This window comes from Brevibacillus sp. 7WMA2, assembly GCF_010748895.1.
In the GTDB taxonomy this organism is placed as follows: domain Bacteria; phylum Bacillota; class Bacilli; order Brevibacillales; family Brevibacillaceae; genus Brevibacillus_B; species Brevibacillus_B halotolerans.
Map to the genome: position 1 here is coordinate 5,129,214 of NZ_CP048799.1, position 57,671 is coordinate 5,186,884.

The window sequence follows — 57,671 nt, forward strand, 5'->3', positions numbered from 1 at the left end:
ATTGATATGAAGCAGGCCAAAAACCAGCAGATTGTACAGGGAGCCTTGCAGAGAGAATTAGACAAAGACGTGACCAATAGTTATGTCATGGGCTTTACACAATTAGGCCTTTTGGAAATGACAAGGAAAAAGGTAAGAAACAACCTTGCATCTGTTCTAACCAAGCCATGCATCACTTGCAGTGGTAAGGGGAGGATTTTAACGGAGCAGGAGGTAGCTGGGCGTTTTATTCGAGAGGCTAAAGCATTGATCCGGGGACAGGATGCAGAAGCTATTGTAGCCGCTTTTCATCCTCATGTGTATGAGTATGTTCAAGCTGAGGGAAGACGTGAGCAATTAGCGAAGGATTGGGGCGTTTTGGTTCAATTTATTTCACGTGAAACCATGCACCCAAGTGAATATCAGATTTTGCATGTTGGGAAAAAGGCTGACTCTAAACGTTTTTCTTGACCTTTTCTGCTAGGTATGATATTCTCTGATTGTTATGCAGCTATGCTTGTACCTTGAGCATACTGTAACCGCGCGAATCAGGTTTTAGTAAGATGGTTTGTAAAGCCACACCTGCATAAGGCGAGTCTGAGTATAGGAGGTGCAATAGAATGTACGCAATTATCGTAACAGGTGGTAAACAATACAAAGTTGAAGAGGGTGCTACTCTTTTCATCGAAAAACTAGCTGCTTCCGAAGGTGAAACAGTTACTTTTGATCAAGTATTGTTCGTAAGCAAAGACGGTAAAGTAACTGCGGGTACTCCAACTGTAGCTGGTGCAACTGTAACAGCTAAAGTTGAAAAGCACGGTAAAGGTGAGAAAGTTATCGTGTATAAGTACAAAGCAAAGAAAAACTACCGTCGTAAGCAAGGTCACCGTCAACCATTCTCTAAAGTTGTTATCGAAAAGATCAACGCGTAATGGTTAAGGTCGAGGTAATTCGATCTCAGACGGGCATTGCAGAGATTGCTATGACAGGTCATGCCAATGCTGGCAAATACGGAGAGGACATTGTTTGTTCGGCTGTATCGGCTATTATTTTAGGCAACCTGAATGCGGTACATCTTTTGCTCGGTTTGAAGCCGGATGTGGAAATGAACACAGAAGAGGGCGGATTTTTAAAGTGGCGGCTTTCATCTTTGGATGATCCGGCTCTTGAAGAGAAGCAACAACTACTAGCGGAAAGCACAGTGGTTGCTCTACTGGCTATTTCCCAAAACTACGGAACATATATTTCTGTACAAGATTCAAAATGGCAAGGGGGTGCTCACTCATGATGAACATGCTATTCACTATGGACCTGCAATTCTTCGCATCCAAAAAAGGGGTAGGTTCTACAAAGAACGGTCGTGACTCCATCGCTAAGCGCCTTGGTACAAAGCGTGGCGACGGCCAATTCGTAAAAGCTGGTAACATTCTTGTTCGCCAACGCGGAACAAAAATTTATCCAGGTGCTAACGTAGGCATCGGCGGCGACGATACTTTGTTCGCGAAAGCTGACGGAATCGTTCGTTTCAAACGTCTGGGACGCGATCGCAAGCAAGTTGTGATCGAACCAGTTGTTGCTGAAGCGTAATAACGACAAGAAGCTAAAACCCAGCCAATCGCTGGGTTTTTCTTTTTACTCACTATCCTTTACTCTACTCGTACTTATGTTAAAATAAAAGATGGAATCCATATAGTGACAGGTGGGAAAACATGAAGGACGAACAAAAGTTTATTACGGATCATGCGGACACGTTATTGAGAATTGTAAACCAGGATCGTCATGATTGGCTCAATCATCTTCAGGTTCTCCATGCTTATTTGAAGCTGGGACGCTACCAAGATGGAGAGGATTACCTGCAAAAAGTGACCGAGGAAGCTCACCGTGAAAGTATGATTGCTCGCATAAACTGTTCGCGTTTGTCTGCTTTCTTTTTGACGTTTAATGCGTTAAATCGAGACATAATAGTAGAAGTAGAGGTTAAAACACAGGTAGATGTGACCAAGCTAGAGATGCAAAGCGATAGCTTTTTTTATTTGATTTCAACTTGCATCGGTCTATTACAACATCACTTGCATAAAGAACAAGTGGAGCATCCTCACTTAGCGGTGACGTTGTTTCACTCGGATAATGAAGTATTTGCCAACTTTGACTTGGAAGGTCAGGTCTCTGCATTAGTTGCAGGGGAAGTGGAAAAGCTTATTCATGATCACAAGGGTATGGCCAAGCTCGTAAGTGAACAAATACATACCGATACAGGCTGGATTGCTGAAATGAGCTTTCCTTGCAAAATGTAGAGAGGTGGCAATTTCGTGTTTGTTGATCAAGTAAAAGTTTATGTAAAAGGTGGAGACGGCGGTAATGGAGCAGTTTCATTCCGTCGTGAAAAGTATGTAGCACTCGGAGGTCCTGCGGGTGGAGATGGTGGTAAGGGAGCGAACGTTGTTTTCGTCGTGGACGAAGGGTTGCGTACGCTTATTGATTTCCGTTACCAACGACATTTTAAAGCAAAACGTGGTGAACACGGAAGAACGAAAGGAATGCACGGTGCTGGAGCAGAGGATATGATCGTTCGTGTTCCTCCAGGTACTACCGTGTACGATGATGATACGCAAGAAGTGATTGCTGATCTTATTGAACATGGTCAGCGTGCAATTATTGCTAAAGGTGGCCGCGGCGGACGAGGTAATATTCGTTTTGCCACGTCTTCTAATCCGGCTCCAGAGATTGCGGAGAACGGTGAACCAGGTCAAGAACGCTATATTCGTATGGAATTAAAGCTGATTGCGGACGTAGGCTTAGTTGGTTATCCAAGTGTAGGAAAATCAACGCTTCTATCTTCCGTTACAGCAGCAAAGCCTAAGATTGCTGCGTATCATTTCACAACAATCGCTCCAAATCTAGGTGTAGTAGACCTAGGTGAAAAAAGCTTTGTAATGGCTGATTTGCCAGGCCTTATTGAAGGTGCTCATGAAGGTGTTGGGCTTGGTCATCAGTTTTTACGTCATGTTGAGCGTACAAGGGTGATTGTACATGTGATTGATATGGCTGCGACTGAGGGCCGTGATCCATACGAGGACTATCTTCAAATTAACGAAGAACTTAAACATTACAATGCCCGCATGGAAGACAGACCACAAATTATTGTGGCTAATAAAATGGATTTGCCGGATGCAGAAGTGCATTTACAGGCTTTCCGTGAAAAATGTCCAGATGCGAAAATATATCCGATTTCTGGCGCCACTCGTCAGGGTGTACAAGAACTCATGTATGCTATTAGTGATTTACTTGAGACGATCCCAGAGCGTTTCGAAGTAGAGGAAGTAGTGGAAGTAGAAGAAAGAGTTGTATTTAAAGCAGAGCCAGAAGAAATACCATTTGTCATTACAAGAGAGAATGACGTATTTGTGGTGAGTGGTGAGAAGCTTGAAAAATTAACGAAGATGACTAACTTGAACAGCTATGACTCCATACAACGTTTTGCACGTTTGATGCGCACTATGGGAATTGATCAGGCCCTTCGTGAACGTGGTGCGAAAGACGGGGATACCGTTCAGATTGGTAAATTTGAATTTGAGTTCCAAGAGTAAACTTTCGTTAAAAGTGAGTGTGGTGAGATGGGGACTATGGGGGAAGACAGACAGCTTGTACGCGGAACCATTGTACATGTATCACGTGAAAATGAATCCGTTGCTCTAAAGGATGCTATGATAGAGTATCAGAAGGGAGATTATTTACTACTCTCTTGTATTTTAGATCAGGCGAATCCTTCTTTTTTGGGTTGTATTCTTCATGTGCGTTTCAATGAAGGTCAGGAGTATCAAGCCTACGAGGTATATACAGAGAAGATCGCATGGCCGGTTGTGATTATGGGGCTACTCCCTGTACGCACAGAATCAGTAGCTGAGGGATCGAAGCAGCAGAAAGGACAAACCTCTTCCTCTGTTGAAAGCTCTCATGATGCTACTCGCCAAGCTATCCTAGCAAAATTAAAGGGAAGCAAGCAAGATGCATCCGCTCTCACGAATAACCAGTCTGGTAATCGAGAAAATCAGGCTCAACAATTGGTGAATCCTGACTTTATTATTAATGTTCCTTACAAGCGAATGGGAGCTAAACCGAATGAAGAGCTGGGAGAGGGAGTACTCCTTAGCTTTTCGGAAAAGGAGCTTCATGTAGGAACAGATGGTTATTTGGCAAAGGGGGATTTTGTTAATCTCTCGTTTGTAATTCCACGTACGAAAACGGAAGTAGTAGCTATGACGAAAGTAATTGAAAAGCGGTTTGATAATAATATCACAATTGTTACGCTCTCGATCACAGATGTTGATCCTGCTCAGCATGCTGAGCTAATCGCCTACCACAAGACGATGTTATCATAAACCTTAATAAAGGCACCTCGTTTACCATAACGAGGTGCCTTTTTATTTTGCTTTGTGAGCGTCAATCAGCCTCCGCGCTCGTTGTCTATCTGATAATTTGGAGAAACAGCCATGCGCTTCTCATCTAATTTTTTCCCGAATTGATCCAGCGATCCCGGTTTTCCAACACCATTGTGGTTACGTCTTTGTGATTTATCAGATTTTCCACGTCCACCCATTTGTTACACCTCCTTTATTAGAGTAAGATGGTACATTTTTTGATTGGGAAAACATGGACAGTATAGGGTTTTTGCCTGTTTTACTGTCACAGCCTAGTGTGTACGTCGATAGTCGCTTTCATGTAATCCGCTTTTTGGGGTTGTCATAGTATCAGAGTCAGCGTATAATGTCCTTTATAAGAAAACACTTGTATTTTTCAGGAGGACACATGAGTAAACGAGATGAAAAATTCTATTTAATTCGAGCGGACATCCTCCCAGAATCGATCGCGAAGACGATTGAAGTAAAAAAACTGTTAGAATCAGGCGAAATTGACACGGTGAATGAAGCGGTCGAGCGGGTTGGACTGAGTCGTAGTGCTTTCTATAAATACAAAGATGCGATTTTCCCTTTCAATGCCATGATGAGTGAAAAGATTATGACCGTGAGTCTTACGTTGGAGCATCGTTCAGGTATTTTATCAAGGGTATTGCAATTTGTAGCAGAAAAAGGCGGGAATGTCCTAACAATCAATCAAACCATTCCGTTGCAAGGGATTGCCAATGTAGCAATGTCTGTAGATATGGCACAGCTACATATGCCAACGACGGAGTTTTTAGATTTGCTTGAAAAGCTACAAGGAGTACGCAAGGCATTAATCGTGGGCAGAGGCTAATAACGAGGACAACCAAGGAGGCGTAAGCATGGAGAAAAAGCAGGTAAAAGTAGGCTTGATGGGACTTGGAACGGTAGGAACAGGTGTAGTTCGGATTGTGGACGCTCATCAGGAGGACCTGTTTAACCAAACGGGTCTGAGCATTGAGATTCATAAGATTCTGGTACAGGACAAAGAAAAAGCCCGGAGTATCGTAATTGATCAGGAGAAAATCACCACGAACGCGGATGATTTAATAGAAGACCCGGATATTGATGTCATTGTTGAGGTAATTGGTGGCATACACCCTACAAAAGATTATCTGCTAAAGGCTCTTGCAAAAGGGAAAAATGTAGTCACTGCAAATAAGGATTTAATGGCGTTGCATGGTGCAGAGCTATTGCATAAAGCACAAGAAAAAAAATGCGATGTTTTTTATGAAGCGAGTGTTGCTGGGGGAATTCCGATACTTCGCGCTTTGGTAGAAGGCTTTTCCTCGGACAGAATCACTAAAATGATGGGGATTGTAAATGGTACGACTAACTATATTATGACGAAAATGAGCAAGGAAGGGGCTGAATATCGGGAAGTACTGGCTGAAGCTCAAGCCCTTGGATATGCAGAGTCTGATCCGACTGCCGATGTGGAAGGCTTCGATGCCGCTAGAAAGATGGCAATCCTCTCTACACTGGGCTTCCGTGTTCCGATGAATTTGGAAGATGTACAGGTAAGAGGTATTAGCAAGGTTAATAAAGAGGATATTGCTTACGGAAAAAAATTAGGCTACGAAGTTAAGCTGCTTGGAATTGCACGTCGCGATAACGATGAGATTGAAGTAAGCGTACAGCCTACAATGGTTCATAAGTCTCACCCGTTAGCTTCTGTGAATGGCGTGTTTAACGCGGTGTATGTTCATGGGGAAGCGGTGGGAGAAACGATGTTTTATGGACCTGGAGCTGGTGAGATGCCAACGGCTACAGCAGTGGTTTCTGATTTGATTAGCGTAGTAAAAAATATGAAATTAGGTGTAAATGGACGTGGAACAGTGGCCCCATACAAAGAGAAAAAGCTAAAAACTGATGATAAAAAATTCTCGAAATACTTCATACGACTGATCGTTGCAGATAAGCGTGGCGTACTTGCTCAAATTACAAACCTGTTAGCAGAAAAGGATGTTAGTTTGGATCAGGTTATCCAACAGCCGTATCAGGATAGCGGTCAATCCGAGATTGTAATGGTTACACATACTTCCTCCAAATATAATGTGGCATCCGTACTAAAAACGCTAGAGGGCATGGATGTGATTAGCGAAATTAAGAGCTACTATCAGGTGGAGGGTACAGATAAGGAAGCAGGTGCTGTTCATAATGAGTAAGGATAGACTAGGGATTATCGCACAGTATAAAGAATTTTTGCCCGTATCAGAAAATACGCCTCTTTTGACCCTGCATGAGGGAAATACTCCATTGGTCCATGCAGCTCGCTTATCTGAAGAGTGGGGAGTAGAGCTTCACTTTAAATATGAGGGGTTAAATCCGACCGGCTCCTTTAAGGACCGAGGCATGGTGATGGCAGTTGCCAAGGCAGTGGAAGAGGGAAGCAATACCATTATGTGTGCTTCAACAGGTAATACATCTGCTGCCGCTGCCGCTTATGCAGCTCGTGCAGGACTGCGTTGTATCGTATTAATTCCAGATGGAAACATTGCCCTGGGTAAATTGGCCCAAGCAATTGCTTATGGAGCAGAAGTCATTTCAATCAACGGCAATTTTGATGAAGCCTTGCGCATTGTCCAACGAATTACACAAGAAGAGCCCATTACTTTAGTTAATTCGGTAAATCCATATAGAATTGAAGGGCAAAAAACAGCATCCTTTGAGATATGTGATCGTTTAGGAGAAGCTCCTGATATTTTAGCAATTCCAGTTGGAAATGCAGGTAATATCACAGCTTATTGGAAGGGCTTTACAGAATATCATCGAGCAGGTAAGATTACCGCCCTACCAAAAATGTATGGATTTCAAGCAGCAGGAGCAGCCCCACTTGTCTTAGGGCATCCTGTAGAACAGCCTGAAACAATTGCAACAGCGATTCGTATCGGGAATCCTGCTAGCAAAGCTGGAGCTTTACAGGCATTGAAGCAGTCAAATGGTCGCATAGAAAGTGTCACAGACGAGGAGATTTTAGAAGCGTACCAGCTTTTGGCTAAAAAAGAGGGCATCTTCTGTGAGCCTGCCTCTGCAGCCTCCTTTGCGGGTATCATTAAATTGCACCGGATGGGACAGTTGGCACAAGGAGCTCGCATCGTATGCGTCTTGACTGGGCACGGCTTAAAAGATCCGAGCATCGCAATTAAGACCATTGCCAATGAACCCGTGAAAGTGCCTGCAACAAGAGAAGATGTCATGGGACTGATCAAAAAGTAAAGTAGGTGTCAGCATGTCAATACAGAAAGTAACAGTGAGAGTACCAGCTAGCACAGCCAATCTGGGTGCTGGTTTTGATACAATCGGTCTTGCTTTCCAGCTTTATACAGCCATAACCATGAGCATTGCCGAGCAAACTGCGATTCGATTAGTGGGACCAGAGCTTGCTAGCTTGCCTCAAGATAAAACCAATCTACTTTACGAAGTGGCGGCCTTCTTATTTGAGAAGGCCTCGCTTCCTATACCTGAATTATTTATTGAGGTAGAGACTGAGGTTCCCTTGACTAGAGGGCTTGGCAGTAGTGCAGCGGCAGTTGTAGGTGCTCTAATCGCAGCGAATGTCCTTGCAGGTAAGCCGTTTACAGACGGACAGCTCTTTACGTTTGCCAGCCGTTGGGAGGGACATCCAGATAATGTAGGAGCTTCACAATTTGGGGGTCTAATTATTTCAGCGTTACCAGATAATGAAGCTGAGCAAGTTCCTTATGCTAAATTTTCGGTTCCTGAGCGATTGAAGACACTGGTAGTCATTCCTGATTTTGAATTGTCTACTCATCAAGCGAGGAAAGCATTGCCTGATCAATATTCCCGTGAAGATGCGGTTTATAATATTTCACGTGCAAGCTTATTGGTTGCTGCGTTTGCTCAAGACCGTTTAGATTTATTGGCTACTGCTATGCAGGATCGTCTACATCAGCCTTATCGTACAGCATTAGTTCCAGGCCTATCTGAGATTGTAGAAAAAGCACAGGATTACGGCGCCTTAGGAGCAGCCTTGTCAGGAGCAGGGCCAACCATTCTTTGCTTTTTCGAACATGATCAAGCAGAGCAGAGACTGTTACAATTTATTGAACAAGTAATGCAGAAAAATCAATTAAGCTATTCTACTATGGTTCTCTTTCCTGATGATAATGGGGCAATTATTGACACAAGCCCTGTATATACAGCATAATGCATAGAAAAACATCAGATGGGAGCATGAAGTATAATGGGGAGAACACTAGCTTTTTTAGGACCTTCTGGCACATTTACAGAGGAGGCAGTACGTCATTTGCCTATTCAAGAGGAGCTTACAACTCAGCCATATGTAAGCATCCTTGATGTGCTGGAAGCAGTTAATACGAATCAGGCCGATTTTGGTGTGGTACCCATTGAGAATTCAATTGAAGGAACAGTTAATTTAACGATGGATGGCTTAATACATGGGGAGAAACTGCCTATTTTAGCAGAATTGGCTCTACCAATCACACAGCACCTATTAATGGCAGTTAGGCCAAAGCCTCTTTTATTCCAGCAGATTACAAAGGTCTTCTCTCATTCGCATGCGATTGCCCAATGTCGCTTGTTCCTACAAAAATACTTGCCACATGTAGAGATTGAATATACCAACAGTACGGCGTCAGCAGCTAAACTTGTAAGTGAAGAACCAGATCAACCATGGGCGGCTATTGGAACGAGATTAAATACAGAAATATACCCGCTTTTTCTCGCTCAAAAAAGCATCCAGGACTATGCTAACAATTTTACGAGATTTGTGCTGGTGGGAAAAAGTCAGTTAGATTTACCGGTATCTGATAAGTATAAAACAACCATATTGGTCACATTACCCGAAGATTATTCAGGGGCACTGTATCAGGTATTGGCAGCATTCGCTTGGCGCAAATTGAATTTGTCCCGCATCGAATCACGACCTACGAAAAAAGGTCTGGGTAGCTATTATTTTGTATTGGATATCGTACAGGGCATGGACACAGTGTTAATGCCAGGCGCTTTTGCGGAGATAGAGGCATTAGGGTGTCAGGTTCGTTTACTGGGTAGCTATCCAGTGTTCGCCTATAGGGGTATAGGTGAAAAGAATTGACGCTATGTTGCATATAGATTTATACTATTCAAAAACGTTAGAAAAAAGGGTGAAGTAGCATGACGCAGCAGTTGATCTACTTAAACGGTGAATTTGTAGAAAAAGAAAATGCAAAAATTTCTGTCTATGATCATGGCTTCTTGTATGGCGATGGAATTTTTGAAGGAATTCGTGTTTATAATGGTAATATATTCCGCTTGCAAGAGCATATCGAACGTTTATATGAATCCGCACTATCCATCATGCTCGTTATTCCAATGAAAATAGAAGAAATGATGGATGCAGTAGTCGAAACCGTTAGAAAAAATGAACTGCGTGATGCCTATATACGACTTGTAATCTCGCGTGGCGATGGGGATTTAGGTCTTGATCCTCGTAGCTGTAAACGGGCGAATATTGTTATTATTGTTGAACAGCTTCGACTATTTCCGCAAGAATTATATGAGACAGGATTAAAAATTGTGACAGTTCCAACACGTCGCAACAAACCAGATGCATTGAATCCAAAGATTAAATCTCTAAATTATTTAAACAACGTTATGGTGCGTATGGAAGCTAGCATGGCTGGTGTTAGTGAAGCGTTAATGCTAAATAGCGAGGGCTATGTAACTGAAGGATCAGGCGATAATATTTTTCTTGTAAAAAAAGGTGTCATTTATACGCCTCCTACATACTTAGGTGCGTTGGATGGCATTACACGTCAAGCGATTATGGATATCGCTAGAGAACTAGGTTATGTGGTTAAAGAGGAACCTTTCACTCGTCATGATGTCTATATTGCTGATGAAGTATTCCTGACCGGGACAGCAGCAGAGGTAATCTCAGTATCAGAAGTAGATGCACGAGTAATTCGTGACGGAAAACCAGGTCCTGTGACAAAACAATTGCTGGAAGAATTCCGTCGTTATGTCCAAGTAGATGGTGTAAAAGTATACAAATAAAGGAAAGAAATCTAAAAATAACGGAGAACAGAGCCGGTAAATATTTATGGCTCTGTTTTTTTTATGCGATAAATTGAACAGGAGCAAAACGCCTAGAGGCGCATAACATGGTAGGGACTCAAGTATGAGAGGAGAGGCAGTAGTGAAAATCCATATCGTACAAAAAGGGGACACCATGTGGAAGATTGCTAAGAAATATGGTGTCGACTTTCAAGAACTATTGAATCTAAACAAATCAACAATAAAAAATCCGGATAAAATTATGCCTGGAATGAGAGTAAAAATACCAACAGGTAAACCTAGAAGACCGGGAATGGAACACCGACCGCACATGGAAAGACCGATGAAAGAAAGACCTGTGCCTCAGATGCCGAGCAAGGAGATGCCAATACCTCCAGCATATGAATCACCGGAGATGATGGAGTCACCGGAAATGATGGAGTCACCGGAAATGATGCCGCCACCTGTTGCGCCTGTACCGCCTGTACCATCTCCACCACCAGTAATGCCAGCACCGCCTAAGGAAATGCCAAAAAGGGAGATTCCACCTTTGAAAGAAATGCCCAAACGACGTGTTCCAATCCCAATACCTATACCAGTACCTATACCAAGACCAGCACCAAGACCGGTACCGCAACCGCAACCTAAACCATTGCCGCCCAAGAAAGAAATGCCTATACCAGCACCAAGACCAGTACCACAACCTAAACCACTGCCACCCAAGAAAGAAATGCCCAAACCGGTACCATGTCCACCATGCCCAACATGTCCACCATGTCCACCAAGTCGAACATGTCCGCCATGTCCGCCATGTCCAACATGTTCGCCATGTCCGCCATGTCCACCAATGCGGCCACAGCCACCAATGATAAGACCGTTTCCAGTACCCATGCCATATCCACTTATGTGTCCGCCGCCACCATGTCCACCATGTCCACCGCCGATATGTCCACCGCCAATAGTCATTCCAATGTATCCGCCAGCCGTAGCACCTTGCCCGCCTGATTGTAAACCAGAATGTTCGGAGTATTCATCTACTACTTCTAGTTCATGTACTCCAGATCACATAACAAGTATGAGTCCTTCTAGCACAAGCAGTTGCATGGAACAGAGTCCACAGCCACATCATCGACCTAGAGAAGCAGATAGTTCATGTCAGGAAAGTAGTATTTCCCATGCTCATAAATGGGTGGAGGATGATTGCACTCCAGAACATAAAACCGCTTATCCTTACTCAGAGTCAGGGTTCCATCAACCGATCAATCCTTATCCACCTGTTTACCCGGCACCTTCAATGCCACAGCCCTATCCGCATATGAAGCAGTATCCGCATATGAAGCAGTATCCGCAGTCCAAACATTGCCCGCATGTTCAACCCTACCCACATTCATCTTCAGATATGTATGGACATCACGTACAACACATGCCTACCAATCCTAATGTACCTCGTCCAGAGATGTGGCCAAAATGGGATAAAGGTCATGAAGAATCCTCGTTTACACCTTTCTGAAGGTAAACAGTCTAAATGGATGCCAACTTTATAAAAGCGTTAGAAAAAGCGTTTAGCTGTAAGATAGTAGGGATGAAAGCCCAACGAAGCGTTTTTTCTGTTCGCACCGATCGAGGGGCATGGATTGTCAAAGGGTATGCGGAAGAAGAGAAGGCCTTATGGGTTACGCATTTAGCTGACGTACTGCGAGAACAAGGTTTTTATAATACCGTGAAATACGTAGCGAACTCCTATGGTCATAAAGTGCAACCGATTGGAGACCGATTCTACACTGTCATGAAAGAAATAAATGGTAGAGATGCTACTTATACAAATGTAGGGGACATTAAAAAATCAGTGACTGCATTGGCTAGATTTCACCTAGCTGCAGAGGGTTTTCCCACTTACCCTTTTTTATCAGAAATGGAATTCAGCAAACCGCCTATTTTAGAAAAATGGGAGAGGAGACTGGAACAATTTCAGCGAATTTCCAAACGAATTGCTACGCGCGGTCCGCAAAATCGATTTGAGCTAATGATTCAAGGCATGGCGAAAGAGATTAAGAGAGATGGGCAGGAAGTCTTACAGGTTGTTAATCAAATGCCAATTAATCAGCAAATGGAGCAGGCTCATTATTACGGCACCTTAGCTCATCGAGATGTAGCTAGTCACAATTTTTTAATTAAGGAATCGGGTAGTTGTTATTTAATTGATTTAGATACTGTAGCTCCTGATATGCAAATTGTAGATCTGGTTCAGATAGCAAGTCGTATGCTATTTTTGCATAATTACGATAAGCGTATTTATCATCAGGCAATCGAATCTTATCACAAGATTAAGCATTTATCTGATGATGAAATTCAAATGATTTATCATTTACTCCGTTACCCAGATAATCCCTTACGTGAAATTACAGGTATCTATAATAAGCTACCAGGCTACCGAATAAAAAGTGTCACACATTTATTGCAACTGGAACGCAAATTAAAACGTGAACGTAGAAGGTTCTTTAAAGAAGGCTATTATTAATAAAGGAGCGACAACAGGTCGCTCTTTTTTGTTCAAAAAATCCATCGCTACATTTATGAAAACAAGCTCTATATGTGTGCAGGCAGCTTCACAGGAAGAAAATCATGTAGTTTTCATGAAAGCAGTTGTGATTTCTAGTAAAACTTTACTTAGAAATAAATTTTATCCTATAATTATAAACATGATTTCATAACGAATCGACTAATCAACAGGGTTTATCATAAAAGATAAAGATGGTGAGTTATAAGGAGAAAACGGGATGAATTTATTCAAATATGTGTGGAAAACGTTAAAGTATTCTTTCTGGAATATCTTGTTATTTGAGATTATGTATCGTCTATTTACGATCATAATTGTGATTCCATTCTTATCAGTAGTGTTGAAAAACTTAATCCAACAGAGTGGCTATACCTATGCAGCAAATAAGGATCTCTTATACTTTTTTCTCACGGAGTATGGAATTCTAGCCAGTGTGTTGCTGATGATATTTTCTGTTCTGATTATATTTTATGAGTTTGCCGTGTTAATCCTATTGATCTATTATGCAGGTAAGGAACAGAAAGTGCATTTACGCTTTGTGCTACGTAAAGCGTTATCACCATTACAGGCCCTGTTTACTTTTTCGTTGCCCGTTTTTGCCCTCTATCTATTGTTACTGCGTCCTCTGATGAAGCTGGGGGTCAGTAGCACCTTACTTCCGACATTAGCTATCCCTAATTTTATTACAGGCGAATTATTTAAAATGGAATATGGCGTTTATTTGTACATCGGTGTACTTTTCGTAGTATTTTGTATTAACATTCGTTGGATGTTTGCTTTACCAATTATAGTTCTTGAGGAGAAAAGCTTTTGGAGAGCGGCTAAAAAAAGTGGGGAAATTGTAAAAAAAAATCTAGGGCGTATTGTGGTTGTAGCTCTTTTTACCATTGCAGGGCTGTTCTTATTGTTTTTATCTGTAGATGGGGTTTCTGAACTATTGTACCGACTTTCTACATCAACAGGCAACGGCTATCTGGCTGCTTTAGGGGCGATAGTATATACGCATCTTATTTATATTTTTGCCATCTTTTTAACACCATTAATGCTGTCTATTATGACTTGGTTTTATATTCGTAAAGCTGGTGAGGAAGAGATCCACGTAATGGATGATCCTCATGTCTGTCCAGATAAACATCCTACATTTGTAAAAAGACATAAGTACAAATTACTTATTAGCTACATGGCTATCATTAGTGTGATTATTATAGCTGTTGTTAACTTTTTGTATGTGTTTCCAGCTTTCGAGCATAAACCAATAACGATGGCACATCGGGGAGCAACAGAAAAAGGGGTAGAAAATACTCTGGAAGCCATACAAGGAGCTATTGATGCACATGCTGACTATGCTGAGATTGATATTCTACAGACGAAAGACAAGCAGCTTGTCGTTATACATGATATTAATTTAGCTCGGCTTGCAGGTGTAGATAAACATGTTTATGACATGACGTTAGCGGAGTTAAGAGAGGTCACACTGCGTCAAGGAAGAGATACTGGAAAGATTAGTACATTAGATGAAGTCATCAAATATGCGAAAAACAAAATCAAATTAAATATTGAGGTAAAACTACATGGACACGAGCAGGAACAGGAGGTTATCACGGACCTGCTGCGTATCATAAAAGAAAATAGCTTTGAAACGGAATGCGTTATCCAGTCCTTGCATGATACAGTAGTGTACAACGTCAAGAAAGCAAATCCAAATTTACAGGTAGGGTTTGTATTATTTGCTAATCGAACAGGCTTAAAAGACTTGCCAGGTGATTTTTTCGTAATGGAGGAATACATGCTGAACAAGTCTGTATTGAAGGAAGCAAAATCGTTAAATAAAGCTGTTTATGTCTGGACTGCCAATAGCTATGATGCCATTTATACCTTCTTAAAAATGGGGGTAGATGGGGTAATTACAGATTATCCCGAATATGTTCATGAAGCAATTTGGCAGATTACTCAGGAGCATAAACAATACGGGCCATTCCGAGTGGCAACTGAGGCGATGGAGTCCATGTTTGATAAAATTATTCGTATAGAGTAGGGGACGGTTTTGGTTTAGTAAAAAAAAGAGAAAGGAATTTCCTTTCTCTTTTTTCATTGCATAGAATTATTTAATTGTTACTCCGAATGTTTCCTCCAAAAGACCAACTGGTAGGAATAGACGGTTTTTCACAATGTCGGAATTTGTTTCTAAGGTTTTACCATTAGCGATTACTTCAGAAGCCCCAAGGACATAAACAAGTTTTGCATCTCCTTTAGTCAAAGTAACGCTTCTTGTTTTATTGTCGTAGGCTACTTGAATACCTAAGCCCTCAGCCGTTGTACGAACAGCAACTAGTTTATTCAAGTCTTTCTTAGGTTCCTCTTTTTTCACGTCTTCTTTAGAAGCATCGTCTTTCTTAGGTTCTTCTTTTTTCACGTCTTCTTTAGAAGCATCGTCTTTCTTAGGTTCCTCTTTTTTCACGTCTTCTTTAGAAGCGTCGTCTTTCTTAGGTTCTTCTTTTTTCACGTCTTCTTTAGAAGCGTCGTCTTTCTTAGGTTCTTCTTTTTTCACGTCTTCTTTAGAAGCGTCGTCTTTCTTAGGTTCTTCTTTTTTCACGTCTTCTTTAGAAGCATCGTCTTTCTTAGGTTCTTCTTTTTTCACGTCTTCTTTAGAAGCGTCAGCAGATTCAGCTACTTTTTGAGTTGTAGTAGAAAGGTCAATGGTATATTTAGCAAAACCGTTTTCTCCCTCACCAATATACTTGATGTATCCGAGCTTTTCAGCAACCTCTTTTGCTTTAGGAGAAGAGGTTAGTGTTACTTTCATGTCACCTTTGATTGGTGCAAAACCCCAGTTTCCATCAGCGGTTGGATTGAAGGATTTTTGCTCTTTAATGTAGTTAATTAACACTTCGCGGTTTTCGTCTGGAGAATCGATGATGACATTAGAACCATCAATACCAGGGAAGTTACCGCCACCGAAAGCACGATAGTTATTTGTTACCACGATGAATTTTTGCTTAGGATCGACAGGTTTACCGTTATATTGCAGGTTAATTACACGATTTGCTTTTTCATTAACCAAAGTACCCTTGATATCATAACGAGAAGGCTGAGTCAGATCGAATTGATACTCTACACCATCCAATGTATCAAAGTTATAAGTTGGGAAAGCATCATTAACTAATGCTTGCTCTTCTTTTTTGGTTGGATCGATTTGGTTAAATTGTCCAGCGGAACGCTCTAACCATTCTTTTACTTGGCTACCGTCGATTAATACAGCTTTAATTGTATTTGGGTAGATATATAGATCTGAAACGTTTTTAACAGCAATTGTTCCAGCCTTAATGTCTGTATAGTATTCAGCACCGTTACGTCCACCTGCTTTAAATGGTGCGGCTGCAGACAAGATTGGAGTACCTTCATATTCCGTTCCTTGCGTTGCTTTTTCTGCCCACCATCTTTGTGCGTTTGAAACGATTTGAACAGATGGATCGTCATTAACTAATGCAAAGAAACTGTTGATTGGGGCTTTTGTTTCGCCAACTGGTCCACGAACATAGCCTAAAGTGTTTTCATGGTCTTCTTTTACAGCATTAAGAATATCCTTATCAGCTTCTACAAGAGCTTTTTTGGTAGCAGCATCATAAACTGGACGAGCTTCAGTTGTGGAATCAACCACTTGCCATTTTCCATCTACTTGTTTAAGAGTTAGGTCGATAACACCTAGATGATCGCCCCAGAAGCCTGGCATAACAGATGGAATACCATTGATCGTACCTTTTGCTGTGTCAACGCCTTCAATTCCATCAAAATCTTTGCTTGGGAATAGCTTGTGCGCATGACCAAACAGGATAGCATCAATGCCTTCTACTTTACTTAGATAGTAAACGGCATTTTCGTCATTTCCTTTTGCTGGAGCTTTTTCAAATCCAGAATGAGGAATTGCTACGATGATGTCTGCCCCTTCTTTTTTCATTTGAGGAACGAATTTATTCGCCGTTTCAATGATATCCTTAGCGATTACTTTCCCTTCTAAGTGACCTTTGTCCCAAGCAGTTACTTGTGGAGGAGCAAATCCGATTGCACCGATTTTAATTGTTACTTCTTTTCCGGTTTCATCTTTTACTTTCTTTTCAAAGATGTGGTAAGGTGTGAAGTAGTTTTTATCGTTGTCAGGATTGTTATCCTTGTCGTCGATATAGATGTTAGCGTTTACGTATGGAAATTTTGCGCCTTTAAGAGAAGCTTGAAGATAATCAAGGCCAAAGTTGAATTCATGGTTACCGATGTTGCCTACTTCATAGTCAAGTAGATTCATCGCTTTGTAAATTGGATGAACATCTCCATCTTTCAATCCTTTTTCATGAATGAAATCACCAAGCGGATTTCCTTGAATCAAGTCACCATTGTCAAACAAAACGCTGTTTGTAACCTCTGCACGTGCTTTCTTGATCAAGGTAGCTGTTTTAGCTAGACCAAATTGATCAGTCGGAGCATCCTTATAGTAGTCATAGTTCACTACGTTTGTATGGATATCAGTTGTTTCCATTAAACGTAATTTAATAATGCTTTCTCCCTCTGCACCTACATGAGCTGTAGGAAGAGCAAACATACTTAGCACCATGGAGGTAGCTAGCACACTGTGTAGATGTGTCTTCTTCAAGTGAAAAGCCCCCTTAAAATATTATAAAATGATGAGAATTGGACAAGTTCGATCATATCACAAGTTTTTCATTTTCGACAGATAAATCGGGAGGAGCAACACAAAAATTACGAAGATTTTACGAGTAAAACGGGAAATGACTGACATAAAAAACGCTTACACTAACAATAATAACGAAATATAATATAACTCATATTAAAAACGTTCGTGATTTATTCGGTGATCTACTATTGTATAAAACTCGTTGCAGATGGAGAATAATAGGAGAAAAACGCCATCTAAAGGGGTTTTTCTGCTATGCTCAAATCATTGCGCCCAGCAAAACTGAAGTGGAAATGGCTAATGTTGTTTCTTGTGTTAACAATAGGCTTAGTATTGGGATTCTGGGTTTCTCGTCTTGAAATGAAGCTGACGAATCAAGTAGATAAAAATAGGATGTTATCGCAAATGGAAGGGAATGAAAGTGTCCCTGTATTCTCCATGCCAAGACAGGTCGTCTTAACCCGTACATACGTATGCGGTGTAACGGATGAGGAGAAAAAAGAAGTAAGAGAACAAACCTTAGAGCAAATATTGAAACCGTATGCCGGCTGGGAGCTGGTTTCGGTTCATCCAGATTATATTGTGCTACATAAAGAAGAGAATGACCTTGCTCCTATTTGTAAAGAGAAGGGTTACTTTGGTTTATCACCTGATGGTTTTTTAACCTTCTTTGAAGGGTTGCCAGATTATCAGAAAGTGATTCAAACCTTTTATCGAATTAACACGGATAGTATGAAAGCGAGCCTTTCTAAAGAAGAGCTTGGACATTTGTATAAAGGTATCCGTGTACATGATCTCGCTGAATATAACAGTATTTTATCTACTTTTAGCGAATTTCAACGACAGATTGAGCCTCAGTAATCAAAAGTCCGCTCATTTATTGAGTAATAAAAAAAACAATTAGCTTCTCTATTGCATTTCGATTGATGAGAAAAGCTGGTTGTTTTTTGTTGGACTGATTTGTTTGAATCTTAGGAGGAGAAAGGGTAGATCAAATATTCTCTACTATGTAATCGCTTCCTATTTATAATGGGAAAATATTGTTTGGGAGCGGGATGTGTTTCCTGCTTGTCGAAAAATAGTGGGTATGTTACAGTGTACCTATTCAATTTCAAATGACTCGTATAATTCTTGGGGATATGGCCCATAAGTTTCTACCAGATGACCGATCATCTCATCTGACTACGAGTGAAAGTGCATCTAGGGTTCCGCTTTTGTTATCCGTTTGTTGACAAGAGGGCTGGTCCAAGCGATGCAAGCTTTGTTATATACAAAGTACACCTAAGGGATAAAAACCCAGAAGGACAGGTTTCACTTGAACATTGTTATTCAAGTGCCTTGTCCTTTTGGGTTTTTTTGTTTTTTTAAAATACTTTGTTGCAAATGTGGAAAGGGGCTTTTGGCTACTCATGAAGGTATTACAGGAAAGAATTTGTCAGGACGGAAACGTATTGTCCGATACGGTTTTAAAGGTAGATGCTTTTTTAAATCATCAGGTGGACTCCAAGCTAGCCATGCTGATCGGGGAAGAATTTGCGAAGCGATTTGCTAAAGAAAACATTACGAAGGTTTTAACAATCGAGGCGAGTGGAATTCAATTTGCAATGGCAACAGGCTTTGCGCTACAAGTCCCTTTTGTTTATGCAAAAAAGAAAAAAGCAATTACGCAATCGGATGATGTATATACGGCATCTGTGCATTCTTTCACACGTAAAGAAACATACCAGATTAGTGTGGCTAAAGCCTATTTAAAGCCGGGTGAGCGCGTACTAATCGTAGATGATTTCCTAGCTACTGGAGCTGCGTTAGTAGGATTGTGCGACATTGTGAAAGAAGCTGGTGCCGAATTGGTTGGCGTAGGTGCTGTTATCGAAAAAAGCTTTCAGGAAGGCCGAGGCTTGCTTGAGGAAAGAGGGATTGCTATTCATTCGTTAGCTCGAATTAAATCGATGTCCCCAGAAACAGGTATTGAGTTTATCGAGGAAATCGGTGCCTGCAAATCGTAAGGCAAAAAGGGAGAGGTAGAGCGCAATGTTAAGCAAGCAAAAGATATTTACCTTGGGCTTTCAACAGGTTCTAGCGATGTATGCAGGGGCTGTTATCGTTCCGCTTATTATCGGTAAAGAATTGGGATTAACACCACAACAGATGGCATATCTAATCGCGGCGGACCTCTTCACCAGCGGGCTTGCGACCTTGCTTCAAGTCTATGGCGGAAGGTACATTGGATCGGGACTTCCCGTAATGCTCGGATGTACTTTTACAGCAGTAGGGCCCATCATTGCCGTGTCCCTTTCAGCAGGGAACAGCTTAACAACTGCATATGGTGCTATTATCGTATCTGGTATTTTTGTATTTTTATTTGCACCTTTGTTTGGTAAATTACTACGCTTTTTTCCAACAGTGGTTACAGGCTCAGTCGTTACCATCATTGGTTTATCCTTAATTCCTGTCGCGATGAAGAATGCGGCTGGTGGGGAAGGCAGTGCATCTTTTGGCTCTCCTACTAATTTACTTCTAGCTTTTTTAACCTTGCTTTTAATTCTGTTGTTTAATCGTTTTTTTACTGGATTTATTCGATCGGTTGCCGTATTGATTGGACTTGTGACGGGTACCATGATCGCCTTTTTCTTAGGCATGGTTGACTTCTCACATGTGTGGACTGCCTCCTGGATCAGCATTGTACAACCATTCTATTTCGGTACGCCGCGCTTTGATATAATGGCAATTCTAACGATGATAATCGTCAATATAATCAGTATGGTGGAATCTACCGGTGTTTATTTTGCTGTTGGAAAAGTAACGGACACCAAGATTGACTCCAAAACAGTAGTAAAAGGCTTACGTGCAGAAGGCCTTGCTATTACAATGGGTGGTGTCTTTAACGCGTTCCCCTATACAGCTTTCTCACAAAATGTAGGGCTTCTTTCATTGACGGGGATCAAAGGTCGAGAAGCCATTATGGGAGCAGGCGTAATTCTTGTTACATTGGGAATGCTGCCAAAATTGGCTGCACTTACAACCGTTATTCCCGATGCTGTACTAGGCGGGGCTATGATTGCTATGTTTGGGATGGTAGTTGCATCGGGTATTAATATTTTATCGAGTGTCGATCTATCCAAAAATGAAAATCTTTTAATTGCAGCTTGCAGTATTGCAGTAGGCTTAGGCTCCGCAGTGGTTCCACAAATGTTTGATCAGCTACCAGGTATGGCAAAGATGATTATGCAAAATGGAATCGTTACAGGCTCGTTAACCGCGATTGTATTAAATATTTGTTTGGCTCGAAAAGATAAGGCGGTTAAAAACGCTTCTCAGACGACCTCAGAAACGGTCTCTGTATAACGACAATTTCAGGTTAAAAGGTAAGAAAGGATGTTCCGAACAGCAAGATTGCTTAGGGAACATCCTTTTTACATCACCGTTTTTTGTTATTCACCAACAAGCTCCATTTCGGCGATTCGCCAACGATCCCATTGTGATCCTCTTACTAAGGTAAAATAACAGATTCTTTGATAGTTTTTCCCTTTCTTAGCATAGGAGAGTTTGACAGGGATGGTGACTGAAAACATATCGCTAGTTTCCTCCTCCGCTGTCATCTTATCTAAAAGCGGGTGCAACCGTTCACGAACATACACGGGATCATTCATGGATGTCAGAGAGCTTGGTGATCCCGCAACCAAAAAGGAAGCAAGAGGCTCTTCTTCCCGCAGACAGGTGAGATAATAATCAATAATTTGAAGCGGGCTAGCCTCCCGCAGAGCTGAATAGAGTGTTCCAGCCGCTTTTTGAATCATAAATTGGTGGCCAGCATCCGGCTCATGACGCTTATGAGTCGAGCTGCCTAAGAAGTGAATACAAAAATGCCCATTAAATTGATTTCCAGGAATTCCATCACCACCGTGAGGCATACCGTGCATGGAACCCGCATAATGTTTTCCGTTTATGGTCAGTAATATGGCGCGCCTTTTCCAGCTCCATTTCCCCTGATATATCCTTTTCATAATGAGAGTATCCTGCTTGGTTAAAGGTTGTACGTCAGCATGATCACTACCAGCTCGACGCTGTACACGGAATTGTTCACCTGATTCAATATCTGTGACAGTTCCGTAAGCCATACGTTTAAAGTTTTGTTGTACCTCGCTCCACGGCGATAATAAACCGTAATGCTTTTGTTCTGTTAAAGAAACCCATTTTTCAAGATGTGTACGCAATGAATTTGTTACTAGTACTTCCCGATAGGAGTCTTGTTCAAATAACCGCTGCTCATCACTATATAGATAACGATTTTTTTCCGTATAGATGATAGCCCGAATAAATTCTGGTTCAAAGCTTGAAATACGTGGGCTAGCTTCAATTAGCTGCCCCCATTTTTCCTGACCTGATATTGTCAGCTTCGATTGAAAAGCAGCATGTACAGAGGTTTTTACAATGATGGTAATGCCCCCTTGAGGCAGGGAACCCGGGGAAAATGGAACGAGTTTATTTGTTTCGTTTACGTACACATGATGTTTTCCGAAAACAGTGGTGGGGGAAAATAGTAAACAAAAGCAGATTAGCAGAAAATAGAGACTAGAAAAGGATTTCTTCTTCATAATATGTCCCCCTTTAAAATGACAAATGAAATCGACTTTAGTTATAGGATGCTTCCAGAAATCCATTTCATTCTAAGCTTGTTATCCATTACTGATCGAATGCCAATAGGTAAAATCGGGATACATACCGCAATCATCAACATCACATACTGTAGGGGACGGCCATGTGAAGGAGGAGTTCTTGTATGTCTTCAATGCCTAGAGGAAGCTACAAAGACCAGTTCCATCAACGCTTGTATGTTCAGCTCAACCAAGGTCATAACAAATTGGACTATCGAAAAATAAATAGTATCGAGAATCAGATGCAGCACGAAGTAGACGATTACGCCCATATGCAGCATGACTTAGCTGATGAGCTTGGTATGAACAAACACTAATTGGCCGTCCCACGTTATGAAACGAGGCAGGGGGAGTCTGTTGAGAATATCTCAGCAGGCTTTTTCTGCGTGCTCTGTCATGAATCAATGAAATGGGCTTAGGGGTGGAACGATAGAAAAAGCTAGGGCTCGATTGCTTATAATGGGGTTATCAAACTTTCAACGGAAATGCATGTTCGCAATCTGTCTGGTTTGTGTTACAGTTAAAGGAAGACAGGAAGAAGCGGAGAGAATGGAATGCGGATAGTCGGAATTGACCCGGGGATTGCAATTGTCGGGTTTGGTTTTATCGATAAAGAAGGAAGTTCCTTAAAGCCTGTACAGTATGGTAGCATACAGACAGAAGCTCATACACCTGTGCCGTTACGATTGCGTCAAGTGTATGATGCTACCATTGAGCTTTTGGAAACATATAAGCCTGATGAAATGGGCATAGAAAAATTGTTTTTTAACCGAAATGTGACCACGGCTTTTACTGTAGGACAGGCTCGGGGTGTTATTATTTTGGCTGCGGAGCAAAAAGGTATCCCGGTTTTTGAATACACACCAATGCAAATCAAGCAGGCAGTGACTGGCTACGGTGGAGCTGAGAAAAAGCAAATTCAAGAAATGGTACGGATGTTATTGAAGTTAAAAGAAGTGCCAAAACCAGACGACGTAGCAGACGCATTAGGTGTAGCGATTACACATGCTCAAAGCCGCACGTATTATGATATATCGGAAGGTGCAAAGAAATGATTGATTTTGTAGAAGGAATTGTCTCATATATAGATACGGAATACGTTGTGGTGCAAGCAGGTGGGCTTGGTTACCGCATTTTTTGTCCTAATCCTTATTATTTTGTGAAAGATGAAGGGAAGTCTTGCCGATTATTTACGCATCACCATGTACGTGAAGATGCGATTCATTTATATGGATTTGCAACCAGAGATGAACGTGATTTATATCGTCGACTGCTTGATGTGAATGGCATCGGACCAAAAGGCGCATTAGCTATCTTGGCTGGGGCTACACCTGACCAAATTGTTTCTGCTGTTCAACAAGAGAATGTGACTTATTTAACAAAGTTTCCTGGGATTGGGAAGAAGACGGCCCAGCGCATGATCTTAGACTTGAAAGATAAGTTGAAGGGCTTTACACCGTCTATGCTGGTTACAACTGCACCAGAATCTTTATTGGTGAAGGGAAATTCCGATATGGCTGCTTTAGAGGAAGCTATGCAGGCGTTGATGGCTTTAGGCTATTCAGACAACGAAACACAAGGGATTCGTCCTACATTGCTGGAATCAGCTAAATCGGGGGCTAGTGTAGAACAATTGATTAAACAGGGGCTTGCGCTCTTTATGAGGGGATAAAAAAAGATGGACGATAATCGGATTATTACCACCCATATGCAGTGGGAAGAAGATGCGAATGAATTTAGTTTGCGTCCTCGCTTCTTATCCGAATACATCGGGCAAAAGCAGGTAAAAGAGAATTTAAAGGTCTTTATCGAAGCTGCTAAAATGCGAAAAGAGGCGTTGGACCATGTATTATTATATGGACCTCCAGGTTTAGGAAAGACAACTTTATCCCAGATTATAGCTAATGAACTAGGTGTGAACCTAAAAACAACCTCTGGACCCGCGATTGAACGACCAGGTGATTTAGCTGCCATCCTTACGAATCTTCAAGAGGGGGATGTGCTGTTTATTGACGAGATACATAGACTAAATCGCAGTGTAGAAGAAGTCTTGTATCCAGCAATGGAGGATTTTGCTTTAGACATCATCATCGGAAAAGGGCCGAGTGCTCGCAATGTCCGACTTGACCTGCCGCCCTTTACCTTAATAGGGGCTACGACGCGTGCGGGCTTACTTTCGTCTCCGTTGCGCGATCGATTTGGGGTCGTTAATCGTTTGGAATTTTATACAATTGAAGAATTAGCTTTCATTGTGTCGCGTGCAGCAGACATCCTGCAAATTGGGATGCAAGAAGGTGGGGCTCTAGAAATTGCCAGGCGCTCCCGAGGGACACCGCGTATTGCCAATCGCTTATTAAAACGTGTCCGGGATTTCGCTCAGGTTCAGGGCGAAGGAATTATTACCCAAGAAATTGCCCATGAAGCTTTAGTCAGACTTCAGGTGGATGCTTGCGGACTCGATCATATTGATCATAAATTACTTCTTGCCATCATCGAAAAATTTGCAGGCGGACCAGTAGGACTAGATACGATTGCAGCTACCATTGGGGAAGAATCACAAACGATTGAAGATGTTTGTGAGCCTTATTTACTACAAATTGGGTTCATTCAGCGAACACCGCGTGGACGTATTGCGACACCAGCATGCTACACGCATTTTCAACTCCCGATGCCTTCTGAGTCTTAGAAGGATTTGTCCAACAGCAATGAATTGCAAAAAAGGAGATTAGAGAGACGTGGATGTAACTTTATTTGATTTTGACCTGCCTGAAGAGTTGATTGCCCAGCATCCACTTGAGGATCGCACAGGGTCTCGCTTGCTTGTTCTTGATAAACAAACAGGTGAAGTAACTCATCAGCAGTTTACGGACTTACTTACGTATTTAGAAGCGGGGGACGTGCTGGTTGTTAATGACAGTCGCGTGTTGCCCGCCCGTTTGATTGGCGTAAAAAGCGAGACAGGGGCTAAAATTGAGATTCTGTTACTTAAGTCGCTTGGGGATGACCGTTGGGAAACCTTAGCACGTCCAGGGAAACGATTTAAAGTAGGGACTGAGATAGAGTTTGGTGATGGTATGCTTCGCTGTGTTTGCGAAGAGATTACACCAACAGGAGGACGAATTGTTCGATTCTCCTACGAGGGAATTTTCTATGAGATTTTAGATCGATTAGGCTCAATGCCCCTGCCGCCTTATATTCATGAACAACTAGATGATCGCGAACGCTATCAGACTGTTTACTCTAAGGAAGTAGGCTCTGCAGCGGCACCGACAGCAGGTTTGCATTTTACACAAGAATATTTGGATAAGCTTCAGCAAAAAGGGATTAAACTAGCCTATGTTACTTTGCATGTGGGATTGGGAACCTTCCGTCCGGTGGAAGCAGATGTGATTGAAGAGCATGTTATGCATGCTGAGCATTATCAATTGACACAGGAAATGGCTGATCTGATCAATGGTGCAAAAGAGGCAGGTAAGCGTGTCATTGCTGTCGGCACTACATCTTGTAGAACGCTGGAGACTATTGCAAAAGAACATGGTGGCAAGCTAGTTGCTCAATCTGGCTGGACGGATATTTTTATGTATCCTGGCTATGAATTTGCGATTATTGACGGGCTTTTAACAAACTTCCATTTACCTAAATCAACGCTGGTCATGCTAATTAGTGCTTTGGCTGGACGTGAAAATGTTCTTCGTGCTTATCAAGACGCGATTGCCCGCAAGTATCGTTTCTTTAGTTTTGGAGATGCGATGTTAATTAAATAAAAGAATTTTTATGCGTTTTCTTGTGATTCGTGATCATACCTTTTATAATAGATAAGACGTAGGAAAAACATGCTAATAAAACAGATGGTGTTCACATCTGGTTATTGAGGAGTGCAGAGACTTTGGCAGTACGCTACGAATTAATTAAAACGTGCAAACAAACTGGCGCACGACTGGGACGAGTTCATACCCCGCATGGTACTTTTGAAACCCCAGCATTCATGCCGGTTGGGACTCAAGCCACAGTTAAAACCATGTCCCCTGAAGAAATCAGCGGGATGGGCGCTAACATTATTTTAAGTAATACGTACCATCTATTCTTGCGTCCGGGTCACCAGATCGTTAAAGAAGCAGGTGGCTTGCATAAATTTATGAACTGGAACGGAGCTATTTTAACAGATAGTGGTGGATTTCAGGTATTTAGTTTAAGCAATTTACGTAAGATTACAGAAGAGGGTGTATCTTTTCGCTCTCACTTAAACGGGGAAAAGCTGTTTATTGGACCTGAGGAAGCGATGCAGATTCAAAATGCACTTGGTGCCGATATTATGATGGCTTTTGATGAATGTGCCCCGTATCCAGCCGAGTACGATTATGTAAAAAAATCGATGGAGCGGACAACCCGTTGGGCAGAGCGTTGCTTACGCGCGCACGAGCGCAAGGAAGTTCAAGCTTTATTCGGGATTGTACAAGGCGGTATGTATCAGGATTTACGGGAACAAAGTGCGCGTGACCTTGTACAGATGGACTTCCCGGGGTATGCCATCGGCGGACTTAGCGTAGGTGAGCCATTCCCGTTAATGTATGAAGTGCTAGATTACACAGTTCCATTGCTTCCGGATAACAAACCTCGTTATTTAATGGGTGTAGGTTCTCCAGATGCCCTCATAGAAGGGGCGCTTCGTGGAATTGATATGTTTGACTGTGTGTTGCCAACTCGTATAGCTCGAAATGGGACATGCATGACGAGCCAAGGAAGGTTAGTCGTACGCAATGCAAAGTTTGCGCGCGATTTTACTCCACTTGACCCTAATTGCGACTGCTACACGTGCAAGAATTATACGCGTGCTTACATTCGTCATTTGATCAAAGCTGAAGAGACCTTTGGCATTCGTTTAACTACGCATCACAATCTGCACTTCCTCATTAAATTGATGGAGAAAGTGCGCCAAGCGATCCGTGAAGATCGTTTGAAAGATTTCAGAGACCAGTTTTTTGCCCAATATGGATTGGGTGAAAATAGATCTTTCTAAGAACTAAGGAGGATGAACCATGCAAGGTTTAGGTGGATTGTTGCCGATTATTATTATGTTTGTGATCTTTTACTTTTTGTTGATTCGCCCTCAACAAAAACGTAATAAAGAACGCAATTCAATGTTGGCAGCTATGAAAAAAGGGGATCGCGTTGTAACAATTGGAGGACTGCATGGCACTATCCAAGACATTACTGACGATACACTTATTTTAAAGGTTTCTCACAATGTACACATGACGTTCGACCGCGGTGCAGTAAATGCTGTTTCAGTTTCTAGCCCTACTAAAGAAGTAGCGGAAACGAAAAAAGAGGAACTGGAAGCACCTGCTGAAGATACGAAATAAATCATAAACACAAGAAAGCTGTTAGCGATATGCTAACAGCTTTTTTCCTTGTCAACAGATCATGCCCTTTGATCTATAAGCCTAATATTTTCGCCGATTGGTTGTATTTACACCGAAAACACCGCCAATCCCTGCGATAAGAAAGGCAAAGAGAGTGTACAATAAGGTTGAAAAATTAAGCGGAGCATTAAAGCCTAGGAAACCGATCAGTAAGACGAGAAAGAAATAGCCTAAACCGGTTAAACCTCCATAATACCAGCCGCGTGCGCCGCATTTGCGCCCCGTTACAAAGCCGCCAATCAACAAGCTGCAAATGTTAATGACATAGCTAAAGTAAGGTAGAGAGCTTTCCTTGACACTGGTAAAGGAAAGAAGTAATGCAGCAAAAATAGAACCTAGCAAGACAAGTCCAAGCGTTAGAAATAATCCCGTCATCACCGAGGCGGAATGACTGCGCATAACACGATCCCATCCTCTCTTTATGATTCATTTTCTTATTACCATCTATATGAGAGGCTTGACAGGCTTATTCATCTCTTGATTGAACATCGCCGCGAATTTTCGTATGATGGATAAGGGAAAAAAACGGGGGTGAGGATACCGATGATAAAAACCTATTTTTATAATCATTCCGAACAGAAGATGATCCACGATGTAGATTTAACAACCAAGGATCAATGGCTGAAATCTCCTGAGGATTTATTATGGATTGATCTGTATGATGTAGGTAATCAGGAACTGCATTACATTGCGAAAATTTTTGAGTTTCACCCATTGGCCATTGAGGACTGTTTGCACGTCAGCCCGCGTGCAAAAGTGGATAAATATGATGACTACTATTTCTTCGTTTTTCACGCGCTGCGTTATAATGAGGAAAGCGATAACGAGATTACTACAGTAGAGCTTAATGTTTTCCTTGGTCCGAACTACATTGTTACTATTCATAAATCACCAATGAATACGATTGGGCGCATTGCTGCTCAATGTCATCGCAGTAATTCCTTCTTAAATCGAGGTCCGGATTATTTGTTGTATGCCATTGTTGACGGGATTACCGATGAATACTTTCCAATTATGGATCGCTTAAGTGTCCGTATTGATGATTTAGAGGATGAGATCTACGAGCATCAAACTGAAGAAATTACAGAGGAATTCTTAGCGTTAAAGCGTACTTTGATTTTAATACGCCGCGTGATTTTGCCGCAAAAGCGGATTTTTGCCAATGTGAACGGTCGCTATTCGTTTGATATCTCAGAGGAAAATGTTCCTTTCTATGTGGACTTAACGGATCACTTGGAGCGAATCGTAGACTCAACAGAAACATTTCGGGATTTAGTAAACGGTGCACTAGATACTTATTACACGATTATTACGGGCAGAAGTAATGAAACAGTACGTATCCTGACTATTATCTCTACTGTTATTCTGCCACTAACCTTTATCACAGGGATCTTTGGAATGAACACCTTTGAATGGATGGGGGATAAAGCAGAGCCTGTCATGTTTGTCATCGCATTCGGTTCAATGATTTTATTGACATCGTGGATGCTCTATGTCTTTAAAAAGAAAAAATGGCTATAACAGAAAGGAAAAGAGAGGGACGCATAAGGTAGGATTGACCCGTGGACACTACTAAATAAGGTAGATGAACATGTGGGAGGTCTTATACCGTGGAGCTACTAACCATACTTATGCGTACCCTCTTTAGTTATTTTTTCCTCCTACTCATCATGAGGCTGATGGGCAAAAGAGAACTGGGTCAAATGTCTTTGTTTGATGTAGTCATTTCGATCATGCTTGCAGAAATGGCGGTGCTTGCCATTGATCAGGTGGAGAAACCACTTCTGCACATGTTTTCGCCCATGATCCTTATCATGCTGTTGGAAATAGGAATGGCCTATTTGTTTATGAAAAGTAAAAAGATCAGGAACTTCGTTAACGGAGAAGCAGATGTTTTGATTGCAAATGGTGAGATAAGGGAAGAAGCATTGAAAAAAAATCGACTTAACCTAGATGACCTATTGATTCACCTACGACAAGAAAATGTAAAAAACCTAGCTGATGTTGAATTTGCTATATTGGAAACGACAGGCAAAGTCAGCGTATTTACGAAACCGGAAAAATCACCTGTTACCCTGCAAGATTTAGGTTTACAAGAAAAGAAACCTAAAAAATCCTTAACAGGTGTTACTGTGGGTTTTCCCATTCCCTTAATTATGGATGGGGAAGTACAGACGGATGCTGTAGAAAAAATCGGTAAAAATATATTCTGGCTTAAGCAGGAATTAAAAAAACAAGGTTATCGTCATACGAACGAGATTATGTTTTGTAGCATTGATGAGCAAGGGAAGCTGTTTGTAAATAAAACACAATACCCCCGCAAATAATCATCTGCGGGGGAAAAACATGCTCAATTGCTGACCAATCCAAGGAATGCGGGCTACATCCTGTTTTCCCAGTACCTTCATACTAACAAGTAATACTAAGTAGAGAAGCATAGAAGCAGAAGAGCATATTGTTAGCATATGGAGTAAGCTAGTATCTTTGAACCAGTGCTCAGACATATACGTGCTACAATAGCCGATAGCCAGCATAGCAAAACCAATTTTTACAAATTCGCCAACCTGAATAGTAAACCCAATCCCTTTGACGAGGCTAGCAAAATGGAGCATTGTTACCAACGTAATGTTTAAATTCAGCGCAATGATCGCCCCGCTAATTCCAAATTCAGGGCGAGATGTCAGTATAAACATGGATGCGATCTTGACGATTGTGCCAATCAGGGTGTTACGGAATACAACATGTGCTTGATCCAAACCCTGTAGAGCAGCGGCTAATGGAGCCTGGAAAAACAAAAATACAGAGAATGGTGCCAATTGCTTTAATAATAGGCCGACCTCAGCCTGCTTATATAATAGTTGACAGAGAGGCTCTGCAAATACATATAATAAAACAGCACAGGGAGCCCCGATGACCAGCGTAATACGCATGGCTTGATAAATGCGGCGATGAACCATCCTGCTGTTCTTCTCAAAAGCGGCTTCTGCAACAGCAGGAACCATTGAAATGGATAACGAATAGGTAAGAAAAGTAGGGAAAAGTAACAGAGGGACAGCCATTCCAGAAAATTGACCATATAAGGAGGTCGCCTGAATGGTTTTATATCCTGCTAATATAAGCGCATAGGGGACAAGCATTGGTTCCATTACATAAGCAATAGAACCTACTACGCGGCTCATCGTGACAGGCAGCGATACATGCAAGAGCTGCATGATAGCCGGGGAGCTTTTTTGAAACAATGCCCGACGTGAGCCGGGTCGTTTAAACAGATCGCCTAGTTCGCGTTTGTTCTTTTTATAATTCCATATCATGTATAATAGGCCGGCTAGCTCACCTAATAAAATGCTACAGACTGCACCAATGGTAGCAATGAAAATTCCGTAGGGAGCGAGTGTCAAGGTCATACCTATTACTATCAAAATACGGACTATTTGCTCGATCAATTGAGAGAGGGCTGTAGGCACCATATTTTGTTTTCCCTGAAAATAACCGCGCAAGACAGCCGAGACACTAGCGATTGGTAGAATAGGTAAAGCTGTCAGCAATAACAGATGGGTGCGCGAGTCCGTAAAGAACAATTCCGTAAAAAAACGAGCACCAACAGCTAACAATAAGGAGACTAGCGTACTCAGTCCAATTGTAATAGCTAGGGCCAAATAGAGGAATCTTCTTGATTGCTGGCGATCTTTGGCTGCTTCCGCTTCTGCAACCTGTTTAGCGATGGCAACAGGCAAACCAAATGTAGTAATGGTAATCAGAAAGTAGAGAAGTGGGACGATCATTTGGTACAGTCCCATACCTTCTGAACCAATTAAGCGGGAAAGAATAATACGATGGGCGAAACCAAAAACCTTAGTAATGGCGCCTGCTACGATGAGTACCATGGTACCGTAAAAAAAGGATTTTTTCATAGGGATAGCCCCTTCTCTTTAACATTTACCTTAAGCTTTATTTACTACACTATTACCATATGGACGTGCCACCTAGGGCATGACTAGATTTTATGTGTGGGAGAAACATTTTATAACAACAAAGGTCACGTAAAGAGGTGTAGAAAATGGAGAATAAAGAGAATATGATGAGCTTTATCGAGGTTGACAAATATCAGGAAATGTTAGTTTTATGCAAAAGTAAGGCAGAGGAATTTTTGATTTTAGGTTACGATAACATTACTCCTGAAGAGATATGGGAGTGTGTGATATCAGCCTATAAAGGAGAAGAACGCCCCACTCTACATCGTCTTGTTAACGATATCCTCTCCTTAAAAATTAGCAAATATATGAACTATGTGATGATTAATATGTATAAAAATAACGGCGTAATTTGACATGCATTTTTCTACAAGTCTATAATGGGCATATTGATTCTTTGAATTGGGATATTTGCGTATGAACGCTTGGTATCCATTGGGAAAGGGGCATTATGTTAGATGATAAAGTGGAGTAGATTTGTTCTCTTCCTACTGGTGATCGGACTCTTAGGTACGCTCATGGCCACTACTACCACAAAAGTAGCGGGCAATATCGTACTTGGTCTTGACTTAAGAGGCGGATTTGAGATTTTGTATGAAGTAGAACCACTTGATGCAAAGCACAAAACAAACACTGAACTACTTGCAGCAACAGCTCAGATGATTGAGAAACGTGTTAATATCGGGGGAGTTTCTGAGCCAGAGGTAACCATTGAAAATCCTAACCGCGTACGCGTTAAATTGGCAGGGGTTACTGATCCTGAGAAGCTGCGTACGTTGATCGGGAAACCAGCCGTATTGACGTTCCGTGACATGACAGGTGAAGTCGTTATGCGTGGAACAGACCTAGCGCCTGGTGGTGCTGCTATTGGTTATGGTGAGCTAAATGAGCCACTTGTTACTCTGAAGTTTGCCGATGCAGAAAAGTTTGCAGAAGTAACACGTAAAAATTTAGGAAAACCAGTTGCTATCTTTTTAGATGAAAACTTGTTAACAAATCCTACGATTCAAACTGTTATTACAGGTGGTAGCGCACAAATAACAGGTAAATACACAAAAGATGAGGCACGTGAATTAGCAGAAACGTTAAATGCAGGTTCATTGCCAGCTAAATTAATTGAAAAGCAAGTAACGGCAGTAGGAGCAAGCCTTGGTGATCTTGCTTTGAAAAAGACTATTTATGCAGGGTATATCGGCGGAGCACTAATTTTCCTCTTTATGCTTTTTGTATACCGTGTTCCTGGTATAATTGCAAATATCACGTTAACAGCGTTTATTTATGTATGTTTAGTAGTGTTGCAATGGATGCATGCTACGCTTACGCTACCGGGTATTGCCGGCTTTATTTTGGCTGTAGGTATGGCGGTAGATGCTAACATTATTACCTATGAACGTATTCGAGAAGAAATCATGACAGGTAAGACCATTCTGTCTTCTTTCCGTGCGGGTGAACGTCGCTCGTTGATTACAATCATTGATTCACATGTTACTACTTTGATTGCGTGCGTCGTGCTCTTCTACTTTGGGACGAGCTCCATTCAAGGTTTCGCGATTATCCTAGCAATGACTCTTATTGTCAGCTTGATTACCAACGTGTTTGGCTCTCGCTTTTTGCTATGGTTGCTTCTTCGTTCCAATGCGTTTAAGAAGCCGCGCTGGTTTGGTGTAAAGGAGAGTGAAATCGGTGAACTCTAAAGAAAAAGATATTGTTAAATTTGATATTGTTAAAAACCGACACAAATTCTATTGGTTTTCAGGTATCCTACTAGTTCTAGGTTTAGCCTCGATGCTAATGTTTGGACTAAATAAAGGCGTTGACTTTACAGCAGGTACTCGTTTGGATTTATTTATTAACAAACAGTTTAATGAAGCAGATGTTCAACAAATTATTGCAAAAGTAATGCCTGATGTTCACTTTAAAGATGTAACTAAATATGGTAATAATAAGGAATTCGCAACAACAACGTTTACAGAAACGATCACTCCAGAAAAGCTGAAAGAGATTGAGGCTGCTGTTAAAGCAAAATATGGAGATCAGGTAACGAAACAGGAATCTACGGTTGACCCCGTGATTGCTAATGAGCTAGTGAATAAAGCCATTATCGCTGTTTTAGTTGCTTCTGCAGGGATTGTTGTCTATATTGCGATTCGATTCCAATTCTTATTCGGGATTGCTTGCGTAATCTCCATCTTACATGATGCTTTTATCCCGATTGCTTTGTTCTCCTTGTTCCGTTTGGAAGTTGACTTAACGTTTATTGCAGCGATTTTAACGATCGTTGGTTATTCTATCAATGATACGATTGTTATCTTTGACCGTATCCGTGAGAATATGCGGACAATGAAAACAAAAACCATTGAAGATTTAGAGCATATGGTCAACGTGAGCTTATGGCAAAGTATGCGCCGTTCTATCTTTACAGTTTTGACCGTGTTCATTACAGCTGCTGCGATTGCTATTTTTGGTAGCGAAGGCATTCGTAACTTCTCCTTGGCTCTTATCTTTGGTCTGATCAGTGGTACGTATTCTTCCATCTTTATCGCTGCACAGATTTGGGTATCTATGAAAGAACGTGAAATGAAGAAAAAAGGATTAAAAGCTACTCCTAATGAGAACTAAATTGGATAGAATAAACCGTGGGGGATATCCCCTGCGGTTTTTTTATGCTCAAGAAAATACAATAAGTAGTGGATGGGCAAATGATACAATAGGTTCATCCAACTGATACAAGGAGGAGGAAACTAGGTGGAAAATCGTTTGGCAAAGGCTCAGTTTGCTGCATGGGTCGGTATTGTTGGTAATCTGTTGCTTGCGCTTGTCAAATTGCTTGTGGGCTGGGTAGCTGATTCGCGAGCGATGGTAGCTGATGCTGTTCATTCTGCATCTGATGTAATCGGGTCAGTAGCTGTTTTAATAGGGCTTCGCGCAGCGGAGGCACCCCCAGATCAAGACCATCCGTATGGGCACGGAAAAGCAGAGTCAATTTCAGCTATTATCGTATCTATCCTACTTGCTATTGTGGGCTTTGAAATTGCGTATTCCTCGTATAAATCACTCTATGAGCCCCTTGAGCCTCCTGGCATGTTAGCTGTATGGGCGGCGTTAGGCTCCATGATTATAAAAGAATGGATGTTTCGATATAAGTATCATCTAGGGAAAAAATTAAATAGCCAATCATTAATTGCGAATGCCTGGGAGCATCGTTCTGATGTATATTCTTCCTTCGCCGCGTTAATTGGTGTTGGCGGGGCAATTCTTGGGGAGAAGCTAGGGGTAAGTTGGACCGTATATCTTGATCCCATTGCAGGGATTTTTGTATCCTTCCTTGTATTAAAAACAGCCTACCATATTTTAAAGGAATCCATTCATTCCACGATGGATCATGTATTGCACGAGGAAGATACCTTGCCTTTGCGTAAAACAGTTATGGAGGTAGAGGGAGTCTTGCGAATTGATGAGCTGTGGGCCAGAGAAACTGGTCACTATCAAATCGTGGATATTAAGGTTTCTGTTGATCCGAATATAACGGTAGAGGATGGACATCGAATCGGAAAACAGGTTAAACGCAATTTAATGGAGAAACATCAGGATATTCGAAATGTGTTTGTTCACATTAATCCATATGATGAAAAAGGAAAGTCATGGGATGAGGAACCTGCTAAGACGCATGAATAATGCAGTTATTATTGGACTTTTTCACAATTCAAGCTAATTTATGACATGATGTTCGTAAAACATACGCTTTTTGCGTTTAATAAGAAAGCTTGGCATGCCCTCTATTTCTTTATATAATGGATGAGGATTGGAGGGCTGCCTCATGCTACAAGCGAAATCGCGATGGCAACTCACCCCATATGACGAAGCAATAAGTGAAGAGATTGTCCAAGCGTGTGGGATATCGCCTTTGCTTGCACGTTTGCTCGTTCAAAGAGGGATGGATACGTCACAAAAGGCACGTGACTTTTTGCATGTGAGTCCAGAACAGCTACATGATCCATTTTTATTGGATGGAATGGACAAAAGCGTGCATCGAATCCAACAGGCGATTGAGCGCCATGAACCGATTTGCATATATGGAGACTATGATGCGGATGGAGTTAGCTCCACTGCTTTAATGGTGCATTTGTTACGAAAATTGGGAGCCACATTTGATTATTATATACCGAATCGTTTTAAAGAAGGATACGGGTTAAACCAAACAGCGTTGTCATACATTTATGACAGCGGTTTTCGGCTTGTCGTGACTGTGGATACTGGCATAAGCGCAGTAGAGCAGGTAGCGCATGGAAATCAGTTGGGGCTTGATATCATCGTGACGGATCACCATGAACCACCTGAGCTTCTACCTGATGCGTTTGCGGTAATGAATCCTAAAAAACCTGGCTGTTCCTATCCGTTTGACATGCTGGCCGGTGTAGGTGTTGCTTTTAAGCTGGCCCAAGCCCTGTTAAAGGAGCCTCCGATGGATTTCATCGATTTGGCTGCGATAGGAACGATTGCTGACCTTGTTCCTTTAGTGGATGAAAACAGGGTATTAGCTAGTTTAGGATTGCAACGATTGAATCGAACACACAATGTAGGCATCCAAGCTTTACTTGATGTGTGCGGGCTTCAGGAGAAAGAAATTACTGCGGGACATGTGGGCTTTGCCATTGGACCACGGATTAATGCGGGCGGTCGTTTAGAAACAGCAGAAGCAGCGGTTAAATTGCTCGTGTCAGAGGATGTACAGGAAGCGAAGGAACAAGCGGAAGTACTTGATGAGTTGAACCGGGAGCGCCAAGAGTTAGTTCAAGCGATGGCGGAAGAAGCCATTGAAATGGTTGAACAGCTGTATCCGGCTGATCAGAGTGGAGTAATTGTTGTAGCCAAAGAGGGATGGAACGTTGGCGTTGTTGGTATTGTTGCTTCTCGTTTAGTGGAGAAATTCTATCGACCTGCTATTGTGCTTGGCATCGATCCTGAAAAAGGCGCAGCAAAAGGCTCGGCTCGAAGCATTGCTGGCTTCGACATGTATGAGGCATTGACGGCGTGCAAGGAGCTTCTACCACACTATGGTGGTCACACAATGGCAGCGGGTATGACATTGCCCATAGAGAATGTAGATCCGCTACGCAAGGCGTTGCATCGTATTTCACAGGAATGGTTGCAACCAGAAGACTTCATCCCCAAAACAAGAGTAGATCTTGAAGTGGCTTTTGATGATATGAATCTAGATCTTGCTATAGAGTTGGAAGCTTTAGCTCCATTCGGCATGGGTAACCCTACTCCAATGCTTGTCTGTGAAAAAGTCGGTCATCAGGGTATGCGTAAAATTGGGAAGGATGAGACACATCTAAAATGTGTATTGTCACATGAGAAATCGCAACTTGATGCTATCGGCTTTGGTTTTGCCCCCATTATGGAACAGGTAGCTCCAACATCAAAGCTTTCCGTGCTTGGTGAATTGCAGATTAATGAATGGAATGGGTTGCGAAAGCCTCAATTCTTGCTTCGTGATGTAGCGGTCAAGCATAAGCAGATTTTCGACTGGCGAGGCACGCGCGATAAAGAGAAAAAATGGTTGGATAAAATCGTTGCGGAAGAGTTGATTACCATCACATTCCAAGCAGCTAACCATCAACGGTTGCACTCTTTACTTGCAAGTCAGCAGCTTACCCAAAGGTCGCTTCTGTATGTAACGAATGCTGGAGAAATGCAAGGAGATTGGAAAGAAGGATGTCGCTCGATCATCTTATATGACCTTCCTTCCTCCAAAAAAGCATTGGGACAAGCGATGACTGCGTTACATGAAATGGACTCCATTTACTGCTTGTTTGGCGAAGCGGACGAGGCCTTTGAATTGCTACATGTACCGAGCCGAGAAGATTTTAAAGCGCTGTATCAAATTTTTCGACAATATGGTAAAATCAACAAGGCTCATCTCGATGCATTGGCTAAAAAATTGAAGCTAAAGCGTTCCATTGTGGAGCGAATGCTTACTATTTTTATAGAGCTTCGTTTTATTGAAGATAGCGAGCAAGCATACCTATTGCATCCAGAACCGGCTAAAGCGCCCTTGGATACATCTTCACGATACCTAGACTGGCGCGAGGAAGCCGAGCTACACGCCGAACTGCTCCTTTCTAATCATGATGGACTAGGAAAATATTTGGATATACTTCATCAGTCTTAGAAGAAGGGCATCCAACTTACTTTGTTTTTATTCTTTTGTAGGAGGCATTCCTTAATGAACTTTAAAGATTATATTCGCGTGATTCCAGATTACCCACAACCGGGGATTCGTTTCAAAGATATTACTACCCTATTAAAAGATGGCCCTGTATATAAAGCGGCAATCAATGAACTGAAAACATTTGCTGATACCCTAAACGTGGATGTAATCGCAGGACCGGAAGCGCGTGGTTTTGTTGTAGGGGCACCATTGTCATATGCGATGAACGTTGGGTTTATTCCGATTCGCAAGGCAAACAAACTACCTTACAAAGCTATTCAAGCTGATTATAGCTTAGAGTATGGCAGCGATGCATTAGCAATGCATGAAGATGCAATCAAGCCTGGTGATCGTGTATTGATTGCAGATGACCTACTTGCAACAGGAGGTACGATCGAGACATCTATCAACCTTGTTGAACAATTGGGTGGAATTGTAGTAGGGGCTGTATTCCTGATTGAATTAAGCTATCTCGATGGTCGTGAAAAACTAGGTGACATCCCGGTTTCTTCTTTAATCACATACTAATCTGTTGGATAAAAACCTCTGTGAGCCCTTCGCTTGCGGAGGTTTTTTGTGGATTTACCTGAGAAACGCAAGCTGAAAGTGTCTATTTTGTGTGTTTTAAGTAGAGAATGGAAGATTATTACCTTTACATTCTCCCCTTCATACCAGATAATAAAAGGTAATACGTTTAAGGGAAAGATAGACGGTTTTCATCTTCAGAGTGAAGATTAAGGAAGGGAAATATGACTACGGGCATCGAGGAAATTTTAAGCAAAGCGAATAGCTATATGTCAAGCGAGGACGTTACTATGCTGGAGCGTGCCTATGATTTAGCACGCAAAGCTCACGAGGGCCAAGTGCGTAAATCTGGGGTGCCTTACATTATGCATCCGATTGCGGTTGCAGGCATTTTGACGGATATGCACATGGATGCAGTAACTGTTGCTGCCGGTTTTCTCCATGATGTTGTGGAAGATACCGATATTACGTTGGATGATTTACGTAAGGAATTCGGGTCAGAGGTAGCACATCTGGTAGACGGGGTCACAAAGCTAGAAAAAATTAAATACAAATCCAAAGAAGAGCAGTTAGCGGAAAATCATCGTAAAATGCTTGTAGCCATGGCACAAGATATTCGGGTCATTTTAATTAAATTGGCGGACCGATTGCATAATATGCGTACGTTACGCCATATGTCCGAGGAAAAACAACGTGAAATTTCGGATGAAACGCTAGAAATCTTTGCGCCACTGGCTCATCGTTTGGGGATTGCGTTTGTAAAGTGGGAGCTAGAGGATACAGCTCTGCGCTATTTGAATCCGCAGCAATATTATCGGATTGTAAACCTCATGCAGAAGAAACGGACGGAGCGCGAGGAGTACATTTCAGAAGCAAAAGCAATGATTACTGATAAATTACATGAGTTGCATATTGAAGCGGAGATTGCTGGCAGACCTAAGCATATCTATAGCATCTATAAAAAGATGGTGTCACAAAATAAGCAGTTTAACGAAATCTACGACCTGCTGGCTTTACGTATCATTGTGAATGATATTCGTGATTGCTATGCTGTCCTTGGAATTGTGCACACGTTATGGAAGCCTATGCCAGGACGATTTAAAGATTATATTGCTATGCCAAAGGCCAACATGTATCAATCCCTGCATACCACTGTAATTGGGCCAAAGGGTGAACCATTAGAAGTACAAATTCGTACATGGGATATGCATCGAACAGCAGAGATTGGTATCGCTGCTCACTGGGCCTATAAAGAAGGAAAAGGAGAAGTGCAGGGCTCCTTTGAAGAGAAAATTGGTAATCTCCGTGAGATTATTCAAGGTGGACAAGAAGAGACACCAAATGCCCAGGAATTCATGGAATCCCTCAAGCAGGATTTGTTTTCTGATACGGTATTTGTCTTTACGCCAAAAGGCGATGTGGTGGAGCTTCCAAAAGGCTCGGTTCCTTTGGACTTTGCATATCGCATACATTCGGCTGTCGGCAATCGAACCATTGGTGCTAAAGTGAACGGTAAGATCGTTCCGCTAGATTTTGCGTTGCGTACGGGTGACATTATGGAAATCTTGACTTCCAAGCATTCATATGGTCCAAGTCAAGATTGGCTCAAAATAGCAAAGTCTGCCCATGCCCGCAATAAGATCAAGCAATGGTTTAAGAAAGAAAAGCGTGAAGAAAATGTTGCTAAAGGGCTATCGATGATTGAAGCTGAGGTAAAAGCGCGCGGCTTTGATTTAAAAGAGACCATGACTGCCGAGAATTTAAAAGAAGCAGCAGCTAAGTTTAATTTCCAATCTGACGAAGATATGTTTTCTGCTGTCGGATATGGCGGGCTTACTTCAGCACAAGTAGCCAATCGATTGACGGAAAAAATACGTAGAGATCGAGAAGAACAGCAACAGCAACAACAGCAAACCATTCAGGAATTTAAATCTCATGCACCTACCCAGAAGCAGACGCGAAGCGACACAGGCATCCGCGTAGAAGGCGTAGACAATTTGTTGACTCGTATTTCTCGATGCTGTTCGCCGGTCCCAGGGGATGACATTATTGGTTTTATTACAAGGGGACGAGGGGTCTCCATTCATCGCAAGGATTGCCCGAATGTGACGGTAGAAGAGAGTGATCGACTCATACCTGTACAATGGGAAGGGGACCAGAAACAAAACTACAATGTAGATATAGAAATCACTGGCCATGATCGCACAGGCTTATTAAACGATGTGCTACATGTAGTTGGGGAAACGAAAACCAATATAGCGGCTGTGAGTGGAAAAGCGGATCGCAATCGGGTAGCTACGATCAACATGACAATCTGTATTAACAATATAGATCATTTGCATCGCGTGGTAGAACGGATCAAGCGTATCAAAGATATTTATTCCGTTCGTCGAATTCTAAATACCTAGCATATCTTTATTATTATGTGGCAGACAGTGGTTCCTTGGGGACACTGTCTTTTCTTTACATAACCATAAATGCTGGCATAAATTCAAAACAACAGAACCGGAGTGATAAGTAGTGCGAGTCGTTGTCCAAAAAGCAAAAGCATCCAGTGTATCCGTAAATGGTGAAGTAGTCGGTAAAATTGAGCGAGGGCTGGTTTTATTAGTCGGTATTACCCATGAGGATACGATAAAAGATGTAGAGTTTGTAGCAGATAAGGTAGCCAATTTACGGATTTTTGAAGACGAGGAGGGAAAGATGAATTACTCTGTTCAAGACACAAAGGGGCAAATTTTATCTATTTCCCAATTTACGTTATATGGAGATTGTCGAAAAGGTCGTCGCCCTAATTTCATGGCAGCCGCTCGCCCAGAAGCCGCTGAACCATTATATGAGCAGTTTAATGAGATGCTGCGGAGTAAAGGGCTTCATGTAGAAACAGGGCGGTTTGGCGCAATGATGGATGTGCAGATACATAATCATGGACCGGTGACATTAATCGTTGAAAGTTAATGTCAGGTGAAAAAAAGGGCTAGTTAATTTGCGTAAGCTCGATACCTAGAAAGAAAGCAGCTAGTCTATTTTTTGACTAGCTGCTTTTTTGTGTAAAAACTAGCTTGGATAAACCTGGAAGTAACGCAGTATGCCTCGGAACAACCCTTCCGCCGCATTTTGCTGATGCTGGTCGTCACGTAAGTTAGCTTCTTCCTGTGGATTGGTTATAAAACCGATTTCAGCAAGAATCGCTGGTTTTGGATTCTCGCGAATAACATGAAAATCACCAAATCTGGATGTTAAATCCTTATATTGTGTTGTCGCGATGATCTCTTTTTGAGTCATTTGGGCTAATTCCATCGATTTTCCTTTGTGATAGTAAAAAATGATGGTACCATTGGTAGCTGCGTTAGGATGTGTATTGTGATGGACACTTACAAACATATCCGCATTGTTTTGTACAGCAACCTGAACACGCTGATTCAACGTAAGAGTCGTATCATCGGCACGAGTCATAATGACACGTGCTCCAGAAGCTTCTAGGCGTTGTTTTAGCTTCAGAGCAACCTGTAGGTTAATCTCTTTTTCAAACGTCTTGTACGTCGTCCCTACAGCGCCACTATCTGTTCCGCCGTGTCCAGGATCAATTACAATCAATTTGCCTCCTGCTTCATTACCGGTTAAAGGAGGCAGATTGGCTATATCTGTTGATTCCTTTTGAACGACCCAGCTAGCGATGTAGGCTGTTGAGTTATCTTTTAGGCGAATTTGATACCAATCGCCCTCTGTTTTGATTACCGAATAGCTTTCTCCTGCCTGTACAGTACCTACCGGTTCATATTGGGTGCCAGGGCCAGAACGAATATTTGTGCCTTCGTTTATCACCTTGATTTTCATTTCTGATTGATTATTGCTTGGCACCGAGGGCTGAAGAGAGTTTTGGTTCTTATGTTCATTTGGATCAACTACTCCGAGTGTAGGAGGAGCTTCTGTTGATTTCGTAACTAACCAACTGGCAATCCAACCTGTTTTCCCATCCGGAGTTTTTACCTGAAACCAATTGTTGCTTTGAGACAGTACCGGTAGAACTACTCCGTTATTTACTTGGGTGAGAACTTGGCTTGTTGTATTAGCCTGACTTCGGATGTTTACATTATTTGCCGTTACCTTCACCGTAGAGCCTGATGTAGCAGGGTTTTGCTGTGTCGGAGGAGGTGTTGCTTGTCCGGTTTTAGGAGCTGCTGGATTAGCAATCCAAGCTGTTGTTCCGTTGTACAGGATTTGATCCCATCCATTTGACTCCGAATATTTACTTACCTGATCCCCTGCACTTAACTGCCCGATAATCATGGCTGAGACATTAGGCTCTGCATACACGTTGGTTACTGCAGAGATTTTAATACTACTGGTAGATGGTGGCTGTACAGTTGGTTCTACAGGTGGCAATACAACAGCAGGTTGATTACTCTGACTCGGTGATGTTGCTCCTGATACGGGTGCTGATGTAGTAGGCGGCGTAGCATGTTTTACAAATTTAGCATTAATCCAGCCTGTTACCTTGTCAGACACCTGAATTTGTGCCCAGATGCCTTCCTTTTTAATCATTTTATAGCTTTTTGTCTTATCCATGACCTGAATGATTTGAGCATCAGTCTTTGGTGCAGTCCGAATGTTTAACATATCAACCGTGCTTTGTAAATAAATCACCTTTGGTGGTTGAGGAGCTGCTTTAATCTCCTGAAGGTATGTATTCAATCCCCAGCCTTGTTTGCCATTCGGTAATTTTACCTGTATCCATTTATCTTTTTTTGATATAACGGTTAGTTTTGTCGACTTAGGCACGGAACTTACGAGTTGATAGTTGGTTCCTGGACCAGAGCGAATGTTTAAATTATCGGCAGTTACCTGCACCTGGCTGGCTGCCCAGACCATTTGGAAGGGGGCGACCAAGCTAGTGAGACACGTTGCAATTCCGATAATCATCTTCTTGCGAGAAAACACGTTTGTCCCATCCTTTCTGTTTTTCATAATTCCTACGAGCGGAATATCAAATTTTCCACAAAACAATAATCTTCTTCATAGACCTTGTATTTTCCTGCAATTTTCGACATTTTTTTCGAGATGCATGCAAATCTTCCCATGCGGAAACAATAGGGCAAGGAGGGATTAAGCATGCGCCAATCCAATAAAGAACGTTTCGCTCAAGAATTAAACCGTCGTATTTTTTCTGTCGATTTTCATGATTTCTTGCAAAAAGAAGCCATTTTAAACGATGTAGAAATGTCTCAGGAGTTTCATATCAGCATCCGCGAGGTACAAGAACTACGTCGGCGTGCTAAACAATAGCAAAGTAGCGAAAAGCTGTTAACGTGTGCAGGAATAAAGCTAGTTACGTTTGATAGGGTCGTAGCTTCATGTAGCGAAAATCAATGATCCAGTAGGGAATCTCATGTACTTCTTTTTCGTAATGATTGTGCCAAATCGTTCTGATGAAACGAACGGCTTTCTAAATCCGTCCATTTTTGACGGGAACAGTTGGTGTCTTCTCTGAAATTGACCACCTTATGCTGGTAAGGTAAGATGAGAAGGATTGCGAAAGAAGCAGGTGAAGAACATGTTGCAAATAAAATGCGTGGGTCATCAGTTTGAACGTGAAATCGGCTTTATTGCCGCACTGTTCTATGAAGATCCCGCGATTCATTATGTACAAGATTGGGAGAATTGCTCCCATCAAGATATTAAGATAGAGCTGTGCTGTGAGTCACAAGCCGATGGCGTCCATGCTACTGGGCATCTATTGTTTGCCGATCAAAAGCATACATTTGAGTATGATCGTCCCTATAAGGAGCTTTCCGAAAAAGGTATGCGCAAAACAGCTAAGCAAGCCATTAGCTATACGCTATTAACATTGCTGGAGCGTCATACTGGAATGGAGCAGGGATGGGGCATTTTGACCGGTATTCGACCGACTAAATTGCTTCACAAGATGCTACAATCTGGGTTGAGTCGCGAGGAGGCTCATCGCCAATTACGCGAAGACTATATGGTTCGCCCCCACAAACTACAGCTCTTACAAGAGATAGTGGATCGTCAGCTACATGTTGTTCCTGATTTATATCAAATAGATCGGGAAGTCTCTGTATACATTGGAATCCCATTCTGCCCAACAAAATGTGCGTATTGTACGTTTCCAGCTTATGCGATTGGTGTGCATCGCCGGAATGTAAATCCATTTTTGGCAGGTTTACATGAAGAGATTCGCTCAATAGGTGATTGGTTGACCCGCCAAGACTTGGTAATCACCTCCATTTACTTTGGCGGAGGTACACCTACCAGTATTACTGCTGACGAGTTAGACGAGCTTTTTGTTACACTTTATAAGCATTTTCCTCATATGGATAAAGTGCGTGAACTAACAGTGGAAGCTGGAAGGCCTGATACCATCACTCCTGATAAAATTGAAATCATGAAAAAATGGAAGGTTGACCGTATCAGCATCAATCCGCAGTCGTTTACACAAGAAACCCTTCAAGCGATCGGTCGACACCATACAGTTGAAGAAACCGTGGATAAATATAAATTGGCCATGGAGATGGGTTTAACGAACATTAATATGGATTTGATCATAGGGCTGCCAAATGAAGGGATGCAGGAAATGAAGCATTCTCTTCAGGAGGTTGAAAAGCTAATGCCTACTTCTCTCACAGTCCATACACTTTCATTTAAACGTGCTTCGGAAATGACCCAAAATAAAGAGAGATATCAGGTGGCTAGCCGTGAAGAGATACTAAGCATGATGCAAGAGACTGAAGAGTGGGCCAAGAAACAAGGATATGTTCCATACTATCTGTATCGACAAAAAAACATTTTGGGCAATCTTGAAAATGTTGGCTATGCGCTACAAGGTCAAGACTCTATCTATAACATCGTTATGATGGAGGAAGTGCAAACCGTTCTTGGCTTAGGCTGTGGGGCTGTCTCCAAATTGATGCGGCCTGGTAGCGGTGTATTATCACGTTGGCCGAATCCGAAAGATCCGAAAACCTATAATGATACGTATAAGCAGTTAATTGAGAAAAAGTTGCAGGATTTAGATGCTCTTTACTCTGATAAATAATCGGGTGATTGTATAGTTGACGCTCACTCGCGATTTTGCTATGATCTGTAATATATTTTGATCTGATGACGGGACCAAGTAACCTTTAGACGGATAGCTAGAGAGGAAGCATCGTGGCTGAGAGTGCTTCTCTATTACGTTTAGGCGAATGACCTCCCTGAAGACCCCAGTGAAAGATAGCGTTGCTACGAGTAACTGTAAGGCGCGGCATCGGCGTTACGATGAAAATGAAGTGGGATATGATTACATATATATCCAAGCAGGGTGGCACCACGGGAGAAGAATACAATCTCTCGTCCCTGACATGTACGTAAGTTGGGCATGTCAAGGACGGGAGATTTTTTGTGTTTTCTAACAATTATTTTTCCTGACTTGCCCTGTACGGATTCTTTTTATATAGCACGTAAAAAACAAAAAAGGAGAGACTCACATGGCGAAAATCCAAATTCCACGTGGTACACAAGACATTATGCCTGGCACAGTGGAGCTTTGGCAGCACATCGAAGGAAAGATGCGAGATCTTTGCACACGCTACAATTACCAAGAGATCCGGACGCCCATTTTTGAGCAGACAGAACTGTTTAGACGAGGCGTAGGTGAGACTACGGATGTAGTGGAAAAAGAGATGTACAGCGTTGAATCCCGTGGAGAAGGGGATTTCACCTTACGTCCTGAAGGCACAGCAGGGGTTGTGCGCTCTTATGTGGAGAAAAAATTGTATGGTGTTCCCAATCAACCTACGAAACTGTATTACTTAGGGCCAATGTTCCGACATGAACGTCCGCAGGCAGGTCGATTCCGCCAGTTCGTTCAATTTGGAGTGGAAGCAATCGGTTCGGCTGATCCTGCAATTGATGCCGAAGTAATTGCTGTGGCAATGCGAATCTATCAGGAATTAGGGCTTACAGGCTTGTCCGTAGAGTTAAACAGTGTAGGAACTCTGGAAGATCGCGCCCGTCACCGTGGAGCATTGCTTGAAGTATTAAATAGTGTACGAGACGAGCTTTGTGAAGATTGCCAATCACGTATTGATCGGAATCCTTTGCGAGTTTTGGATTGCAAAAATAAAAAATGTCAGACCCTTACAAAAGATGCACCTTCTATTTTAGATTATCTAAGTGATGAATCTAAAAAGCATTTTGAAGAGGTGCAGGCATATCTTACTGCAATCAACATTCCGTTCCACATTAACCCGCGTCTGGTGCGTGGTCTTGATTACTACACACTGACTGCTTTTGAAATTAAAATGGCAGAGATCGGTGCAGTTGAAACGTTATGCGGTGGCGGTCGTTATAATGGATTGGTTGAACAAATTGGCGGCGAAGATATGCCGGGTATTGGTTTTGCGATGAGTATTGAACGCTTGTTAATGGCCTTAGAATCGCAAAATATTCAATTACCAATTGAAACAGGGCTAGATGCTTACATCGTTTTACAATCTGAAACAGCAAAAACGAAGGCATTCCAGTTGTTAGATTCTCTGCGTGCTAAGGGTGTTAAGGCAGAGATGGACTATTTAGGCCGTAAAATGAAGGCACAGTTAAAAGCAGCAGATCGTGTAGAAGCAAAGTATGCTGCTATCATTGGCGAATCAGAACTGGAAAAAGGCGTGGTCATGCTAAAAGAACTAGCGACCGGCGATCAGCAGGAAGTAAGTTTTGCAGAAGTAAGCGATTGGCTATTGGCTAAACGTTAAGGATATAGAAAAAAGAACGAAATATTGACCTATTGGAGGGACCAACGATGAAATTTGATGTACGCACTATCTATTGTGGCGAAGTAACCAAAGAACATGTAGGACAAGAGATAATTTTAAATGGTTGGGTTCAAAAGCGTCGTGACCTTGGTGGTGTTATCTTTATTGATCTGCGCGATCGCTCAGGAATTTGTCAAGTGGTGTTTAACCCAGAAGTAAATAAAGAAGCATGGGAAAAAGCAGATCGTGTGCGTAGCGAGTATGTCTTATCTGTAAAAGGTAAGCTGATCAATCGTGAACCGGAAGCAGTGAACCCGAAAATTAAAACTGGCGAATTCGAATTGCTAGCAACGGAGATTACCATTTTAAACGATGCGAAAACCCCTCCGTTCTTAATTGAAGATGAGATTGATGTAGATGAGCAGGTTCGCCTAAAATATCGCTATTTGGACCTTCGTCGTCCTGAAATGCAAAAAGCATTCTACTTACGTTCAAAAGCTACAAAAGCGTTCCGTGATTTCTTGGATCAAAAGGGCTTCTTAGATATTGAAACGCCAATGCTTACGAAGAGCACTCCAGAGGGAGCTCGTGATTACCTAGTTCCATCTCGTGTACACCCAGGTGAATTCTATGCATTGCCACAGTCTCCTCAGATTTTTAAACAATTATTGATGGTTTCCGGATTCGAGCGCTACTATCAAATTGTACGTTGTTTCCGTGACGAGGACTTGCGCGCTGACCGTCAGCCAGAATTTACTCAAATCGATATTGAAACATCCTTCTTGCCAATGGAACAGTTATTGCCAATGATGGAGGAAATGGTTCAACATGTATTTAAAGAAACAGTTAGTACAGATGTAGGAACATCATTCCCTCGCTTAACGTATGCAGAAGCGATGGATCGCTTTGGCTCTGACAAGCCAGATATTCGTTTTGGCATGGAGTTGACCAACGTATCCGATCTTGTGAAGGATAGCGGCTTTAAAGTATTTGCAAGCACAGTAGAGGCCGGTGGCCAAGTAAAAGCGATTAATGCAAAAGGTTGCGGGCATTATTCACGTAAAGATGTTGATGATCTAGGCAAATTTGCTTCACGTTACGGAGCAAAAGGTTTAGCATGGATTGCATTTAAAGATGGCGAAGTAAAAGGGCCAATCGCTAAATTCTTCTCTGAAGAAGAAGTTACAGCAATTAAAGAGCGCTTGCTAGTAGAAGAAGGCGATCTATTGTTGTTCGTAGCTGATAAACCGAAAGTAGTAGCAGATTCTCTAGGTGCTCTACGCAGCAAGCTAGGTGCTGAACTAGGCTTGATTGACCACAGTAAGTTTGCTTTCCTATGGGTAGTAGATTTCCCATTGGTAGAGTGGGATGAGGAGGCTAAACGTTATGTAGCTCTGCACCATCCATTCACTCGTCCAAAAGACGAAGATTTACATCTGTTTGAAACAGACCCAGGTGCGATTCGCGCACAAGCCTACGACTTAGTTCTAAATGGTTATGAATTGGGCGGCGGCTCCATGCGAATCTACAAGCGTGACGTACAAGAGAAAATGTTTACTGCGCTTGGATTCAGTCCGGAAGAAGCAAGAGAGCAATTTGGCTTCTTAATGGATGCGTTTGAATATGGTACACCTCCACATGGTGGTATCGCACTAGGCTTAGACCGTTTGGTAATGTTGCTTGCTGGACGTACGAACTTACGCGAAGTAATTGCTTTCCCGAAAACGGCAAGCGCTAGTGACCTAATGGTTAACGCTCCAAGTCAAGTAGACGAAAGTCAATTGAAACAGTTGTTTATTGCGACTATTGAAGAAGAGAAAAAAGAAGAAGTAACAAACAAATAACAAACAAGTAAATTTACTTGGGCAAATGGGTCCAACCAAGGCAAGGAGTCTTTTGGTTGGACCTGTTTTTTGTTTGCTTTGTAGAATTCAATGTGCTAGCATATGTCTGATTCGACAACCACTTAGAGTCCTAGTGGAATAATAGGAATTGAATATCAGCCTATTGCTAGGTATAATCGGAATGTCACTATTTTTATGATTGTATAAAAAGTATAAATCTGAGAAGATTACTAGGTCATATATGGATGACATGAAACTGTAATTATAGATTAAATGCTACTTGCAAAATAGATGAATGTAGGAAAGGTTGTTAGTGAACATGTTACATCAATTCTCGCGTTGTGAACTGGCATTTGGTCCAGAGGGCTTGGAGAAAATGAGGAACAGTACCGTTGCCGTGCTTGGTGTCGGTGGAGTAGGGTCCTTCACAGTAGAAGCTTTAGCACGTACTGGCGTAGGAAAACTGATCCTAATTGATAAAGATGACGTTGACATCACAAACATTAATAGACAAATTCATGCTACTTTACACACGATTGGTCAACAAAAAACAGAGCTAATGAAAGAGCGTATCCACTCCATTAATCCAGAGTGCGAGGTAGTGACGCTTCAGATGTTCTATGACGATGAAACAGCTCCTCGTCTATTCGAGCATAAGCTAGATTATATTGTTGATGCTATGGATACCGTGTCTGCAAAAATTCATGTTATCCTAGAAGCAAAAAAACGTAATATCCCAATCATCTCTAGTATGGGAGCAGCTAATAAGATGGACCCAACGCGTTTTGAAGTGGAGGACATCTCTAAAACCAGCTATGACCCTATTGCCAAGGTAATTCGTCGTGAGCTTAAAAAGGCACGCATTTATAAGGGTGTTAAAGTGGTATATTCTAAGGAAATCCCTGTAACAATTCGTACGGATGTACGGGAACAGATTGTTCAAAATCCGGATTCCCCTATTCGTAAAGTAAAACAACCGCCGGCAAGTAATGCATTTGTGCCATCTGTGGCAGGCTTGATTTTAGCTAGTGTGGTTGTTCAAGATATAGTTGGCTGGGTACCGAAAAAAGGGTAGCAAAAAAGAGTGCCCAGATGTAGTACGCCTTTTATAAATAAGTGATTCACAATGTTGAAATGGATAGCGCAGAGGCCTTCGGGCTTTTCTGCGCTACTTTCTTTACCCGAAGGAAAGCTCTCTTTTATGTCTTGAAGCAATTGTGATCTATAAGATAATGATTTGATTGATGGTAGTAAGCAATCAGCTTGCCTTGTTACTTAGCTTTTCGAAACTTGGCGTAGCTTGGTTTTCTAAGTAAAATGAACAGGATGATAGTTTAAGGTTATGGTAACAAAAGACAGATTATAGTTGCAAATCGTTTGAAGAAACCAGATTGGGGTTGAGAAGGATGGATTTATTTTCTTTCGCCCATGAACAGGAAGATTCCAAAGGGCGCACCAAGCCGCTTGCGGCACGAATGAGACCAAAAAACCTAGATGAAGTAGTTGGCCAACAACATATATTGGCTAAAGGATCACTGCTTCGAAGAGCTATTGAAGCGGATCAAATCTCTTCTTTAATTTTCTACGGGCCCCCAGGCACAGGAAAAACAACCTTAGCAAAAGTCATAGCGCGTACAACTAAATCGCATTTCAGTGAATTAAATGCGGTTACTGCAGGAGTAGCAGACATTCGCCGTATCGTAGAGGAAGCGAAGGATCGCTTAGTAATGAATAACCAGCGTACTACGTTATTTATTGATGAGATCCACCGTTTTAATAAATCTCAACAGGATGCGCTGTTGCCCTATGTAGAGGAGGGAACGGTCATTTTGATTGGAGCAACAACAGAAAATCCTTTTTTCGAAGTCAATGCAGCGTTGCTCTCTCGTTCACAAATTTTTTCCTTGCAATCCCTAACAGATGAGGATTTGGGGCAAGTTATTGATAGAGCTTTAACGGATGAGCTTGAAGGGCTGGGAGAATTACGGGTTAAAATGACACCAGAAGCCAAGGAACATCTTAAGCACTATGCAGAAGGAGACGCTCGTCGCTTATTAAATGCATTGGAATTAGCAGCAACGACTACACCACTAAATGAAGCAGGAGAGATTGTCATTACGTTGGATGTGGCCGTAGAATCAATCCAGCGTAGAGCTGTCCGCTACGATAAAAGTGGAGATAATCATTACGATACTGTTTCTGCCTTTATTAAGTCTATTAGAGGGTCCGATCCAGATGGCGCATTGTACTGGTTAGCAAGGATGATTGATGCAGGGGAAGATCCGCGCTTTATAGCACGCCGCTTAATAATCTCTGCATCAGAGGATATCGGTAATGCTGATCCTCAAGCTTTATCCGTTGCCGTATCTTGCTTTCAGGCTCTTGAATTAATTGGTATGCCAGAGGGGCGCATTGCTTTGGGACAAGCCACTACCTATCTTGCAACTGCTCCGAAAAGCAATGCAGCTTACATGGGCATTAATCAAGCGCTTATGCATGTCCAAAAAGAGGGGCATAAGCCTGTACCTGTTCACTTACGGGATCGCCATTATAAAGGGGCTGCTAGGTTGGGGCACGGGGAAGGGTATCTATATCCGCATAATTATCCCGAAGGCTATGTGAAACAGCGCTATTTGCCTGAGGGTGTAGAAGAGAAATTTTATGAGCCTAAGCCGATAGGATATGAGGCAGAAATTCAAAAGCGTCAAGCATCTCGGAACTAACCCCTATTATTCCGATGCCTTTACATTCTTTTGGGAAAAGTTTATATTTATCGTAATAAAAAACAACTAGAGCGTACTGATCATTCTTTGTTTTGAAGAAAAAGAAGAACTTCGACCCTCTGAGCAAGAGAAATCGAAGTAATAGCATGCGAGAAGGGTTTCTTACATAGTACATGACTATGGGCGTTAAAATACTACATTACATGTAGGAACGAATATTTTTCCAAAAAAATAATGATAAAGGAATCTGTCGGGAAAGTACAAAGCTTTAGTAAGGCAAAAGAAGGCCAATTCATTCTTATTGTTTTTACGTCCGTACATTTCCGCCCGGTTTATTCGGTAAATCTCCGTTCTCATTTGGTTGCTTGCTGATTTTGCTTGCACCAAATCTTGCTTTGTGAGCAATGGTTCCGGCTGGTACTTCATAAAGAACGTCAGATGGATGGTTTCGTCCACGTTCGGAACGCTTATTGGTTGCCATATAAGCTCACCTCCCTGACCATATTTTGACCGAAAGCAAGCAACTCATGTGCTACAAATTCAGGGAAGTTTGTCAGAGACGTACAGTGAAACATAGAGGAGAGTTGTTAACGTTGAAAATTTCGACTAAGGGACGCTACGGCTTAACGATTATGATGGAGCTAGCCACCCGCCATGGGGACGGCCCTATTTCATTGAAAAGCATTGCTCAGAGGCATGAATTATCTGAGCATTATTTAGAGCAATTAATCGCTCCCCTGCGAAATGCAGGGTTAGTAAAAAGCATCCGAGGGGCTTATGGTGGCTACGTGCTCTCCAAATCACCTGATGATATTACATCGGGAGATATTTTACGAGTGCTAGAAGGTCCAATTAGTCCTGTGGAGTTTGCGGAGGAAGAGGACCCGGCAAAACGTTATCTATGGTTGCGCATTCGAGATAGTATAACGTCTGTAATTGACTCCACTACATTGCGGGACCTCATCAATTATCAAGATGATGGACGCACTGATAATTATATGTTCTACATTTAGATTGTTAGATTACAAAGTAGGGGATTAGAACATGAACTCACACATTTATTTGGATAATGCAGCAACGACTCCTGTTCATCCACAAGTGATAACGGCCATGCAACCATATTTCTCTGAGGTATATGGAAATCCATCCAGTATTCATGGGTTTGGCCGTGAAGCACGTAAAGCATTGGAAAAAGCACGGGAAACAATCGCAGACTTTCTCGGGGCTGATCCCAGTCAAATCATTTTTACTAGTGGCGGAACAGAAGCTGATAATATGGCATTGATCGGTGGAGCGCTTGCTAATGAACAAAAAGGTAAGCATATTATTACAACTCAGATCGAGCATCATGCGGTATTGCATGCTTGTGAGCATTTAGAGCGAATGGGATTTGAAGTAACGTATTTACCAGTGGATAAAACGGGAATGGTTAGCCTAGACGATGTTAAAAAAGCGATTTGTCCCGATACCATTTTGGTTTCTATTATGTATGGAAACAATGAGGTTGGGACAATTCAACCCATTCAAGAAATCGGGAGCTTTTTACAGGAGCAAGGAATTCTATTTCATTCAGATTGTGTACAAGCCTTTGGTTTATTGCGCATTAAAGCAAATGAGCTACCTGTCGATTTAATTTCGTTATCTGCCCATAAAATCAATGGACCAAAAGGTGTTGGTGCGTTGTGCATGGGACGTAAAACGACAATTACTCCGTATTTACACGGGGGAGCACAGGAACGTAAGCGACGGGCGGGGACTGAAAATCTCGCTGGTATTGTAGGGTTTGCTCAAGCAATCGAGCTAATGCGTTCCGACAGGGAAGAGCGTCGACAAAAATATTTAGATATGCGTGAAGCTATGCTACAGGTTTTTAGGGAAGCAGGTATTGCTTTTGAGGTAAATGGTCATGAGGAACAATTTTTGCCCCATATTTTAAATGTTAGTTTTTTAGGGGTAAATACGGAGACAATGCTGTTTAATCTAGATTTGGTTGGTATTGCAGCAGCAAGTGGTTCTGCGTGTACATCAGGCTCGTTGGAGATATCTCATGTGCTTACAGCTATGAATTTGCCCAAGGAGCGCTCAAATACAGCAATTCGCTTTAGTTTTGGCATGGCCAACACAACAGAAGAAGTAATAACAGCAGCTCAAAAAATTGTACAGATCGTAAAGCGCTTAGTAAAATAAAGAATAAATATACGGTTTGTTATCAGCTTAATTAGTTGTGAAAGGTTTGGAACGCTTGTTCGAATCAAGTTGTCAAAACCCTTTTCAGCAAAGTACAATAAAGTAGCACACATCCACTATCACATCGGATAGTGGAATTTTTTTTACGATGAATCTTTACTTATAAAAAGCTTAATAAAGCAGTTCGAGCTAAGGCTTTGCTGGGCCCAGAAGTCTTCCAAAGCCAAGGCTTTATAGAAAAAAGGAGGCGTACTACCGTGCAACAACAGGCGCTCCCGTTGTTTCGTGAGACCTTTATCCGAGGACAAGTAAAACACGAAATTTTTTATAACGAAGAGAACTGGTATGCCATCATTCGTTTTAAAGTGGAAGAGACAACGGAACCGATTAAAGATAAAGAAGTCATTGTTGTAGGGCATTTTCCGCGTCCTCACGAGGATGAGACGTATACCTTTTATGGTGAGTGGAAAGATCATCCTAAATACGGAAAGCAGTATGTGGCTGAACGTTACGAGCGTGAAACACCAAAAACCAAATCGGGTGTTGAAAAGTATTTAGCAAGTGGACTTTTTAGTGGGATTGGTAAAAAGCTAGCAAAGCGGATCGTGGAACATTTAGGAGTCGATGCACTTACCATCATTGCTGAAAATCCTGACGATTTAGCCGCTATTCCAGGGATCTCTCCTAAACGCGCTAAGCAAATCTATGAATCCGTCCTAGAGCATCAATCTTTAGAACGTACCATGGTTTTCTTATACGAATTTGGAATTGGCGTTCATTTAGCTTTACGTATTTATCAAGCCTATAAGCATAATACCATGACTGTATTGACAGAAACTCCATATAAGCTGATTGAGGATGTGCAAGGCATCGGGTTTAAACGTGCAGACGAGATTGCCCTATCCACAGGAATTGCGGCCTCGTCCCAGGAACGAGTGATGGCAGCATGCCTGTATGTTTTACAAGAAGCCGGTTATAGTGAGGGGCATGTATATTTTCCCCATGAAGAATTAATCGCGCGGGCGATTTCGCTATTAACGGAATGCGGCGGACACGTTTTCGAGGCAGAGGATGTAAAGGGCGCGATTGAACAATTAGTAATGGATAACAAAGTACACTGGGAGGAAGAGCGTGTTTATCTTCCGTCCTTGTTTTTTGCAGAGATTGGTCTGGCCAAACGACTTCATTATTTTGCCTCAAGAGAAAATCCTGATAGCTATCCGGCATCTGAGTTTTACCAAGCGATCGGAAAAGTAGAGGAAGAATTGGGGATTAGCTATGCATCTAAACAGAGAGAAGCAGTAGAAAAAGCAATGGATTCGGGACTAATGCTACTGACTGGAGGACCTGGTACGGGTAAAACAACAGTCATTAGGGGAATTTGCCATGTTTTTGCAAATTTGCAGGGAATTAGTTTGGACATGAAGAAATATGACACACAAGATAATCCTTTTCCTATTTTACTGGTAGCTCCTACTGGTAGGGCAGCAAAGCGTATGTCTGAGACAACAGGATTGCCAGCGATGACGATTCATCGTCTTCTTGGTTGGAAAGGTGAGAGCTTTGAACACGATCAAGATAACCCGGTTCGCGGCAAAATGATTATTATTGATGAAATGTCGATGGTAGACGTTTGGCTAGCCAATCAGTTATTCCGCTGTCTCCCGAAGGATATAAATGTTGTGATGGTAGGAGACCCTGATCAATTGCCTTCTGTAGGTCCAGGAAATGTTTTGTTTGATATGCTGGAGTCCAATGTGATTCCGGTTGTCCAATTGACGGAGATTTATCGGCAGGCAGAGGAATCCTCCATTATTCGATTAGCTCATGACATTCGGGCGGGAAAAGTACCACAAGATTTACTTGCTCCAACCCAGGATCGGAGATTTTTCACAACTTCGCCACAAAATGTTGTTGAAGTTGTGAAACAAATCTGCTCCAGTTCCGTAAATAAAGGATATACAGCAAAAGATATACAGGTTCTTGCCCCCGTATACAAAGGGGTAGCTGGTGTAAATCACATCAATGAAGAGCTGCAGCTTCTATTCAACCCGCCTTCGGATCAGAAGCGGGAGGTAACCTTTGGTGAAACGGTTTTTCGGGTAAAAGACAAGGTACTTCAATTGGTAAATAATGCGGACGAGCAGGTATTCAACGGAGACATGGGTGAAGTCGTTGCTATATTTCGTCCTACAGAAAATGAGGAAAATGAAGAGCAGCTAGTGGTGTCCTTTGAAGGACGAGAGGTTGTATATCGTCGATCACAGTATCACCAGCTTACTCTGGCTTACTGTTGCTCGGTGCACAAATCACAAGGCAGTGAATTTCCAATTGTTATTTTACCTTTAGTGCGTAACTATTATCGTATGTTACGCAGAAAATTAATTTACACGGGTGTAACACGTAGCAAGTCATTTTTGCTAATGTGTGGCGATCCAGATGCTTTTCGCATTGCGGTGCAAAATGATGAGGAAGGAATTCGTTATAGCTACTTGCAAGATCGGCTACGTTTGTACGGATAAAGGAAGGTTTGGTTTAGGTGGAACAGTTTTGGCAGGATATAAGGTCATCTCAACCGCAATACTAACATAGCGGGAGGAGATGCCCATGAAGAGAGCATTGGACGTAGTAGGCTTGCCAGTTTTGGCCATGAACACCGGCGAAGAAATTGGGATTGTCCGAGATATCCTCTGTGATCTTCACTTGCAAGTCATTGGTCTGGTTTTGCAAGAAGCAGGCTGGTTCCAGCAGGGACGCTATATTCATTCCAACCATATCGGTACAATCGGGGACGATTTCATCACTGTAGAGGACAAGCACGTTGTGACCTCAATGCGCCATCTAGATACGAATCAAATGTTCTGCCTATTTACAGGTGAGCATGCACTAAAAGGAAAACAAGCTGTAACAGAGACCGGTGCTTGGCTAGGAAAAGTGGAAGATGTTTATTTTTCCGTTGACTGGGAAAGGATGGTAGGGTACGAGTTATCGGACGGTTGGATTGCCGATATTACCGAAGGACGCAAGCGAATCAATGCGGCATCGCCTGTATCAATCGGAAACGAACACCTTATTATCCCCATGCACACCGGATTTAAGGCGCATTAGCGTTTAGGAGGTTAATTTGCATGATGACGTGCCCCAATTGTTCATCAAAAGATATTGGTAAAATTGGAACGAATCAGTACTACTGCTGGAATTGTTATGTTGAGATGAGTATGTCTGGAGACCAGATTTCTTCTATTTATCAGGTAGAAGAAGACGGTTCATTAGAATCGTTAAATGACTTGTTCTTAGATGACCAAGAGCTAAGAGCGCAAGCGTAACACCTCAATCTTACCCCATTAGAATCTGAAGGAGGCTGCTAAATGAGACGCGGAATTTTTCGAACTTTGATCATGAGTGGGATCGTAGCTGCTATTGGATATTTGATGAGGTCTAAGCGGAGTCAAAAATTCTTTAGCGGATGGGGAAAAATGAAGTTTTCCCAGCGAGATATTCAGAGACTAGGTCGTTTTGTGAAGCGTTCGTTCGCACGTTAATCCTCTATTCAAACTGGAATGCATGCAATGTGTGGCAGTAGAGTTTTACCCATAGAAAAAAGAATGAAAAGCAACCTGTTTCCTTAGATGGAGCAGGTTGCTTTATTTTGGATTCAAATAACAGCACTCCCGCATTTTTCCTCTCTGTTTCGCA

56 protein-coding genes, 1 pseudogene, 1 riboswitch and 1 other annotated feature (1 of these 59 only partly in view) are annotated in these 57,671 nt (G+C 42.0%); of the genes and pseudogenes, 49 read left to right on the top strand and 8 right to left on the bottom strand.

All coding sequences use genetic code 11. The annotated features are described in order from the left end of the window. The 7 genes from GOP56_RS22140 to GOP56_RS22170 form a co-directional block, all read left to right on the top strand. Window positions 1-450, top strand: the final stretch of a protein-coding gene (locus GOP56_RS22140) for an Rne/Rng family ribonuclease (RefSeq protein ID WP_163246659.1). The gene continues 1,062 nt to the left of window position 1, outside the view; 450 of the gene's 1,512 nt are visible here — the last part of the coding sequence; its start codon lies off the left edge, out of view; its stop codon occupies window positions 448-450. A 56-nt stretch (window positions 451-506) separates the two neighbouring features. Beyond that, window positions 507-588, top strand: a sequence feature (ribosomal protein L21 leader region). 11 nt (window positions 589-599) lie between these two features. Then, window positions 600-911: a 50S ribosomal protein L21 gene (gene rplU / locus GOP56_RS22145; protein ID WP_003338381.1), complete on the top strand. Its 312-nt coding sequence runs from the start codon at window positions 600-602 to the stop codon at window positions 909-911. Beyond that, window positions 911-1,267, top strand: coding sequence for a ribosomal-processing cysteine protease Prp (locus GOP56_RS22150; protein ID WP_022585795.1), 357 nt, complete (start codon window positions 911-913; stop codon window positions 1,265-1,267). The genes rplU and GOP56_RS22150 overlap by 1 nt, the downstream gene beginning before the upstream one ends. A 5-nt stretch (window positions 1,268-1,272) precedes the next feature. Further along, on the top strand, window positions 1,273-1,566 hold the full coding sequence (gene rpmA / locus GOP56_RS22155) for a 50S ribosomal protein L27 (protein ID WP_026315215.1): 294 nt from the start codon (window positions 1,273-1,275) through the stop codon (window positions 1,564-1,566). Window positions 1,567-1,688: 122 nt separating this feature from the next. Continuing rightward, on the top strand, window positions 1,689-2,273 hold the full coding sequence (locus GOP56_RS22160) for a Spo0B domain-containing protein (RefSeq protein ID WP_003338377.1): 585 nt from the start codon (window positions 1,689-1,691) through the stop codon (window positions 2,271-2,273). A 15-nt stretch (window positions 2,274-2,288) separates the two neighbouring features. Beyond that, window positions 2,289-3,566, top strand: coding sequence for a GTPase ObgE (obgE, locus tag GOP56_RS22165; protein WP_003346151.1), 1,278 nt, complete (start codon window positions 2,289-2,291; stop codon window positions 3,564-3,566). Window positions 3,567-3,602: 36 nt separating this feature from the next. Beyond that, window positions 3,603-4,358: a PilZ domain-containing protein gene (locus tag GOP56_RS22170; protein ID WP_003338375.1), complete on the top strand. Its 756-nt coding sequence runs from the start codon at window positions 3,603-3,605 to the stop codon at window positions 4,356-4,358. Window positions 4,359-4,423: 65 nt separating this feature from the next. Here GOP56_RS22170 and GOP56_RS23515 read toward each other — a convergent pair whose 3' ends face one another. After that, window positions 4,424-4,576, bottom strand: a complete 153-nt coding sequence (locus GOP56_RS23515) for a hypothetical protein (RefSeq protein ID WP_003338374.1) — start codon at window positions 4,574-4,576, stop codon at window positions 4,424-4,426. Window positions 4,577-4,785: 209 nt separating this feature from the next. Here GOP56_RS23515 and GOP56_RS22175 point away from each other — a divergent pair, with 209 nt between their 5' ends. The 7 genes and pseudogenes from GOP56_RS22175 to GOP56_RS24115 form a co-directional block, all read left to right on the top strand. Further along, window positions 4,786-5,232: an ACT domain-containing protein gene (locus tag GOP56_RS22175; RefSeq protein ID WP_003338373.1), complete on the top strand. Its 447-nt coding sequence runs from the start codon at window positions 4,786-4,788 to the stop codon at window positions 5,230-5,232. A 28-nt stretch (window positions 5,233-5,260) separates the two neighbouring features. After that, complete coding sequence (locus GOP56_RS22180; RefSeq protein WP_003346145.1) at window positions 5,261-6,586, top strand: homoserine dehydrogenase; 1,326 nt, start codon at window positions 5,261-5,263, stop codon at window positions 6,584-6,586. Next, window positions 6,579-7,637, top strand: coding sequence for a threonine synthase (gene thrC, locus GOP56_RS22185; RefSeq protein ID WP_163246660.1), 1,059 nt, complete (start codon window positions 6,579-6,581; stop codon window positions 7,635-7,637). Before GOP56_RS22180 ends, thrC begins: the two co-directional genes overlap by 8 nt. A 13-nt stretch (window positions 7,638-7,650) precedes the next feature. Continuing rightward, on the top strand, window positions 7,651-8,589 hold the full coding sequence (gene thrB / locus GOP56_RS22190) for a homoserine kinase (RefSeq protein ID WP_163246661.1): 939 nt from the start codon (window positions 7,651-7,653) through the stop codon (window positions 8,587-8,589). A gap of 36 nt (window positions 8,590-8,625) precedes the next feature. Continuing rightward, the gene (gene pheA / locus GOP56_RS22195; protein WP_163246662.1) at window positions 8,626-9,498 is read left to right on the top strand and encodes a prephenate dehydratase; all 873 of its coding nucleotides are present in this window, start codon (window positions 8,626-8,628) and stop codon (window positions 9,496-9,498) included. A 59-nt stretch (window positions 9,499-9,557) separates the two neighbouring features. Continuing rightward, complete coding sequence (gene ilvE / locus GOP56_RS22200) at window positions 9,558-10,439, top strand: branched-chain-amino-acid transaminase (RefSeq protein ID WP_003338366.1); 882 nt, start codon at window positions 9,558-9,560, stop codon at window positions 10,437-10,439. 175 nt (window positions 10,440-10,614) lie between these two features. After that, window positions 10,615-10,671, top strand: a pseudogene (locus GOP56_RS24115) (LysM peptidoglycan-binding domain-containing protein); the annotation flags it as partial. A gap of 131 nt (window positions 10,672-10,802) precedes the next feature. Here the strand turns inward: GOP56_RS24115 and GOP56_RS24120 are convergent. After that, window positions 10,803-11,405 carry a hypothetical protein gene (locus GOP56_RS24120; protein ID WP_254068751.1) on the bottom strand — a complete coding sequence of 201 codons (603 nt, stop codon included), beginning with the start codon at window positions 11,403-11,405 and terminating at the stop codon, window positions 10,803-10,805. 136 nt (window positions 11,406-11,541) lie between these two features. Here GOP56_RS24120 and GOP56_RS24125 point away from each other — a divergent pair, with 136 nt between their 5' ends. From GOP56_RS24125 to GOP56_RS22215, 3 genes are all read left to right on the top strand, one after another. Next, window positions 11,542-11,949, top strand: coding sequence for a hypothetical protein (locus GOP56_RS24125; RefSeq protein WP_254068753.1), 408 nt, complete (start codon window positions 11,542-11,544; stop codon window positions 11,947-11,949). 15 nt (window positions 11,950-11,964) lie between these two features. Beyond that, a complete protein-coding gene (locus GOP56_RS22210; RefSeq protein ID WP_163246664.1) occupies window positions 11,965-12,957 on the top strand; it encodes a phosphotransferase in 993 nt (330 codons plus the stop codon). A gap of 259 nt (window positions 12,958-13,216) precedes the next feature. Beyond that, entirely contained in the window at window positions 13,217-15,031 is a 1,815-nt protein-coding gene (locus GOP56_RS22215) for a glycerophosphodiester phosphodiesterase (protein ID WP_003338363.1), read from the top strand. A 66-nt stretch (window positions 15,032-15,097) separates the two neighbouring features. On the opposite strand, the gene GOP56_RS22220 is transcribed toward GOP56_RS22215, so the two are convergent. Next, the gene (locus GOP56_RS22220; protein ID WP_163246665.1) at window positions 15,098-17,638 is read right to left on the bottom strand and encodes a bifunctional 2',3'-cyclic-nucleotide 2'-phosphodiesterase/3'-nucleotidase; all 2,541 of its coding nucleotides are present in this window, start codon (window positions 17,636-17,638) and stop codon (window positions 15,098-15,100) included. Between the two features lie 297 nt (window positions 17,639-17,935). Here GOP56_RS22220 and GOP56_RS22225 point away from each other — a divergent pair, with 297 nt between their 5' ends. From GOP56_RS22225 to GOP56_RS22235, 3 genes are all read left to right on the top strand, one after another. Continuing rightward, a complete protein-coding gene (locus GOP56_RS22225; RefSeq protein ID WP_022585787.1) occupies window positions 17,936-18,541 on the top strand; it encodes a BofC C-terminal domain-containing protein in 606 nt (201 codons plus the stop codon). Window positions 18,542-18,780: 239 nt separating this feature from the next. Then, window positions 18,781-18,885: riboswitch (purine riboswitch) on the top strand. 204 nt (window positions 18,886-19,089) lie between these two features. Then, window positions 19,090-19,686, top strand: coding sequence for a xanthine phosphoribosyltransferase (locus GOP56_RS22230; protein ID WP_003345316.1), 597 nt, complete (start codon window positions 19,090-19,092; stop codon window positions 19,684-19,686). 25 nt (window positions 19,687-19,711) lie between these two features. Continuing rightward, on the top strand, window positions 19,712-21,025 hold the full coding sequence (locus GOP56_RS22235; protein WP_022585786.1) for a nucleobase:cation symporter-2 family protein: 1,314 nt from the start codon (window positions 19,712-19,714) through the stop codon (window positions 21,023-21,025). Between the two features lie 86 nt (window positions 21,026-21,111). Here the strand turns inward: GOP56_RS22235 and GOP56_RS22240 are convergent, their stop codons facing one another. Then, on the bottom strand, window positions 21,112-22,275 hold the full coding sequence (locus GOP56_RS22240) for a hypothetical protein (protein ID WP_163246666.1): 1,164 nt from the start codon (window positions 22,273-22,275) through the stop codon (window positions 21,112-21,114). 185 nt (window positions 22,276-22,460) lie between these two features. Between GOP56_RS22240 and GOP56_RS22245 the strand changes: the two genes are divergently transcribed. The 7 genes from GOP56_RS22245 to yajC all read left to right on the top strand — a co-directional run bounded on the left by GOP56_RS22245 (window position 22,461) and on the right by yajC (window position 27,698). Then, window positions 22,461-22,652, top strand: coding sequence for a hypothetical protein (locus GOP56_RS22245; RefSeq protein WP_003345319.1), 192 nt, complete (start codon window positions 22,461-22,463; stop codon window positions 22,650-22,652). Between the two features lie 237 nt (window positions 22,653-22,889). Then, on the top strand, window positions 22,890-23,390 hold the full coding sequence (gene ruvC, locus GOP56_RS22250; protein WP_003345320.1) for a crossover junction endodeoxyribonuclease RuvC: 501 nt from the start codon (window positions 22,890-22,892) through the stop codon (window positions 23,388-23,390). Beyond that, complete coding sequence (gene ruvA, locus GOP56_RS22255; protein ID WP_003338354.1) at window positions 23,387-24,007, top strand: Holliday junction branch migration protein RuvA; 621 nt, start codon at window positions 23,387-23,389, stop codon at window positions 24,005-24,007. Before ruvC ends, ruvA begins: the two co-directional genes overlap by 4 nt. 6 nt (window positions 24,008-24,013) lie before the next feature. After that, window positions 24,014-25,021 (top strand): Holliday junction branch migration DNA helicase RuvB, encoded by a 1,008-nt coding sequence (gene ruvB, locus GOP56_RS22260; RefSeq protein ID WP_003338353.1) that lies wholly within the window; start codon window positions 24,014-24,016, stop codon window positions 25,019-25,021. Between the two features lie 49 nt (window positions 25,022-25,070). After that, window positions 25,071-26,099: a tRNA preQ1(34) S-adenosylmethionine ribosyltransferase-isomerase QueA gene (gene queA / locus GOP56_RS22265; protein ID WP_163246667.1), complete on the top strand. Its 1,029-nt coding sequence runs from the start codon at window positions 25,071-25,073 to the stop codon at window positions 26,097-26,099. A gap of 122 nt (window positions 26,100-26,221) precedes the next feature. Beyond that, window positions 26,222-27,352 carry a tRNA guanosine(34) transglycosylase Tgt gene (gene tgt / locus GOP56_RS22270; protein ID WP_163246668.1) on the top strand — a complete coding sequence of 377 codons (1,131 nt, stop codon included), beginning with the start codon at window positions 26,222-26,224 and terminating at the stop codon, window positions 27,350-27,352. 19 nt (window positions 27,353-27,371) lie between these two features. Further along, the gene (gene yajC / locus GOP56_RS22275; protein WP_003338350.1) at window positions 27,372-27,698 is read left to right on the top strand and encodes a preprotein translocase subunit YajC; all 327 of its coding nucleotides are present in this window, start codon (window positions 27,372-27,374) and stop codon (window positions 27,696-27,698) included. An 81-nt stretch (window positions 27,699-27,779) separates the two neighbouring features. On the opposite strand, the gene GOP56_RS22280 is transcribed toward yajC, so the two are convergent. After that, window positions 27,780-28,157, bottom strand: a complete 378-nt coding sequence (locus tag GOP56_RS22280) for a TIGR04086 family membrane protein (protein WP_003338348.1) — start codon at window positions 28,155-28,157, stop codon at window positions 27,780-27,782. 144 nt (window positions 28,158-28,301) lie between these two features. On the opposite strand from GOP56_RS22280, the gene corA reads away from it, so the two are divergent. Then, window positions 28,302-29,279, top strand: coding sequence for a magnesium/cobalt transporter CorA (gene corA / locus GOP56_RS22285; RefSeq protein ID WP_003338347.1), 978 nt, complete (start codon window positions 28,302-28,304; stop codon window positions 29,277-29,279). A gap of 89 nt (window positions 29,280-29,368) precedes the next feature. Continuing rightward, entirely contained in the window at window positions 29,369-30,085 is a 717-nt protein-coding gene (locus tag GOP56_RS22290) for a DUF421 domain-containing protein (protein ID WP_174250696.1), read from the top strand. Here the strand turns inward: GOP56_RS22290 and spoVB are convergent, their stop codons facing one another. Then, window positions 30,086-31,669, bottom strand: coding sequence for a stage V sporulation protein B (gene spoVB / locus GOP56_RS22295; RefSeq protein ID WP_121473672.1), 1,584 nt, complete (start codon window positions 31,667-31,669; stop codon window positions 30,086-30,088). It abuts the gene before it with no gap. A gap of 146 nt (window positions 31,670-31,815) precedes the next feature. Here spoVB and GOP56_RS22300 point away from each other — a divergent pair, with 146 nt between their 5' ends. From GOP56_RS22300 to dtd, 8 genes are all read left to right on the top strand, one after another. Then, a complete protein-coding gene (locus GOP56_RS22300; protein ID WP_003338344.1) occupies window positions 31,816-32,085 on the top strand; it encodes a post-transcriptional regulator in 270 nt (89 codons plus the stop codon). A 102-nt stretch (window positions 32,086-32,187) separates the two neighbouring features. Further along, window positions 32,188-33,423: a protein translocase subunit SecD gene (gene secD / locus GOP56_RS22305; RefSeq protein ID WP_003345334.1), complete on the top strand. Its 1,236-nt coding sequence runs from the start codon at window positions 32,188-32,190 to the stop codon at window positions 33,421-33,423. After that, window positions 33,413-34,348, top strand: coding sequence for a protein translocase subunit SecF (gene secF / locus GOP56_RS22310; RefSeq protein WP_083208722.1), 936 nt, complete (start codon window positions 33,413-33,415; stop codon window positions 34,346-34,348). Before secD ends, secF begins: the two co-directional genes overlap by 11 nt. A 126-nt stretch (window positions 34,349-34,474) precedes the next feature. Next, window positions 34,475-35,404 (top strand): cation diffusion facilitator family transporter, encoded by a 930-nt coding sequence (locus GOP56_RS22315; protein WP_163246669.1) that lies wholly within the window; start codon window positions 34,475-34,477, stop codon window positions 35,402-35,404. Window positions 35,405-35,546: 142 nt separating this feature from the next. Then, the gene (gene recJ / locus GOP56_RS22320; protein WP_163246670.1) at window positions 35,547-37,904 is read left to right on the top strand and encodes a single-stranded-DNA-specific exonuclease RecJ; all 2,358 of its coding nucleotides are present in this window, start codon (window positions 35,547-35,549) and stop codon (window positions 37,902-37,904) included. Between the two features lie 54 nt (window positions 37,905-37,958). Continuing rightward, complete coding sequence (locus GOP56_RS22325; RefSeq protein ID WP_003338338.1) at window positions 37,959-38,471, top strand: adenine phosphoribosyltransferase; 513 nt, start codon at window positions 37,959-37,961, stop codon at window positions 38,469-38,471. Between the two features lie 221 nt (window positions 38,472-38,692). Continuing rightward, the gene (locus GOP56_RS22330) at window positions 38,693-40,876 is read left to right on the top strand and encodes a RelA/SpoT family protein (protein ID WP_003338337.1); all 2,184 of its coding nucleotides are present in this window, start codon (window positions 38,693-38,695) and stop codon (window positions 40,874-40,876) included. A gap of 112 nt (window positions 40,877-40,988) precedes the next feature. Continuing rightward, window positions 40,989-41,426 (top strand): D-aminoacyl-tRNA deacylase, encoded by a 438-nt coding sequence (dtd, locus tag GOP56_RS22335; protein WP_003338336.1) that lies wholly within the window; start codon window positions 40,989-40,991, stop codon window positions 41,424-41,426. Window positions 41,427-41,525: 99 nt separating this feature from the next. Here dtd and GOP56_RS22340 read toward each other — a convergent pair whose 3' ends face one another. Then, entirely contained in the window at window positions 41,526-43,409 is a 1,884-nt protein-coding gene (locus GOP56_RS22340) for an N-acetylmuramoyl-L-alanine amidase family protein (RefSeq protein ID WP_163246671.1), read from the bottom strand. 171 nt (window positions 43,410-43,580) lie between these two features. On the opposite strand from GOP56_RS22340, the gene GOP56_RS23520 reads away from it, so the two are divergent. The 6 genes from GOP56_RS23520 to GOP56_RS22365 all read left to right on the top strand — a co-directional run bounded on the left by GOP56_RS23520 (window position 43,581) and on the right by GOP56_RS22365 (window position 51,788). Next, window positions 43,581-43,754 (top strand): hypothetical protein, encoded by a 174-nt coding sequence (locus GOP56_RS23520; RefSeq protein ID WP_003338334.1) that lies wholly within the window; start codon window positions 43,581-43,583, stop codon window positions 43,752-43,754. Between the two features lie 268 nt (window positions 43,755-44,022). After that, complete coding sequence (locus tag GOP56_RS22345) at window positions 44,023-45,525, top strand: coproporphyrinogen III oxidase (protein WP_163246672.1); 1,503 nt, start codon at window positions 44,023-44,025, stop codon at window positions 45,523-45,525. A 430-nt stretch (window positions 45,526-45,955) separates the two neighbouring features. Beyond that, the gene (hisS, locus tag GOP56_RS22350) at window positions 45,956-47,221 is read left to right on the top strand and encodes a histidine--tRNA ligase (RefSeq protein WP_003345352.1); all 1,266 of its coding nucleotides are present in this window, start codon (window positions 45,956-45,958) and stop codon (window positions 47,219-47,221) included. A gap of 47 nt (window positions 47,222-47,268) precedes the next feature. After that, window positions 47,269-49,065 (top strand): aspartate--tRNA ligase, encoded by a 1,797-nt coding sequence (gene aspS / locus GOP56_RS22355; RefSeq protein ID WP_163246673.1) that lies wholly within the window; start codon window positions 47,269-47,271, stop codon window positions 49,063-49,065. Between the two features lie 319 nt (window positions 49,066-49,384). Beyond that, a complete protein-coding gene (locus GOP56_RS22360; RefSeq protein ID WP_003338330.1) occupies window positions 49,385-50,140 on the top strand; it encodes a tRNA threonylcarbamoyladenosine dehydratase in 756 nt (251 codons plus the stop codon). 331 nt (window positions 50,141-50,471) lie between these two features. Beyond that, window positions 50,472-51,788 carry a replication-associated recombination protein A gene (locus GOP56_RS22365; RefSeq protein WP_163246674.1) on the top strand — a complete coding sequence of 439 codons (1,317 nt, stop codon included), beginning with the start codon at window positions 50,472-50,474 and terminating at the stop codon, window positions 51,786-51,788. Between the two features lie 307 nt (window positions 51,789-52,095). Here GOP56_RS22365 and GOP56_RS23525 read toward each other — a convergent pair whose 3' ends face one another. Next, window positions 52,096-52,269 carry a hypothetical protein gene (locus tag GOP56_RS23525; RefSeq protein WP_003338327.1) on the bottom strand — a complete coding sequence of 58 codons (174 nt, stop codon included), beginning with the start codon at window positions 52,267-52,269 and terminating at the stop codon, window positions 52,096-52,098. Between the two features lie 112 nt (window positions 52,270-52,381). On the opposite strand from GOP56_RS23525, the gene cymR reads away from it, so the two are divergent. The 6 genes from cymR (at window position 52,382) to GOP56_RS23530 (ending at window position 57,517) form a co-directional block, all read left to right on the top strand. Continuing rightward, window positions 52,382-52,801, top strand: coding sequence for a cysteine metabolism transcriptional regulator CymR (cymR, locus tag GOP56_RS22370; protein ID WP_003338326.1), 420 nt, complete (start codon window positions 52,382-52,384; stop codon window positions 52,799-52,801). Between the two features lie 31 nt (window positions 52,802-52,832). Next, window positions 52,833-53,975, top strand: coding sequence for a cysteine desulfurase family protein (locus GOP56_RS22375; RefSeq protein ID WP_163246675.1), 1,143 nt, complete (start codon window positions 52,833-52,835; stop codon window positions 53,973-53,975). Between the two features lie 257 nt (window positions 53,976-54,232). Continuing rightward, on the top strand, window positions 54,233-56,497 hold the full coding sequence (locus GOP56_RS22380; RefSeq protein WP_096887001.1) for an SF1B family DNA helicase RecD2: 2,265 nt from the start codon (window positions 54,233-54,235) through the stop codon (window positions 56,495-56,497). Window positions 56,498-56,582: 85 nt separating this feature from the next. After that, window positions 56,583-57,083, top strand: coding sequence for a PRC-barrel domain-containing protein (locus tag GOP56_RS22385; protein WP_003345359.1), 501 nt, complete (start codon window positions 56,583-56,585; stop codon window positions 57,081-57,083). A gap of 20 nt (window positions 57,084-57,103) precedes the next feature. Further along, window positions 57,104-57,301, top strand: coding sequence for a hypothetical protein (locus tag GOP56_RS22390; RefSeq protein WP_003345362.1), 198 nt, complete (start codon window positions 57,104-57,106; stop codon window positions 57,299-57,301). 42 nt (window positions 57,302-57,343) lie between these two features. Further along, on the top strand, window positions 57,344-57,517 hold the full coding sequence (locus GOP56_RS23530; RefSeq protein WP_162988319.1) for a hypothetical protein: 174 nt from the start codon (window positions 57,344-57,346) through the stop codon (window positions 57,515-57,517). Window positions 57,518-57,671 lie beyond the last annotated feature (154 nt).

What these genes read in the sequence shown, in the direction of transcription:
- GOP56_RS22385 (WP_003345359.1), top strand. Translation starts at nt 56,583, where the DNA reads ATGAAGAGAGCATTGGACGTAGTAGGCTTGCCAGTTTTGGCCATGAAC.
- ilvE (WP_003338366.1), top strand. Translation starts at nt 9,558, where the DNA reads ATGACGCAGCAGTTGATCTACTTAAACGGTGAATTTGTAGAAAAAGAA.
- secD (WP_003345334.1), top strand. Translation starts at nt 32,188, where the DNA reads ATGATAAAGTGGAGTAGATTTGTTCTCTTCCTACTGGTGATCGGACTC.
- GOP56_RS22345 (WP_163246672.1), top strand. Translation starts at nt 44,023, where the DNA reads ATGTTGCAAATAAAATGCGTGGGTCATCAGTTTGAACGTGAAATCGGC.
- recJ (WP_163246670.1), top strand. Translation starts at nt 35,547, where the DNA reads ATGCTACAAGCGAAATCGCGATGGCAACTCACCCCATATGACGAAGCA.
- GOP56_RS22160 (WP_003338377.1), top strand. Translation starts at nt 1,689, where the DNA reads ATGAAGGACGAACAAAAGTTTATTACGGATCATGCGGACACGTTATTG.
- thrC (WP_163246660.1), top strand. Translation starts at nt 6,579, where the DNA reads ATGAGTAAGGATAGACTAGGGATTATCGCACAGTATAAAGAATTTTTG.
- rplU (WP_003338381.1), top strand. Translation starts at nt 600, where the DNA reads ATGTACGCAATTATCGTAACAGGTGGTAAACAATACAAAGTTGAAGAG.
- GOP56_RS22210 (WP_163246664.1), top strand. Translation starts at nt 11,965, where the DNA reads ATGGATGCCAACTTTATAAAAGCGTTAGAAAAAGCGTTTAGCTGTAAG.
- GOP56_RS22215 (WP_003338363.1), top strand. Translation starts at nt 13,217, where the DNA reads ATGAATTTATTCAAATATGTGTGGAAAACGTTAAAGTATTCTTTCTGG.
- aspS (WP_163246673.1), top strand. Translation starts at nt 47,269, where the DNA reads ATGAAATTTGATGTACGCACTATCTATTGTGGCGAAGTAACCAAAGAA.
- GOP56_RS24125 (WP_254068753.1), top strand. Translation starts at nt 11,542, where the DNA reads ATGGAACAGAGTCCACAGCCACATCATCGACCTAGAGAAGCAGATAGT.
- GOP56_RS22245 (WP_003345319.1), top strand. Translation starts at nt 22,461, where the DNA reads ATGTCTTCAATGCCTAGAGGAAGCTACAAAGACCAGTTCCATCAACGC.
- GOP56_RS22240 (WP_163246666.1), bottom strand. Translation starts at nt 22,275, where the DNA reads ATGAAGAAGAAATCCTTTTCTAGTCTCTATTTTCTGCTAATCTGCTTT.
- GOP56_RS22175 (WP_003338373.1), top strand. Translation starts at nt 4,786, where the DNA reads ATGAGTAAACGAGATGAAAAATTCTATTTAATTCGAGCGGACATCCTC.
- yajC (WP_003338350.1), top strand. Translation starts at nt 27,372, where the DNA reads ATGCAAGGTTTAGGTGGATTGTTGCCGATTATTATTATGTTTGTGATC.
- spoVB (WP_121473672.1), bottom strand. Translation starts at nt 31,669, where the DNA reads ATGAAAAAATCCTTTTTTTACGGTACCATGGTACTCATCGTAGCAGGC.
- ruvB (WP_003338353.1), top strand. Translation starts at nt 24,014, where the DNA reads ATGGACGATAATCGGATTATTACCACCCATATGCAGTGGGAAGAAGAT.
- GOP56_RS24120 (WP_254068751.1), bottom strand. Translation starts at nt 11,405, where the DNA reads ATGACTATTGGCGGTGGACATATCGGCGGTGGACATGGTGGACATGGT.
- GOP56_RS22230 (WP_003345316.1), top strand. Translation starts at nt 19,090, where the DNA reads ATGAAGGTATTACAGGAAAGAATTTGTCAGGACGGAAACGTATTGTCC.
- GOP56_RS22180 (WP_003346145.1), top strand. Translation starts at nt 5,261, where the DNA reads ATGGAGAAAAAGCAGGTAAAAGTAGGCTTGATGGGACTTGGAACGGTA.
- hisS (WP_003345352.1), top strand. Translation starts at nt 45,956, where the DNA reads ATGGCGAAAATCCAAATTCCACGTGGTACACAAGACATTATGCCTGGC.
- GOP56_RS22280 (WP_003338348.1), bottom strand. Translation starts at nt 28,157, where the DNA reads ATGCGCAGTCATTCCGCCTCGGTGATGACGGGATTATTTCTAACGCTT.
- thrB (WP_163246661.1), top strand. Translation starts at nt 7,651, where the DNA reads ATGTCAATACAGAAAGTAACAGTGAGAGTACCAGCTAGCACAGCCAAT.
- GOP56_RS22330 (WP_003338337.1), top strand. Translation starts at nt 38,693, where the DNA reads ATGACTACGGGCATCGAGGAAATTTTAAGCAAAGCGAATAGCTATATG.
- GOP56_RS23520 (WP_003338334.1), top strand. Translation starts at nt 43,581, where the DNA reads ATGCGCCAATCCAATAAAGAACGTTTCGCTCAAGAATTAAACCGTCGT.
- GOP56_RS23525 (WP_003338327.1), bottom strand. Translation starts at nt 52,269, where the DNA reads ATGGCAACCAATAAGCGTTCCGAACGTGGACGAAACCATCCATCTGAC.
- GOP56_RS22365 (WP_163246674.1), top strand. Translation starts at nt 50,472, where the DNA reads ATGGATTTATTTTCTTTCGCCCATGAACAGGAAGATTCCAAAGGGCGC.
- GOP56_RS22235 (WP_022585786.1), top strand. Translation starts at nt 19,712, where the DNA reads ATGTTAAGCAAGCAAAAGATATTTACCTTGGGCTTTCAACAGGTTCTA.
- GOP56_RS23530 (WP_162988319.1), top strand. Translation starts at nt 57,344, where the DNA reads ATGAGACGCGGAATTTTTCGAACTTTGATCATGAGTGGGATCGTAGCT.
- GOP56_RS22375 (WP_163246675.1), top strand. Translation starts at nt 52,833, where the DNA reads ATGAACTCACACATTTATTTGGATAATGCAGCAACGACTCCTGTTCAT.
- rpmA (WP_026315215.1), top strand. Translation starts at nt 1,273, where the DNA reads ATGCTATTCACTATGGACCTGCAATTCTTCGCATCCAAAAAAGGGGTA.
- pheA (WP_163246662.1), top strand. Translation starts at nt 8,626, where the DNA reads ATGGGGAGAACACTAGCTTTTTTAGGACCTTCTGGCACATTTACAGAG.
- corA (WP_003338347.1), top strand. Translation starts at nt 28,302, where the DNA reads ATGATAAAAACCTATTTTTATAATCATTCCGAACAGAAGATGATCCAC.
- GOP56_RS22225 (WP_022585787.1), top strand. Translation starts at nt 17,936, where the DNA reads ATGCTCAAATCATTGCGCCCAGCAAAACTGAAGTGGAAATGGCTAATG.
- GOP56_RS22360 (WP_003338330.1), top strand. Translation starts at nt 49,385, where the DNA reads ATGTTACATCAATTCTCGCGTTGTGAACTGGCATTTGGTCCAGAGGGC.
- GOP56_RS22390 (WP_003345362.1), top strand. Translation starts at nt 57,104, where the DNA reads ATGATGACGTGCCCCAATTGTTCATCAAAAGATATTGGTAAAATTGGA.
- GOP56_RS23515 (WP_003338374.1), bottom strand. Translation starts at nt 4,576, where the DNA reads ATGGGTGGACGTGGAAAATCTGATAAATCACAAAGACGTAACCACAAT.
- GOP56_RS22170 (WP_003338375.1), top strand. Translation starts at nt 3,603, where the DNA reads ATGGGGGAAGACAGACAGCTTGTACGCGGAACCATTGTACATGTATCA.
- GOP56_RS22300 (WP_003338344.1), top strand. Translation starts at nt 31,816, where the DNA reads ATGGAGAATAAAGAGAATATGATGAGCTTTATCGAGGTTGACAAATAT.
- GOP56_RS22325 (WP_003338338.1), top strand. Translation starts at nt 37,959, where the DNA reads ATGAACTTTAAAGATTATATTCGCGTGATTCCAGATTACCCACAACCG.
- ruvC (WP_003345320.1), top strand. Translation starts at nt 22,890, where the DNA reads ATGCGGATAGTCGGAATTGACCCGGGGATTGCAATTGTCGGGTTTGGT.
- GOP56_RS22150 (WP_022585795.1), top strand. Translation starts at nt 911, where the DNA reads ATGGTTAAGGTCGAGGTAATTCGATCTCAGACGGGCATTGCAGAGATT.
- ruvA (WP_003338354.1), top strand. Translation starts at nt 23,387, where the DNA reads ATGATTGATTTTGTAGAAGGAATTGTCTCATATATAGATACGGAATAC.